The organism is Streptomyces sp. NPDC002853, from assembly GCF_053591915.1.
Genome location: NZ_JBSFUS010000004.1, coordinates 389,121 through 443,754, shown reverse-complemented (window position 1 = coordinate 443,754; position 54,634 = coordinate 389,121). Strand labels below are relative to the sequence as shown.

Genomic DNA, 54,634 nt, shown 5'->3' with positions numbered 1-54,634 from the left:
GGGCGGTCAAGCGCTGGTTAACCTCGTTGAAACTCCTCCCAACTAGCCTGCGATCCCACGCCACCAGGGGATTTCGTAACCGGGGTGCGCAAGATCAAGCGCACTGCCTGTGTGTTACATCTATATCCGTCGCGGTGGCCGCGGCAGCCGGACCCCGCACGGTCCGGAGCGAGGACTGTGAGGTGGGACGCGTGCAACTGACCCCGCACGAGCAGGAGAGACTGCTCATCCATGTGGCCGCGGACGTGGCCGAGAAGCGAAGGGCGCGGGGGCTGCTGCTCAACCACCCCGAGGCGATCGCGCTCATCACGTCCCACATCCTCGAAGGTGCCCGTGACGGCCGCACCGTCTCCGAACTCATGTCGTCGGGGCGCAAGGTGCTCACCCGCGAGGACGTCATGAGCGGTATTCCCGAGATGATCCACGACGTCCAGGTCGAGGCCACCTTCCCGGACGGCACCAAGCTCGTCACCGTCCACGACCCGATCGTCTGACGGGGGCCGGCCGCATGAGTCCCACGCATCCCGTGATCCCCGGCGAGATCCTCTTCGCCGACGAGCCCGTCGCCTACAACGCAGGCCGCGAGGTCACCGCCCTCACCGTCCTCAACGCCGCCGACCGCCCCGTCCAGGTCGGCTCGCACTACCACTTCGCCGAGGCCAACCCCGGTCTCGACTTCGACCGCGGCGCCGCCCGCGGCAAGCGGCTCAACATCGCCGCCGGGACCGCCGTGCGCTTCGAGCCCGGAATCCCCGTCGACGTCGAACTCGTCCCCCTGGCCGGTCTGCGCGTCGTGCCCGGGCTTCGCGGCGAGACCGGAGGTCCCCTCGATGCCTGAACTGTCCCGCGCCGCGTACGCCGACCTGTTCGGCCCCACCACGGGTGACCGGATCCGGCTCGCCGACACCGACCTGCTCGTCGAGATAGAGGAGGACCGCTCCGGCGGCCCCGGACGCTCCGGGGACGAGGCCGTGTTCGGCGGCGGCAAGGTCATCCGTGAGTCGATGGGGCAGTCGCGCACGACGCGCGCCGAAGGCGCCCCCGACACCGTCATCACCGGCGCCGTGATCATCGATCACTGGGGCGTCGTCAAGGCCGACATCGGCATACGCGACGGGCGTGTCACCGGCATCGGCAAGTCCGGCAACCCGGACACGATGGACGGCGTGCACCCCGATCTCGTGATCGGCCCGGAGACGGAGGTCATCTCGGGCAACGGCAAGATCCTCACCGCCGGCGGCATCGACACCCACATCCACTTCATCTCGCCGACCATCGTCGACGAGGCGCTCGCCTCCGGGGTCACCACCCTCATCGGCGGCGGCACCGGACCCGCCGAAGGCAGCAAGGCGACCACGATCACGCCCGGCTCCTGGCATCTGGCCCGGATGTTCGCCGCGATGGACTCCAGCCCCGTCAACATCGGCTTCCTCGGCAAGGGCAACACGGTCTCCGCCGCGTCCATGCACGCCCAACTGCGGGCCGGAGCCGTCAGTTTCAAGATTCACGAGGACTGGGGCGCGACCCCCGCCACCATCGACGCCTGCCTGAACGTCTGCGAGGAGACCGGCGCCCAGCTCGCCGTCCACACCGACACCCTGAACGAAGCGGGCTTCATCGACGCCACGTTCGCCGCCGTCGCGGGCCGCACCCTGCACGCCTTCCACGTCGAGGGCGCGGGCGGCGGACACGCCCCCGACATGATCACGGCGGTGTCGCTGCCGAACATGCTGCCCAGCTCCACCAACCCGACCCGGCCGCACACCGTCAACACCGTCGAGGAGCACCTCGACATGCTGATGGTCTGTCACCACCTCAACCCGGCGGTCCCCGAGGACCTCGCGTTCGCCGAGTCGCGGATCCGGCCCACCACCATCGGGGCCGAGGACATCCTGCACGACATCGGCGCCATCTCGATCATGTCGTCGGACTCGCAGGCCATGGGGCGCATCGGCGAGGTCGTCATGCGGACCTGGCAGACCGCGCACGTGATGAAGCGGCGGCGCGGTTTCCTGCCGGGGGACACCCGCGCCGACAACCGGCGCGCGCGTCGCTATGTCGCCAAGTACACGATCAATGCGGCGGTCGCGCAGGGCGTCGACCACGAGATCGGCTCGGTGGAGAGCGGCAAACTCGCCGACCTGGTGCTGTGGGACCCGAAGTTCTTCGGCGTCAAGCCGCAGCTGGTCATCAAGGGCGGCCAGATCGCGTACGCGCAGATGGGCGACGCCAACGCCTCCATCCCCACTCCGCAGCCGGTCCTGCCGCGGCCCATGTTCGGTGCGCGCGGCAAGGCGCCGGGGCTCAACTCGCTCAACTTCGTCACGCAGTCGGCGCTCGACGACGGGCTGCCGGAACGGCTCGCTGTGGCCAAGGAGTTCACCGCGATCCGTTCCACGCGCGGACGCACGAAGGCTGACATGCGCGAGAACGACGCCCTGCCGAGGGTGGAGGTCGCGCCCGACAGCTTCGCCGTCACCATCGACGGTGAGCTCGTCGAGCCGTCACCCGCCGCCGAACTGCCGCTCGCCCAGCGGTACTTCCTGTTCTGACGGGCGCTGTCATGTCCCGAGCCGCACTACTCGTCCTTGCCGACGGCCGATTTCCCGCCGGAGGGCACGCGCACTCCGGCGGGGCCGAGGAAGCCGTCAAGGCGGGGCGCATCACCGGGGCCGCCGACCTGGAGGAGTTCTGCCGGGGGCGGCTGCACACGACCGGGCTCGTGTCGGCCGCACTGGCGGCGGCGGCCGCGCTCGGGCTCGATCCGCTGGAGCTCGACGAGGCCGCCGACGCACGCACCCCCTCGGCCGCACTCCGGGTCGCCGGGCGGCGGCTCGGTCGGCAGATGATGCGGGCCGCGCGGTCCGCGTGGCCCGACCCTTCCCTGGACCAGCTGGCCGCCGCCCGGCCCAGGGGCGCGCACCAGCCCGTCGTCCTCGGCCTTGCCGCGCGGGCGGCGGGACTCGGGGCGGAGGATTCCGCGTACTGCTCCGCGTACGAGTGCGTCAGCGGGCCCGCGACGGCGACCGTGCGGTTGCTGAGCCTGGACCCGTTCGACGCGACGGGGGTCCTCGCCCGCCTCGCGCCCGAGCTCGACCTCGTGGCCCGGGAGGCGGCGGAAGCAGCGCGGGCGGCGCTGCTCGACGGGGTCGACGCGTTGCCCGCGGCGTCCGCGCCGCTGCTCGAGATCGGGGCAGAGGCGCATGCGGCCTGGCCCGCGCGGTTGTTCGCGTCGTAGAGGCGCTTGGCCCTTCAGGCCCCCCCCGAAGCCCTGCCCCGCAGGGCGCAACGAACTGCTGAACCATAGGAGTCGCACCATGCATCTCGACCACTCCCACGACGAATCCACCGCCGTGAGCGCGGACGCGCACCGCCCCGACGGTCGCCGCCGCGCCCTGCGGATCGGGCTCGGCGGGCCCGTCGGCTCCGGCAAGACCGCCACTGTCGCCGCCCTCTGCAAGGAACTGCGGACCGAGCTGTCCCTGGCCGTGGTGACGAACGACATCTACACCCGCGAGGACGCCGAGTTCCTGCTGCGCGAGGCCGTGCTCCCGCCCGAGCGGATCACCGCCGTGGAGACAGGCGCGTGCCCGCACACCGCGATCCGCGACGACATCTCCGCCAACCTGGAGGCCGTGGAGGACCTGGAGAACGATCTTTTCAACGAGGGGGTCGGGCCGCTCGACCTGATCCTCGTCGAGTCCGGCGGCGACAACCTCACCGCCACCTTCTCCAAGGGCCTCGTGGACGCCCAGATCTTCGTGATCGACGTCGCGGGCGGCGACGACATCCCCCGCAAGGGCGGCCCCGGCCTCACCACCGCCGACCTCCTGGTCGTCAACAAGACCGACCTCGCCCCGTACGTCGGCTCCGACCTCGCCGGGATGGCGGCGGACGCCAAGGCCCAGCGCGCCGAACTGCCCGTCGTCTTCCAGTCGTTGCGGTCCGACGAGGGCGTGGGCCCCGTCGCCACCTGGGTGCGCGCCCAGTACGCGGCCTGGACCGCGTCCGCATGAGCGTGGACACCGTCGTGGCATCGGGGGTGCGCGGCACCGCCCGCATCACCGCGCGGGGCGACGGGCGGGGCGGTACCGTCCTGCCCGTGCTCGACGGCGAAGGACCGATCGTGCCGCGCCGCACCCGGGCGGCCGGCGCGGGCGCCCGGGTCACCCTCGTCGGAGCGATGAGCGGCCCGCTCGGGGGCGACCACCTCACCGTCGAGGCCGCCGCCCACGACGGGGCCCGGCTGCACATCAACTCGGCCGCCGCCACGCTCGCCCTGCCGGGGCAGTCGAAGGCGGCAGCGCGCTACGACGTACGCCTCACGGTCGGTGACGACGCGGAACTGACCTGGCTGCCCGAGCAACTGATCTCCGTACGCGACAGCGATCTGCGGGTCACCACGCGGGCGGAGTTGGCCGGGGGTGCCAGCCTGGTGCTGCGAGAGGAACAGGTACTAGGCCGGACCGGCGAAGAAGCGGGCCGCCTCACGAGCCGCCTCACCGTGCGCCGCGCCGGCCGCCTCCTCCTGGACCAGGAGCTCTCCTGCGGCCCCGGCGCCCCCGGTGGCTGGGACGGCCCGGCAGTCCTGGCGGGCCACCGCGCGATCGGCCAGCTCGTGGTCGTACGCCCGGAGTTCGAACAGGAGCTGCCCGCTCCCGCCCTCCTCGCCGACGGGGCCGCGCTCACCCCGCTGGCCGGCCCCGCCGTGCTCGTCACGGCCGTCGGCCCCGACGCCCTGCGGGTACGCCGTGTCCTCGACGAGGCGCTGCGCACACTCACGTGAACGGGGGCATATCCGCTCAGCGGAGTTCCCGGCACCGTCTATCGGATTGGTAAAGAAACACCGGCTGCGTCTGTCGCACTGAACCCGAAGACCGACAGGATCCTCCTACTGTTCGAAAATCGACAGGGAAATCGACAGGGGGAGGAACCAGTTGAGACGCACCACAGCATTCGGCGCAGCCGGCACGCTGATCACGGGCTCGCTCATAGCGGGCGCGATCATGGCGCCGGTCGCCAATGCCGACGCCCGTCAGGGCAGCGGCAGCGCTGAATCCCGGCAGCGGACCAGCGCGGAGGCGCGCGGTGTCGCGCTCGCCGCGCAGCGTGCCGCCAAGGCCGGCATCGACTGGCAGGCATGCCCCGCCGACTGGGGTCTGGAGAAGGCCGTCACGTGCGGCTGGGTGACCGTCCCGGTCGATTACGCCAAGCCCAACGGCAAGAAGATCAAGCTCGCCGTGGACCACATCGGCAACACCGGGACGAAGAAGGAGCGCCAGGGTGCGCTCGTCTACAACCCCGGCGGCCCCGGCGGTTCCGGGCTCCGCTTCCCCAACCGCGTGGCCACCAAGGCCAAGCTGTGGGAGAAGACGGCCAAGGCCTACGACTTCGTGGGCTTCGACCCGCGCGGTGTCGGCCGCTCGGCGCCCATCTCCTGCGTGGACCCGCAGGAGTTCGTCAAGGCCCCGAAGCTCGACCCGGTGCCTGACTCCGAGGCGGACAAGCGCGCCCAGCGCAAGCTGGCCGCCGAGTACGCGGACGGCTGCGCCGAGCGCAGCGGCGACATGCTGCCGCACATGACGACGCCGAACACCGCGCGCGACCTGGACGTCATCCGGGCCGCGCTCGGCGAGAAGAAGCTGAACTTCCTCGGCGTCTCCTACGGCACCTACCTCGGCGCGGTCTACGGGACGCTGTTCCCGTCGCACGTGCGCCGCATGGTCGTCGACTCGGTGGTGAACCCCTCGAAGGAGAAGATCTGGTACGAGGCCAACCTCGACCAGGACGTCGCCTTCGAGATCCGCCTCAAGGACTGGATGAAGTGGGTCGCCAAGTACGACGCCACCTTCCACCTCGGGGACACCGCGGACAAGGTCGCCAGGAACTGGGACAAGCTGCGTGCCGCCGCGAAGAAGGAGCCGCTGGGCGGAGTCGTCGGCCCCGCCGAGCTCATCGCCTACTTCCAGAGCGCCCCGTACTACGACTCCGCGTGGGTGGGCATCGCGACGAACTTCAGCAAGTACGTCGCCGGTGACGCCAAGCCGCTGATCGAGGCAGCAAGCCCCGACCTGTCGGACACCGCGGGCAACATCGCGTCGGAGAACGGCAACGCCGTCTACACCGCCGTCGAGTGCGCGGACGCCAAGTGGCCCACCAGCTGGAAGAAGTGGGACCGGGACAACACCCGCATCCACCGTGACCACCCGTTCATGACGTGGGCCAACGCCTGGATGAACCTGCCCTGCGCGACCTGGTCGAGCAAGCAGCACGAGCCCGTCGAGGTCAAGACCGGCAAGGGTCTGCCGCCCGTGCTCATCGCACAGGCGACGCGTGACGCGGCAACCCCGTACGGCGGCGCCGTCGAGCTGCACAAGCGGTTCAAGGGCTCGCGTCTGATCACGGAGAAGGACGCCGGCTCGCACGGCATCACGAACCTGGTCAACCCGTGCCTCAACGACCGTGTCGACACCTACCTGCTGACCGGCAAGGTGGACAGCAAGGACGTGACGTGCGCACCGCACGCCACACCCAAGCCGTAGTGTTCATCGGTTAGCCATCGGCTAGGCAAGGCACTGAAGGGGGCGCCGGAGAAATCCGGTCGCCCCCTTCTTCGTTTCCCCTACGCCGCGGCTTCCTGAGCGATCACGGCCGTACGCGGCTCGGCGATCGCCTCGTAGTCCGCGGTCCGCAGCGCCAGCGAGCGGTCGAGGCGTGCCGCGTTGAAGAACAGCTCGTCGTGGGCGAGCAGCGCCGGGTCCACGACCAGTTCGAGCTCGGGGTCGAAGGAGAACGGCAGGATCGTGCCGCTCGCACTGCCCGCGAGCCGCTCGGCCGCCTCCTGCGCCGCGAAGCCCGCGTACGTCCCGCCCAGGAGCTGCTTGACGGCGTTCAGGTCGACGCGCCGGTCGCCGGGCACCACGGCGAGCACGTACCGCTTCGTCTTCTTGCCGATCTTCACCATCACCACGATGCACTTGGCGGCCTGCTGCAGCGTGTTGCCCCGCAGTTCGCTCACCGCCTCCGTGGCGCCCTGCGCCTCGTGCTCGATGACGCGGTACGCCGCGCCCCGCTCGTCGAGCAGCCCGATCAGCTTGGTGTACAGGCCGTGTTCGCTCATGCGCTTTTTCTCCCCTGGTGCCGGCAAGGCGTCTTGTCCGCGCGATGCCGCTCGTGACAGGACGGTACGTCAGGGGTCAACTCAGCGGCATGCGGGGGAATTTCCGCCTGCTCGCGGCGGCGGCACGCTCGGCCTCCTCCGCCTTCACGACAGCGGCGTACTTGTCGACGTACTCCTGGCCGGAGAGCCCGAGGATGGCATACATGATCTCGTCGGTGACGGCCCGCAGCACCGCCTTCTCGTTGTCCATGCCCGCGTAGCGCGAGAAGTCCAGCGGGGCACCGAAACGGATGGACACCTTCTTGAAGTTCGGCATCTTCTGGCCGGGCGGCTGCGCCTCGAACGTGCCGATCATCGCGCACGGGATCACCGGCACCTGTGCCTTGAGCGCCATGGCGGCGACGCCGACCTTGCCCTTGTAGAGGCGCCCGTCGTGCGAGCGGGTGCCCTCCGGATAGATCCCGAGCAGCTCCCCCTTGCGCAGCACGCCGAGCCCCTCACGGATCGCGGCCTGGCCCGCCTCCTTGCCGGAGCGGTCCACCGGGATCTGCCCGGCGCTGTGGAAGAACGCGGCCGTGAGGCGGCCTCTGAGCCCCGGCCCCGTGAAGTACTCCGCCTTCGCGAGGAAGGTGATCCGCCGCTTGATGATCGCGGGCATCAGGAAGTGGTCCGAGAACGAGAGGTGGTTGCCCGCCACGATCGCCGCACCGGTCTCCGGTACATGCTCCAGCCCCTCGATGCGCGGCCGGAACATGAGCCGCAACAGCGGCCCCAGGACGACGTACTTGAGCAGGTAGTAGAACACCCGTTGCTCCTTGACGTAGGTGGACCGGCCTGGGTTCTGCGTCGTCGCAGGTCACGGGTCCTCGCGCAGCGGTCAGTTTAGGTGCGCCGCCGCGACGGGAGAAGGGAGCGAATCCGGGCGGCCTCGGTCCCTTCGCGCGAGGGTGCGTCCGGCCGGTGACACGCCCATCCGGATCTCGCTCCTCACACGTCCGGGTGAGTGCCCGGCGTGTCGGTCGCGCGGGCGGCGGGCGCGGGGGTGGCCTGGCCTCTCTCCGACGCAGTACGTCACCGTCACAGGAGGTCCCCATGAGGTCCCGTCCCACGTCCCGCCTGCGCCCGGCCGTGGCCACCGCCGCCGCGCTGGTCTCCCTCGCCGTCGCCGCGCCCGCCCACGCGGCAGGTGAAACGGCCCCCGAGCGGGCCAGTGGCGTCTTCCTCACCGTCACGGGGCAGGACAACGCCTGGGTGCGCGGGGTACTGCTCGACTGCGTGACCCAGCGGCCCGCGCACCATCCGCACGCGGCCGCGGCCTGCGCGGCGATCGACAAGGCGGGCGGCGACTTCGACGCGCTGCCGACGACGAAGTCGGGGATCTGCACCAAGCAGTACGCCCCGGTCACCGTGAGCGCGACGGGGCTCCACCGGGGCAAGCCGGTCAGCTGGAACAAGACATACGGCAACGCCTGCGAGATGGGGTACTCGACGGGCGCCGTCTTCCGCTTCTGACGGCGTCGGCCGACGGTCCACCCCGGGCGCCGCCCCGCACCTTTCCTCGGCTGTGCGCGGCGCCTCAGGGGGTGCTGCGCGAGAGCACCATCGCCAGCGTGAGCATCCCGATGACGACCCAGCCGAACCACAGCCAGCCGTTGCTCCCCAGCGCGACCGTGTACGCGGTCACCGCGACCAAGCCTCCGATGGTGAATACACCCATCGTCTTCGTAGAATCAGGCATCGCCCTGCCTCCTCCCGGCAGCCCGGCGCCTCGACGCCAAGACCGCGGCCTGAGACCATCCTCGCCTGCGAAGACCCTTCCCCGCTAGCGCCCGCGCGCTGCCAGTGAGGCCAGATAGGCGTTGTACGCCTCCAGCTCCTTGTCGCCGTCACGGTCGGCGGCCCGGTCCGTGCGCCGCGCCTGGCGCTGTTCGGAGCGGTACCACTGGAAGAGCAGCGCGAGGAGCACGAGGACCGACGGCACCTCGCTGAAGGCCCAGGCGATGCCTCCGGCAGCCGTCTGATCGGCGAGTGCGTCGATGCCGAGCGAGGACGGCGGGTTCTTGTAGGTGCCGACCATCGGCTCGGACGCCATCATCAGGGCGATGCCGAAGAACGCGTGGAACGGCATGCCCGCGAACAGCTCCAGCATCCGCATGATGTATCCGGGCCGGTGCGGACCCGGGTCCACGCCCATGATCGGCCAGAAGAAGACCAGGCCCACCGCGAGGAAGTGCACCATCATCCCGATGTGGCCCACCTTGGACCCCATCAGGGTGTCGAAGAGCGGGGTGAAGTACAGCGCGTACAGGCTCGCGATGAACAGCGGGATCGTGAACGCCGGGTGCGTGATGATCCGCATGTAGCGGCTCTGCAGGACCCACAGGAGCCATTCGCGCGGGCCCTTGCTGCCGCGGGCCGCGACCGGCAGCGCGCGCAGGGCGAGGGTGATCGGGGCGCCCATCAGGATCAGGATCGGCGAGAGCATGCTGATGATCATGTGCTGCACCATGTGCACGCTGAACATGACCATGCCGTAGTCGTTCAGCTTGGTGCACATCACGAGCAGGATGGTCAGCACGCCCACCACGAAGGAGACGGTGCGGCCGACGGGCCACTTGTCACCGCGCCGTACGAGCCGGACCACGCCCCAGCCGTAGAGGCCGAGCGCCACCAGGCAGCTGATCAGGAAGAAGGGGTCGGCCGAGAGCTCGAGCCCGCGCCCCAGCGTGAACGGCGGCAGATCCATGTTCATGCCGTGCCCGCTGTGATCCATCCACTGGCTCCTGATTCGTGCGGTTGTGCGCTGTGTGTCCGCACCAGACTAGAACGGCCCCCGGACGCCGACGCGTCCGGGGGCCGTTCGTTCAGTCTTGATCCGGAGCTCGCTCTAGAGGACGCACTCCGCCTCGGCGTAGCGCTCGTCCGGCACCGTCTTCAGCGTCTCGACGGCCTCGGCGAGCGGGACCATCGTGATGTCCGTGCCGCGCAGCGCGGTCATCTTGCCGAACTCGCCGCGGTGCACGGCCTCCACGGCGTGCCAGCCGAAGCGGGTGGCGAGGACACGGTCGTACGCGGTGGGGGTGCCGCCGCGCTGGACGTGCCCGAGGATCACCGGGCGCGCCTCCTTGCCCAGGCGCTGCTCCAGCTCGCCGGAGAGCCGCGTGGCGATGCCCGCGAACCGCTCGTGGCCGTACATGTCCTTGGTGCCCTCGTCGAAGTCCATCGTGCCCTCGCGGGGCTTGGCGCCCTCGGCGGCCACGACGATCGCGAACTTCTTGCCCGCGGAGAAGCGTTCGCCGACCTTCCGCGCCAGTTCCTCGATGTCGAAGGGCCGCTCCGGCACGACGATCGCGTGCGCGCCCGCGGCCATGCCCGAGTGCAGCGCGATCCAGCCGGTGTGCCGGCCCATGACCTCGACGATCAGGACCCGCTGGTGCGACTCGGCGGTCGTCTTGAGCCGGTCGAGGGCCTCGGTGGCCACGCCGACCGCGGTGTCGAAGCCGAAGGTCACGTCGGTGACCGCGATGTCGTTGTCGATCGTCTTGGGCACCCCGACGATCGGCAGACCGGCGTCCGACAGGAGCCGGGCCGCCTTCAGCGTGCCTTCGCCGCCGATCGGGATGACCGCGTCGAGGCCCAGGTCGGCGAGGTGGCCCTTGGCCCGCTCGACGCCGTCGCGCAGATGCGCGGGCTGGACACGGGACGAGCCGAGAATCGTTCCGCCACGCGCCAGGATGCCGCCCACCGCGTCCAGGTCGAGCTTGCGGTAGTCGCATTCGAGCAGACCGCGCCAGCCGTCGTGGAAGCCGATGACCTCGTCGCCGTGGTCGACGACGGCACGGTGCACGACCGAGCGGATGACGGCGTTGAGACCGGGGCAGTCGCCGCCGGACGTGAGGACACCAATGCGCATAGCAGCCCGCCAACGTCTTTCACTAAAGAGGGGCCCAATCGCAACGTGGGCCGAGATCCGGACCACGTCGTCCGGCGGGAACCCCGCCACCCTATAGGCGGGAGGGGGCGGGGCCGCACCGGGCGTCCGACTGCTGGACTCGGCCGCTCACCTGTGCGGCCGGGGCTTCAGGCGGGCTGCTGCGCCGCGTTCATGCGCTCGGCGCGCAGCGCCTCGTACCAGCGGTCGTCCGTCGGCGGCAGCGCGTTCACGTCGAGGGCCAGCTTCAGGAGCAGGTCCGCGATCAGCGGGTTGCGGGCCAGGACGGGACCGTGCATGTACGTACCGAAGACGGTGCCGTTGTACGCGCCCTCGGTGCCGTCGCCCGTGCCGTTGCCCCGGCCGAGCGTGACGCGTGCGAGCGGGCGTGCGGACGGGCCGATGTGCGTGATGCCCTGGTGGTTCTCGAACCCGGTCAGCGGGGGCAGGCCCAGCTGCGGGTCGATGTCGCCGAGGACGTCGCCGACGCAGCGGTCGCCCTCGCCGCGGGTGGAGATCACGTCGAGCAGGCCGAGGCCCGGCTCGCGCTGGCCGAGGTCGTTGATGAACTCCTGGCCCAGGATCTGGTAGCCCGCGCACACCGAGAAGACGATGGCGCCGTTGCCGACGGCCCGCTGCAGGCCGCCGTCGCGGCGCAGCCGCTCGGCCGCCAGGCGCTGCGGGCGGTCCTCGCCGCCGCCGATCAGGTAGATGTCGCCGGAGGTGGGTACCGGCTGGTCGCTGCGCACGTCGTAGCGCTCGACCTGGAGGCCGCGCTGGTGGGCGCGGCGCTCCACGACCAGGGCGTTGCCCTGGTCTCCGTACGTGCTGAGCAGGTCGGGGTAGACCCACACCAGCCGCAGGCTGTTGTCGCTCATGCTCATTCGTCCCTACGAGGGTCTAGAGGGTCCGGTGGGGTCAGTTGCCGACGCGGCGGCGCAGGTCCTGGAACGCGGTGTAGTTCGCGATCGTCTCGATGCGTCCGGGCGGCGCCAGCTGCACGGCCTCGTCGAGGGACTCGCAGACCCGGAAGTCGAGGCCCGCGACCTCAAGACGCACGGCGAGGTCCAGCTTGCGGTCGCCGAGCACGAAGATCGGGTGACCGGCCAGGCGGGTGTAGTCGACGTCCCACAGCCAGGAGGTGTCGGTGCCGTCGGCGCCGCGGGCGTTCACGGACAGGATCACCGGGGTGGGCGGCGGGTCGATCAGCGAGAACGTCTCGAGCCAGCCCGCGGGGTTCTTCGCGAGGAGCAGGCGCAGGTCACGGCCCTGGAACTGCACGACGTCGTAGCGTCCGGCGACGGCCTGCACCTGGTACATCCGCTCCAGGGCGACCTGCGGCGGCACGCCGAAGACGGCGGCGACGGCGGCCGACGTGGTGGCGTTCGCCTTGTTCGCCCGGCCCGGCAGCTGAAGGTGGATCGGCCAGGCCGAGCCGTGCGGGTCAAGGACGTGGTCGCCGGAGAGCACCCAGCTCGGCGCGGGGCGGCGGAAGCCGCACTCGCCGCAGAACCAGTCGTCACCGGGACGCTGCATCACACCACCGCAGGAGGGGCACGACCAGGCGTCGTCCTTCCACTCCTGGCCGGCGGCCACCCACACGACGTTCGGCGACGAGGACGCCGCCCAGACGACCAGCGGGTCGTCCGCGTTGGCGATCACGACCGCCTTGGAGCCTGCCAGGCCCTCGCGCCAGTTCTCGGCCATCATGCGGGTCTCCGCGGCACGGTCCAGCTGGTCGCGCGAGAGGTTCAGGAGCGCGATCGCCTTCGGTTCCACGTCACGGGCGACACCGGCGAGATACTTCTCGTCGACCTCGATCACGCCGAATCTGGCGTCCGAACCGCCCGCGAGGGCCGAGGTGATGCCCGCGGGCATGTTCGCGCCAAGCGCGTTCGACACCACGGGCCCGCTGGCGCGCAGCGCCTCGGCGAGCAGCCGGGTCGTGGTCGTCTTGCCGTTCGTGGCGGAGACGAGGACCACGTCCAGGTGCGTGGCCAGACGCCCGAGCAGGTCGGGGTCGAGCTTGAGCGATACGCGGCCGCCGATCACCGATCCGCTGCCGCGGCCCGCCGCGCGCGATACCGCCGCGGCCGCCTTGCCCGCCGTCACGGCCAGCTTGGCCCGCGGCGACAGCGGGTCCGTGTTGCCTGCCATCAGTTCTGGATCCTCCTTGCTTACGGCGCCGCGCCTGCCCCCGGCAACGCGATGAACCTCAGCCTATCGAGATCCACTGTCAAGCCCGAACCGCGGCACCACCCCGACCCCGGGGTTCACCAAGGACCGTACCCTTGCGGCCATGCGACACGGCTCGATCCCGGGCGCCTCGGGGCGCGTACGACCTCTGACACTGCTCGGTGACCCCGTGCTGCACAAGCCCTGCGAGGAGGTCACCGACTTCGGCCCCGAACTGGCCCGGCTCATCGAGGACATGTACGCCACGATGTACGCCGCCCAGGGTGTGGGCCTGGCCGCCAACCAGATCGGCGTGAATCAGCGGGTCTTCGTGTACGACTGCCCGGACGACGACGATGTGCGTCATCTCGGGTACGTGGTCAACCCCCGGCTCGTGGAGGCGGACGGGATCGTCGTGCGCGGACCGGAGGGCTGTCTTTCGCTGCCGGGCATCGAGGCGGGCACGCCGCGCTTCGACCACGCGGTGGTGGAGGGCGTCACGATGCTCGGTGAGCCGGTGCGGGTGCACGGGACCGGCTGGTTCGCGCGCTGTCTGCAGCACGAGTGTGACCACGTGGAGGGCGGCGTCTACACCGACCACGTGACGGGCTGGCGGCGGCGCAGGGTTCTGCGGGCCGCCGCCAAGGCGCCCTGGAGCAGCTGACCTACAGCCGCCGGCCGGTGCTCAGAAGCCGGGGCCGCCGACACGGTCGCCCGCCGCCGCGAGCCGCCCCCACAGCAGGTCGGCCAGGCTGCTGACCAACTCCGCACGCGGGCACGGGCGTTCGCCGAGCCACCAGTCGCCGGCCGCGTGCATCATGCCGACGATGCCGTGTCCCCACACGCGCGCGAGCTGCGCGCTGCCCGGTCCGAGGTCGACCCGCTCCTCGATGACCTGCGCGAGCTCCTCGCCCATGCGGCGCAGTACGGGCGCGGAGTGCAGGCCCACGTCGAAGCCCTGGTCGCCGGGTGCGGCGGCGTCCGAGGGGTGCATGAGGAAGCGGTAGACCTGCGGGCGGGCCTCGATCGCCGCGAGGTAGGTGTCCAGGGTCTGTTCGACCCGCTCGCGCCGTTCGGCCGGGGCGTCCAGGGCGGCGCGCAGTGCTTCGAGGAGTGCGTCGGTGTGCCGCTTGGCGAGCGCGGCGTACAGTCCGCCCTTGTCTCCGAAGTGCCGGTACAGGATCGGCTTGGTGATGCCGGCCTCCGCGGCGATGGCGTTCATCGAGGCGCCGGGGCCGTCGCGAAGCACCACCCGGTCGGCGGCCTCCAGTAGCTCGCGCCGCCGGCGCTCGGCAGACCGTTGCTGATCGGTCCGCGGTGTGGTGGTCTCCATAGCGTTTCTCTCCCCGCCCGTGCGATTGCGCCCCGCACGCGCAACGTAACACCCCGCGCGCGACGGCGATCGAACGGGCGGCCGGGAGTTGACACCGGCTACCCGCCAGTAACAGACTCCAGTTACCGCAAGTAACGCACGTCTTCACCGCAGGTCCTGGAGGGGTCATGGCCGAGTTCACCATGGAGCTCAACGACGAACAGAAGGAGGTCCGGGACTGGCTCCACGGTTTCGCCGCTGACGTGATCCGTCCCGCGGCCGCCGAGTGGGACGAGCGCGAAGAGACCCCGTGGCCCGTCATCCAGGAGGCGTCGAAGCTGGGGATCTACTCCCTCGACTTCTACGCCCAGCAGTTCTTCGACCCCACGGGCCTCGGCATCGTGATGGCGACCGAGGAGATCTTCTGGGGTGACGCGGGCATCGGCCTGTCCATCATGGGCACCGGTCTGGCCGCCGTCGGCGTCCTCGCCAACGGCACCGAGGAGCAGATCGGCACCTGGATACCGCAGATGTACGGCGACGTGAACGACGTCAAGGTCGCCGCCTTCTGCTCCTCCGAGCCCGACGCCGGGTCCGACGTGGCGGCGATGCGCACCCGCGCCGTCTACGACGAGGCCAAGGACGAGTGGGTCCTCAACGGCACCAAGACCTGGGCGACCAACGGCGGCATCGCCAACGTCCACGTCGTCGTCGCGGTCGTCGACCCGGAGCTCGGCTCCAAGGGGCACGCCTCCTTCATCGTCCCGCCGAACACCCCCGGCCTCTCCCAGGGCCAGAAGTTCAAGAAGCACGGCATCCGCGCCTCGCACACCGCCGAGGTCGTCCTGGAGGACGTGCGCGTCCCCGGTCACTGCCTGCTCGGCGGCAAGGACAAGCTCGACGAGCGCCTCGCCCGTGCGCGGGAGCGCGCCAAGACCGGCGGCGAGCGCGTGAAGAACGCGGCGATGGCCACCTTTGAGGCGTCGCGCCCGGCGGTCGGCGCCATGGCCGTCGGCACGGCGCGCGCCGCGTACGAAGAGGCCCTGGAGTACGCCAAGACGCGTACGCAGTTCGGTCGCCCGATCATCGACAACCAGGGCGTCGCCTTCCAGCTCGCCGACATGCGTACGCAGATCGACGCAGCCCGTCTGCTCGTCTGGCGTGCCTCGTGGATGGCGAGCACGGGCAAGAAGTTCGAGTCGGCCGAGGGCTCCATGTCCAAGCTGTACGCGAGCGAGGTCGCCAAGAAGGTCACCGCGCAGGCGCTGCAGATCCTCGGCGGCAACGGCTTCACGCGGGAGTACCCGGTGGAGCGCATGCACCGGGACGCCGCGATCTACACGATCTTCGAGGGCACGAGCGAGATCCAGCGCCTTGTGATCGCGCGCACGCTGTCGGGGATGCCGATCCGCTAGCGCGGACGCCGCACGCGACTCTCCGCCCCTGCCGCCTCGCGGCAGGGGCGGCTTGCTGTGCGCGGTCCCCGGCGGCGGGGTGGGGAGAGGAGACGGGGATCGGCAGGCAAACTTGCAAGGTTGCCTGCCATTCTCCTACGGTGGCGCACATGAGCGCATCCTCCGACGGCTCGGATCCCGAGCAGATCGCCGGCGATCTGTCGAACGTCGTCCGGCGCCTCGTGCGGCGCCTGCGCGGCGTGACACCGGGCACCGGCCTCAGCCCCACGCAGCGTTCCGTGCTCGCCCGCCTCGACCACGCGGGCCCCACCACCACCGCGGCCCTGGCCCGCGAAGAGCTCGTCCGGCCCCAGTCCATGCGCCTGACCGTGGCCGCCCTCGAGGAGATGGGGTTCGTCGAGCGGGCCCCCGATCCCGACGACGGGCGGCAGTCCGTCGTCTCCGTGACCGATCAAGGCCATCGCACCCTCACCGAGATGCGGGCCGCCAAGCACGACTGGCTCTCGACGGTCGTCGCCGACGGACTCGACCCGGCGGAGCGCCGCCAACTCGCCGATGCCATCGTGCTGTTGGAGCGGTTGGTGCAGCAGTGAGAGCACTGTCCGCCGCACGGCCGCGGTCGGCGGGCGACGAGGTCACGGGATTCGGGGCGAAGCTCACCGCGCCCCTCCTCCTCGGCTCACTGCTCAACCCGCTCAACACCACGATGATCTCCACCGGCCTGGTGGCGATCGGACACGACTTCGGCGTCGGCGCCGCAGACACCGCCTGGCTCGTCTCCGTCCTCTACCTCGCGAGCGCGGTCGCCCAGCCGGTGCTCGGCAAACTGGCCGACATCATCGGGCCGCGCAGGGTCTTCCTCGGCGGACTCGTGGTCGTGGTCGCCTCCGGCCTGGTGGGCGCTCTGGCCCCCGGGTTCCGCTGGCTGCTCGTCTCGCGTCTGCTGCTCGGCATCGGTACATCGGCGGCGTACCCCGCCGCGATGGCCGTCCTGCGCGACGAGTCACGCAGGCTCGGCACGCCCACACCGCGCACCGTCCTCGGCCGCCTCTCCTTTGCCGCACTGGGCAGCGCGGCCGTCGGGCCGACGCTCGGCGGGCTCCTCGTCGCGACCGCCGGATGGCGCGGCGTCTTCGCCGTCAACGTCCCCGTCGCGCTCATCGCGTTCGGCTGCGCGCTGCGCTGGATCCCCGCGGACGGACCGCGCACCGCGCGCCACGAGGGCGGCGGCCCGAGCGCACTCGACCCGCTCGGCATACTGCTCTTCACCGGCGCGCTGACCTGCCTCTTCGTCTTCCTGCTCGACCTCGGGCACCCGCAGTGGTGGCTGCTTGCGCCCATGGCCGTGCTCTCCACCGCCCTGACCTGGTGGCAGCTGCGTCACCCCCGCCCGTTCATCGACCTGCGGATGCTGGGCACCAACCACGCGCTCGCCCGCACCTACCTGCGCCACGGGCTCAGCTATCTCGTCGTCTACTGCGTCATGTACGGCTTCACCCAGTGGCTGGAGGAGTCCCGCGGCTACTCCTCGCTGCACGCGGGGCTCGTCATGCTGCCGATGTCCCTTGCAGCGCTGGCCTGTTCGCTCCTCGGCGCCCGCACGAAGGGCATCCGCGCGCCGCTCGGCGTGGCCGCCGTGCTCCTGGCCGTGGGCAGTGCGCTGCTCCTGGTGACGACGGGCTCCACCCCGCTCGCCGTGCTGCTCCTGGCGGGCGCCTGCTTCGGCATCCCGCAGGGGTTCATGGGCACCGGCAACCAGGCTGCCGTGCAGCAGTTCGCGCCCGCTGACGCGATCGGAGCGGCCGCCGGGCTCCAGCGCACCGCCCAGTACATCGGCGCCATCACGGCCTCCGGGCTCATCGGCCTGGCCTACGGGCAGCGGGCCGACGACGCCGGCCTTCACCTCATGGCCACGGTCGGCGCCGTCCTGGCGCTCGCCCTGGTCGCCCTGACCCTCACGGACCGGGCCCTGCGCGCCCGCCCGTGACCAGCCAAGACCCATCCACGTATGACCCCCGTATGAAAGAGATCCGCGCCATGACTGCCACCACCCTCGACCCCACCACAGCCCTCGTCCTCGTCGACCTCCAGAAGGGCATCACCGCCCTGCCCACCGCGCACCCCTCCGCGGAGATCGTCGAACGGTCGGCGCGGCTCGCCGATGCCTTCCGCGAGCGCGGCCTGCCCGTGGTCCTCGTCCGGGTCACCGGCGGCGCCCCCGGGCGCACCGAAGGCCCCGCTCGCGGCGGCGACGTGCCCGCCGACTGGGCCGACCTGGTCCCCGCACTGGGCCGCACGGACAGCGACATCGTCGTCACCAAGCAGCAGTGGGGCGCCTTCTACGGCACCGACCTCGCCCTCCAGCTGCGCCGCAGGGGCGTCACCCAGGTCGTCGTCGCCGGCATCGCGACGAGCATCGGCGTCGAGTCGACGGCCCGCGCGGCACACGAGCACGGCTACCACGTCACGGTCGCCGTGGACGCGGTGACCGACATGGACGCGGAGGCACACCGCAACAGCATCGAGAAGATCTTCCCGAGGCTCGGCGAGACGGACACGGCGGAGGCGATCGCGAAGCTGCTGCGGGCCTCCTAGGGCGCGTAGACGTACGGCGTCGTCACGCTCAGCGGCGCGAAGCCAAGGCGCCGCAGGATCGGGCGGCTGTCGTCGGAGGCGTCCACCTGGAGGTAGCGGTAGCCGCGGGCGGCGGCGACGCGGGTGCGGTACGCGACCAGGGCGCGGTAGATGCCCTTGCCCCGCCACTGCGGTGCGGTGCCGCCGCCCCACAGGCCCGCGAAGTCGGTGCCGGGGCAGAACTCCATCCGGGCCGAGCTCACCGGTACGTCGCCGGCCATCGCGACCACCGCGACGATGGTGTCGGGGGCGTCGGTCAGCTGGGTGAGGACGCGCTTGGCGAGGCGTTCACCGAGTTCCGCACTGTCCTCGCCGAAGGCCACGTTGTGGGCGTCCGTCATGAGCCGTACGCCGGCCGAGTCGGTCACCGGGAGCAGGCTCACCCCCTCGGGCAGTTCGGGCTCGGTGGGCAGATCGGCGACCTCGGCCACCATCACGGTCTCCGGCGGCTCCGGGACGAAGCCGGCCGCCCGCAGCCGGTCGGCGAGGTCGGCCGGGCGGTCGTGGGAGTGCAGCTTCCACTCGAACTCGCGCCGGAGAGAGGTGAAGTGGCGGACCTGCTCGGCGATGACGGCATCCGCCGTGGTCTCGTCGACGTCCGCCCAGTGGACGCCGTTCCAGTCGTGCGCCGCGCCGACCTGCCGGACGACGCTCCCGTCCCGCTCGACGCGTGCACCGGGGCTGTCCGCCTGCGCACCCCGCCGGATCTGCCGGTCGTACGCCGTCAGTACCGCTTGATGATCCATGCGGGCACTTCAGCAGTAGCGGTGGGACGCGGCAACCGAATTAGCGCGCGCGGTCAGGCCTGCCAGTGGCAGCGGAGGGCGGCGGTGGCGAAACCGGGCCCGAAGGCGACGACGATGCCGCGGGCGCCGTCGGCGGGGGGCGCGGCGTGGGTGCGTTCGAGGATCCGCAGGATGCTGACACCGCCGAGATTGCCCTCGTCGGCGAGAGTGTCGGTCGAGTGGCGGATGTCGTGCGCAGCCAGGCTCAGGGCGGCGGCGGTGTCGGAGATGATGCGGGGGCTGCCGGGGTGGATGACGGCGAAGTCCGGTTTCTGCGGGCCGTGCCAGTCCATGACGGCGGGCAGCACGTCGTCGGCGGCGGTGAGGGCCTTCTTCGTGGAGTCGAAGTGGAACCCGTCGGTGGCGATGCGCCCCTGATAGCGGTCGAGACTGTCCGGCAGGACGTACTCAAGGCTGTCGTCGATGGCCATGCCCGAGGCCGATGGTTCGCCGGTGACAACGGTCGCGGCTGCCGCGTCCCCGAACAGCGCCTTGTAGATCATCGATTCGATCGTGGTGTCCGCGTGGTTGTAGACCGTGGATATGACCTCGGCGGCGACCACGAGGACTTTGCTGCCGGGGCGGGCGGACACCAGGTCGGCGGCGCGGAGCAGGGCCTGTGCGCCGCCGGCGCAGGCCAGGGTCGTCAGCGCGATGCGGCGCACGGTGGGACGGAGCCCCAGGCGGGCCACCAGGTGTACGTCGAGGTTCGGCACCGCCCAGCCGGTGACGTGAGCGGTGACGACCGCGTCGATGTCGTCGGCCGTGAGCCCGGCGGTGTCGAGGGCGGCGTGGGCGGCGCGCTCGGCCATGTCGACGGCATCGCGGAACGCGGTCTCGGCCCGCGCGGTGATGCCGGCCCCGCCCGCGACGGCGGGGGAGTCGACGGGACGCGTGAAATAGCGGGTGTGAACACCGCAGTTGCCCACCACGCGGAGGATCGCACCAAGCCGGGGGTGGTCGGGATGGTGCACCCGGATGTCGTCCGCGATCTCAGCGGTCGTGACCTTGTGGTCGCCGAAGACGGTCTGGGGTCTTGAGACGTAGGCGGGCACGAGGTGGCTCCCACTGGCTTGTCGGATGTGGGGGGTGCGGCACAACGTACTTCACCGCGCTGAACTGGTCCCCCTCCGACAACCGGAGTCCTGGAAACGTGTCGTCCGGTCAGCGAGCCCGCAGCATGGGAGCGCGCGTGTGACTTCGCTTCTCGCCGGGGTGGAACACCATGATGATCAGCCGGGCGCCTGGCGCCGTCATGGGCTGCGCCGCGCACATCGTCAGCCAGCCGGGGCCTTGTTGGGCGTGGTACAGGGGGCGCTCGTCGCCGTCCGGGTGCGAGAAGAAGTCGCCGGCTCCGTAGAGGGGAGCGGCTTCGGGGTCCGCGAGGACTTCCTTCTCTATCTGGCGCAGGACTTCGTCGTCCGGCCGTGCCGCGAGCGCGGCCCGCAGCTGGGGCAGGACCATGGGGGCCCACGCGGTGTGCCAGTTCGTCAGGGACCGGCGTCCCTCGGGATCGAGGAGCATCCAACGCATCGTGTTGCCGGGCACGTTCCCGTTCGGGAACAGCTCGGCGAAGGGTTCGTTGTAGGCGAGCATGTCCCACGACGCGTCGGTGACGTACGCCATGTGCCGGATGCTCTCGACGGCCTCCTGCCAGACCCCCGGGATCTCCTTGCCCGACGACTGATGGAGCGGGCCCGGAGGTTCCTGCAACAGCGCGAACCGGCAGAGCGACACCCATTCCTGCTCGTTGAGCCCGAACAGCAGGGCGACATCCCGGAGCAGCGAGGCCGGGGGATTGGGGTAACTGCCCGACTCCAGGCGGTGGTATGTGCCGATGGCGCGGTGCAGCAGCTGGTCGACCTGGTGCTGGGAGAGGCCGCGGGCGCGTCGCCCCTGGCCCGTGGGGCGGCTGAAGCCGTGCGATTCGGGGGCTATGAGGGCGCGTCGTTCGCGGAGCAGAGCGCGGAGCGCCGTCTTGTTCATGGTGGGTAATCCCTCTTGGTGCACGCCGAGTTGAGCATCAGCAGTCTAAATATTCTCACCAGCTTTGGTAGTAAAGATTGCCCGAAGAAAAACGATCAGTCGATGCGGCACCATGGATGGAGCGGGACCACCGACCTGCTAGTTCCGGCGTCGGTGGGCACGCGGACACAAGTGTGGGGTGCCTTGGCCGAGGAGCTTGAAATTGGCTGAAATTCCTCGGCGTCGGGTACCCCCTAGGCCCATTGGGCCGCTGCGGGAAGAGTATGGATCGGTTGTTCGTATTCCGATGTGTGTGGTCGGAAACGTCGCACTCGGGACGTACGGCGCATGACTTCCCGGACCGGTTCCCGGGTCCACTGGCTGCGGCCGGTGCCGTCACTCGCCATTACGTAGCGGCCACGGTACCGGCCGCCCGCGGTCGTCCCCGGGCGGTGCACCCGGGAGAGGTCACCCGGCGGGAAGCTGCTCCTCGGCCTGGGTCAGGATCTCCGTCACGCGCAGACCGAACCGCACGTCACAGGCGTGTGGCCGGCCGGATCGGGCCGCGTCGACGAGCGCGTCGACCGCGGAGCGGAACGCGTCGAGTGCCCCGCCCCCCGTCGGCATCAGCGCCGTCCCTGTCTCGCCGCGCAACTCCACCGTCACTCCCGCGGCCTTCGGCGGCGTGCTCAGGCTCAGCGTCGCCGTGCTCGACGCCCCGCCGCTGTGCCGCAGGACCAGATGGACCAGGTCCGCCTGTCCCGCCGCGGCCGTCACGTCGGTGACATCGCCGAGCACCGGCATCAGGACGGACAGGGCGTGCGGGCCGACGTCCCACAGGCCACCGCGTCGCGCCCGCCACGGCGAGGAGAACGGGCTGGTCCCGTCCGCCGCGTAGAAGGAGCCGTACCAGTCGGCGCGGCCGGTGAACCAGCCCTCCGTCGCCGCCTGCTCCGTCACCCAGGCCGCTGTCGGCCCGGCGAAGCGCAGCGTGAAGAAGACGACGGACGCCACCCGGGCCGCCTCGGCGGCCGCCGCGAGATCGCGCGCCGCGGCCACCGTCGTCGCCACCGGCTTGTCCAGGAGCAGATGGCAGCCCGCCGCCGCGGCCCGCGTGGCCAGCGGTGCCTGCACGTCCGGCGGTACGGCGAACGCCACGGCGTCGCTCGCGGCGAACAGGTCGTCCACCTCCGTGTACGCCGTGGTCGCGTGCGCCGCCGCCAGCGCGGCCGCCGCGTCGGGCCGCCGCCCCCACACGCCGGAGAGCTCCACGTCCGGGTGCGCGGCGAGCGCGGGAGCGTGCGTGGACGAGGCCCAGGGGCCCGTGCCGACCAGTCCAATTCGCCATCTCTTCATGGTCGGCATTATGGCTGACTCCATACCGTCGGTTGCGGCGACGCCCAGTGGCCGCACGGCAGTTGGCTGCTCTTCGCTCTTGTGCGCAAGTCACCGATGGCTTGATCTCGATTCCGAACTCAGCGGTGGTGAAAGCCCATTCACCCGCTATGGTGAATTTCCATTCACTTCCTTTCGTCTACCTTCACCTCTCCGGAGTTTCGTGCCCACGCTGGAGTGATCATGAAGTTCGCCCCGATATCTTCCGCAGATAGCACAGGCATATGCGCCCGCCGCGACGCCGAGGCGACGAAGGCCGCCATCATCCGCGCCGCCCGGTACCTCCTGGCCCGGCACGCGCACGCCGACATCACGCTCAGGGCGGTGGCCGAGCGGGCCGGTGTGAGCGCGCCCCTGGTCCTGAAGTACTTCGGCAACAAGGACGCGCTCTTCGCCCGCATCATGTCCTTCGAGGCCGACGCCGAGGCGCTGCTTGACGCGCCGCTGGCCGTCCTGGGCCGCCACATGGTCCACCACCTGCTGACCGGCCAGGCCGAGCACGGCGCCGACCCCATCCTGCGGATCGTCTTCGCCCCGCTCCACCGGGAGCAGGGGGACACCCTGCGCGACAACTTCCGTACGCAGGTGGTGGATCGGCTCACCGAACGCCTCGAAGGACAGGACGCGGGTGTCCGCGCCGAGCTTGCTGTGGGCACGCTGCTCGGCCTCGGCGTGATGTACGGAATAGCCCGCGGGCCACACGTGCGCGCCACACCCGTCGCCGAAATCACCGAGCGGTACGCGCCCACCGTGCAGGCTTTCCTCACGCCCCCGAGGGGCACTGTGAACCCCGCCGACCCGCGAAACGGAGAGCACGCATGAACGACGCGAGTGAACGCCCCGCCCTGGCGAGCGAGCTGGGCATGGAGCCGCACCCCGAAGGCGGCTGGTTCGTCGAGACCTGGGCGTCGGACCACTCCTTCACGCCCGCCGGTTACCCCGGCGCCCGTACGGCGGCCACCGCCATCTACTTCCTGCTGTGCCCGGGAGAGGAGTCCCGCTGGCACGTGGTGCGCTCGGACGAGATCTGGCTGTGGCACCGCGGCGGCCCGCTCGACCTGCGCCTGGGAGGTGACGGCGCACTCCCGAAGGAGGGTGCGGCGCCCATGCGCCTGGGGCCGGGCGTCGAACGCGGCGAGCGCCCGCAGGTCCTGGTGCCCGGAGGCGTGTGGCAGGCGGCGCGCCCCGCCGGTGACGAACCGGTCCTGGTGAGCTGCGTCGTCGCGCCCGGTTTCGACTACGCGGACTTCCGGCTCGCGGACTGACGAGGCGTCGCGGTCACGGGCGCGTCCTGTGACGAGCACACCACCGATGGCGCGGAGCTCTTCCCGCGGTGCACGACGCCGACCGCCGCGAGCCCGACCGCGAGGCCCAACGCCGTCTGTACGCCGAAGTGTTCGCCGAACATCAGGGCTCCCCACAGGGCCGTGACCGGTGCCATCAGGAACATGAGCGTGTTGACCTGGGTGACCCCGGAGCGCCGCAGGATCAGCCAGTAGAGCCCGTATCCGCCGAGGGTGGAGAGCGTCACCAGCCAGCTGATCGCCACCCAGAACGACCCCTCCGCCGGCGGTGTCGCGGCGCCCGCGCCCACGGCCAGCGCCGTGAAGATGACGGCGCTGGTCACGCAGTGGACCGTCATCGAGACCGCCGGGGCGACCGGGCGGGGGGAGCGGCGGTCCAGGAAGGTCGCTGCGACCAGCGAGAACATCCCGAGGAAGGGCACCGCATAGGCCCACAAGGGAGCGTCGGTGCCACCCGTGGCGTCCGCCGCGGTCACGATGACGACCCCGGTCACGCCGAGGGCGAGGCCCACCCACTGGGTGCGCGAGACGTACTGGCCGAGCAGCGGCCCGGCCAGGGCGCCCGCCACCAGTGGCTGGGTGCCGTCGATCAGGGCGGTGGTGCCGCTGGAGACGCCGAGCTGGATCGCGTAGTACACGGTGAGCAGATAGCCGCTCTGGGACAGCGCGCCGACCGCGGCTTGCCGTATCGCGTCTCGTGCGGTGAAGCCGCGCCAGGACGCCCGCGCCACGGTGAGGGCGACGACCGCGAGCACGAGGGCAAGCGGCAGGAAGCGCCACATCAGGATCGTCACGGCTGACGCGCTCCCGGCGCCGAGCTTCGCCCCGATGAAGCCCGAGCTCCAGGTCAGTACGAACGCGATCGAGAGCAGGACGTTCATGTCGTTCCTCCGAGTGAGGTAAACCGATCTGTCTACTCCTGCTCGAGTATACAGATCGGTTTACTATGGAGACATGACCGAGCTGCTGAGTGAGATCGTGAAGGGCGCCGGCGGTGCCGAGGACGCACCGCGCAGGATCGTCATGACGCCGGCCGCGCGGCGCGCCCTGGATGCCGCGAGCGCGCTGTTCTACGACCGCGGGATCCATGCCGTCGGGGTGGACCTCATCGCCGCCGAGGCCGGTGTCACCAAGAAGACGCTCTACGACCGCTTCGGCTCCAAGGAGCAGATCGTCGTCGAGTATCTGGCGGCCCGTGACGAGCGCTGGCAGGCATTCCTCGCGCCGTACGTCGAGTCCGCGGCCACCCCGCGGGCCAGGATTCTGGCCGTCTTCGACGCTTCGCGCGACTGGGCCGACGTGTTCAGCGGCAAGGGCTGCAGCATGGTCAACGCGCACGCCGAGATCAGCGATCCCGCGCACCTCGCGTACCGGGTCATCGCCGGCCAGAAGGCGTGGATGCTCGCCCTCTTCACCGGTCTGGCCCGCGACATCACGCCCCGGCGGGCGGCGGAACTCGGCCGGACGCTGATGCTGCTGCACGAGGGCGCCTTGGTCGCGCACGGCCTGCGCATCTTCCCGGACGCGATCGACCACGCCCGTGACGAGGCGGCGAAGCTGCTCGTCGGCGCCGTCCCTGACGCATCCACCGCGGAAGAGAAGACCAGCTGAAAGGCCCTTGGGGCCCGCTCACTGCCCCGAGCAGTTGCGGACCGTCGGCTGCGGTGGAACCCGGTCCTCGGCATCGGGCTCCACCGTGGTCGCAAGGGTGTCCAGGAAGCGCTGGAGAGCGGGTGCGCCCCCCGGGCCCAGGCTGCGGCGGATGGGCGGCACGGTCGCCGGAGCGTCGGAACCGCGCCGGGTCCCGGTGGTGGGGCAGGGCGATTCCGTGGCGTCGACGGTCACGGCCCGGCGTATGAACTCATCGACCGGGAGGCCGAGCTGGTCCGCGTTCCGCAGGACCGCCTCGTACTCGTCGGGCGTGAACAAGACCTGCACAGGCTTGGCACCGTCCATGAACGCATGATGCCGCTCGGGGGGTGCGCCGCGCGGTGCGGTTGGCATATTCGCCCTCGAAGGCGTGAAACGGCCCCGAGTGGACATGAACGGTCGGAAATAGATGTAGGCCCCGACCGGACGGGGGAATCGCGATCGGGACCTACGCACTGTTCAACGGTGAACCAACGGTCGGTGTTCCCAGGTAGGGGGCCTGTCACTGTGAGCTGCGTTACGTGCCGGGGAGGGAACGCGCGACGCGGAAACCCACGTCGTCGATGCGGAACGTCGGGTGGCTGCGGCGCCGCACCGAGGCCCGGCAGCTCCAGTGCTCGTCGAACCACCCACCGCCACGGAGTACCCGATAGGCGCCGTACACCTCGGGGTCGTAGAGGTCCCAGCACCACTCCCACACGTTGCCGAGCATGTCGTGCAGGCCCCACGCGTTGGGCTGCTTGCCACCCACGTCGTGACTCCGCCCCGAGCCGTTGCCGCCGTACCAGGCGATCTCGTCGAGCGGCCCGTACCGCGCACCGGCCGTGCCCGCCCGGCACGCGTGTTCCCACTCGGCCTCGGTGGGCAGCCGGTAACCGCCGGCGGCCGTGTCCCACTGCGGATCTTCGCCGTCGGCGCCGAGCCGGTAGGCGGGGGTCAGCCCCTCCCGGAGGGACAGCGCGTTGCAGAAGCGGACCGCGTCCAGCCAGGAGACGCCCTCCACGGGCAGCCGGTCGCCGCGTGCGGTGCTCGGCCGCTCGCCGGTCACCTGTGCGTACTGCTCCTGGGTGACGGGAAACGGTGCGAGCTCGTGGGCCGCGACCTCCACCGCCCAGCTGCGTTGTGTCCGCCGGTCCGACAGCGTCACCTGCCCCGCCTGGACGCTGATCATCTCGTGCTCCGTACTCAGGTCGACAGCAGACGGGCCGCACGCATCTGCAGGTAGCGCGTCTCAGGGATGCTCAGCGTACGCGTGGCCGCCAACTGGTAGGCGGCGCGGGCCGCTTCCGTCTCGCCCGCCCGCTCCAGGAGATGGGCGCGCACGGCATCGAGCCGGTGATGACCCGCCAACCGGTCCTCGATCGCCGCCACTTCGGCGAGCCCTGCGCGCGGCCCGTGCACCATGGCGAAGGCCACGGCCCGGCTGAGTTCGGCCATGGGTTCGGGAGCGCGGCGTACGAGGACGTCGTAGAGGGCGAGGATCTGCGGCCAGTCGGTGTCGTCGGCGCGCGTGGCCTCGTCGTGCAGCGCGGCGATCGCCGCCTGCAACTGGTAGGCGCCCGCGGGGCCTTGGGACAGGGCCTTCTCGACCAGGCCGCAGCCCTCGTCGATCGCGCGCCGGTCCCAGCGTGAGCGGTCCTGTTCGTCGAGCGGGATGAGCTCTCCGTGCGGGCCGGTACGGGCCGCGCTGCGGGCCTCGGTGAGCAGCATCAGCGCGAGCAGCCCGGTGACCGCGCCCTCGTCGGGCAGCAGCGTGCACACGGACCGGGTGAGCCGGATCGCCTCCCGCGCCAGATCCGAGCGGTGCAGGGCGCTGCCGGAAGTCGCCGTGTACCCCTCGTTGAAGATCAGGTAGAGCACCTGGAGCACCACCGCGAGCCGCTGATCACGGTCCGCCGGGCCGGGCTGCCGGAACGGCACGCCCTTGACCTTCGCCTTCGCCCTGCTGATGCGCTGCGCCATCGTCGCCTCGGGCACGAGATGCGCGCGGGCGATCTCGGCGGTGGTCAGTCCGCCGACCGCGCGCAGCGTGAGGGCGACCTGCGCGGCCGGGCTCAGCGCCGGGTGACAGCACAGGAACAGCAGGGTCAGGGTGTCGTCATCGGACGGCGCGCGGCTCTCGCCCGGCGGGGGCGCGGTGAAGGCGTCCCGGGGCGACAGCTGGGCGGCCTCCTCCTCGCGCCTGCGCCGGGCCTCGTCACTGCGCAGCTGGTCCATGAGCCGCCGCGACGCGACCCTGATCAGCCAGCCGCGGGGATTCTCGGGAACGCCCTGCTCGGGCCACTGCCGCGCCGCGGCGAGCAGCGCCTCCTGCACGGCGTCCTCGGCCTCGCCGAAGTGGCCGTACCGGCGCACGAGCGCGCCGAGGACCTGCGGCGCGTGCAGGCGCAGCAGGTCCTCGACAGCGGTTGTGCCGTTCAGGACGCGTCGTCCGGGCCGCCCATGATGGGGCGGATCACCACGGGGTAGTTCGGTGCGCCCTCGGGGATCGGGCACTGCTGGATGCGGGCGGCGATCTCGGTGACGCGGTCCAGGCTCTCGCACTCCAGGACCCAGTAACCGGCGAGGACTTCCTTCGTCTCGCCGTAGGGACCGTCCGTGATGACCGGGCGGCCCTCCTTGTCCACGTCGACCAGGCGGGTCCGCGCGGGCTCGGCCAGGCCCTGGCCGTCCACGATCTCGCCGGACTCGGCCAGGTCGTTGTTGAGCGCGCCCATGAAGGCGAACATCGCCTGCAGGTCCTTCTCGCTCCAGGCCGGGCTCGACGCGTTGCCCTTGCCGCTCTGCGCCTCGTAGTCCGCCTGCGTGCCCTGCACCATCACCAGGTACTTCATGACGTCTCTCCTCGACTGTGCGGTGGTCACCCCTTGCGGGCAACTCTCACAGGGGACGTCGGGGCCGGCCACTCGTTCTCGACATTAGGCGGGAAGAACTTTTCGTGAGGTGTCGAAAAGGCCCGCCCGGCCTCCGTCCACCAGCACATTTCGGTGGTCGCCGAACCGACGCGCGGCTACGGTCCGGGCATGACGAACGCACAGCGAGCCGAGCAGTTCCGCGCCCTGCACCGCACCGGCGAACCCCTGTTGCTGCCCAACGCCTGGGACCACGCCTCCGCCGCGGCGCTCGCCCACGGCGGTTTCCCGGCGATCGGCACCACGAGCCTGGGAGTGGCGGCCGCCGTCGGCAAGGCGGACGCCACCGGCGGCACACGGGAGGAGACCCTGAGCCTTGCCCGCGGCCTGGCAAGGCTGCCCGCCCTGGTCACCGTGGACATCGAGGGCGGCTTCAGCGACCGGCCGGGGGAGGTCGGGGCGCTCGCGGCGGAACTCGCGGGTGCGGGTGTCGTGGGCGTGAACATCGAGGACGGGCGCCCGGACGGGACACTGACCGACACGGTGCTGCAGTGCGAGCTGATCCGCGCGGTCAAGGAGGCGGCCCCCGACCTGTTCGTCAACGCGCGCACGGACACCTACTGGCTGCGCGCCGGGGGAGCGGGCGAGACCGAGCGCCGGGCCGCCGACTACCAACTGGCGGGAGCCGATGGGCTGTTCGTCCCCGGACTGCAGGACGAGAAGGTCATCACGGGGCTGGTCGAAGGGGCGCCCGGCCTGCCGCTGAACATCCTCTTCGCGCCCGGTCGCCTGACCTACGCGCGCCTCGCGGAGCTCGGCGTGCGCCGGGTGAGCAGCGGCTCGCTGCTCTTCCGCGCCGCGCTGCACGGAGCCGTGGAGGCGGCGCGCGCGATCGCCCGGGGCGGCGCCGTGCCACAGGACCTGCCCTCGTACGCGGACGCCCAGGCGCTCTCGGCGGCGTACGGCGATCAGGTGTAGGGCGGCTCGTCGGGGCGGCCCGGCCTCTCGCCCGCGCTGTCCCGGGGGCCGCCGCCGTCGCGCTTCTCGTCCCCGTGGCCCGGCCACCACGCCTTGTGACCGATCAGCGCCGTCAGCGCGGGCGTGAAGATCATCGCCATGACGAAGGCGGCGATGAGGATGCCGAAGGAGAGGGAGAAGCCCATCTGGGAGAGCGTCGAGTTGCCCGCGAGCATCAGCGTCGCGAACGTGCCCGCCAGGATCACGCCCGCCGAGCCGATCGTCGGGCCCGAGTGGCGCACCGCCGTGCCCGCCGCGTCGTGCGGGGTGCGGCCCTCGCGGGCCTCCTCGCGCAGTCGCGACACCATGAGGATGTTGTAGTCCGTGCCGAGGGCGACCACGAACAAGTACATGATGACGGGCAGCATGAACATCAACCCGGGCTGGCTGCCGATCTGTTGGAAGAGCAGCGAGGTCGCGCCCAGGGTCGCGCCGAAACCGAGCGCGACCGACAGCATCAGGTACCACGGCGCCACCAGGCTCCGCAGGAGCAGGCCGAGGATGACCATGATGGCGAGGGCGGCCACCGGGAAGACCACCGAGTAGTCCCGGTCCACGGCCTTGTTGATGTCGACGTACACCGCGGTCGTCCCGCCGACGAGTGCTTCGGTGCCGGCCGGGGCGTCCTCGTGGGCGACCGGGCGCAGGCGGTCCTTGACGGTCTCCAGGGCGTTGTCGGATGCGGGCGGATCGGAGAGCACCACGGAGAACGACGCCGTGCCGCCGTCCTTGCTCAGCCGGGGCGGGGAGACCTCGCCCACGCCGTCGACCTTGTCCAGCTGCCCTCTGAAGGCGGCCGTCCGCGCCGCGGGGAGCGAGCCGTCGTCCGTGGAGGTGAGGTAGACGAAGGTAGGGTCGGTGGTGCCCGCGGGGAAGCCCTTCTGGAGGTCCTTCAGGGCGACCATCGACTCCTTGTCCTTGGGCAGCGAAGAGCCCGCGAGGTCGAAGTTGGCCCGGTAGCCGAGGGCGCCGAGCGTGAGAGCGCCCATGAACAGCGCCGACACCAGCGCCCAGATCGCGGGCTTGCGGGCGATGGAGGCGCCGAGCCGCGCGAACCCGGTGCCCTGCGGCTCCCGCTGCCACGACTTCGAGGGCCAGAACACCTTCGTGCCGAGCAGGGAGACGACGGCGGGGACCAGGGTGAGCCCGGCGAGCAGCGTCACGAAGACCGCGATGGCCAGGGCGGGGCCCATGGAGCGCAGCATGCCCAGCGAGGAGAGCGTGAGGGCGGCAAAGGCGACGATGACGGCGCCCGCCGCCGAGGTGATCGCCTCGCCGACCCGCTCGACGGCGTGCACCATGGCGCCCTTGGGGTCCTCGCCCGCCCGCAGCGCCTCTCGGTAGCGGAAGAGCAGGAAGAGGATGTAGTCCGTGCCGACGCCGAACAGGACGACGGTCAGGAGTTCCTGGATCGAGGAGTCGGCCTTCATGTCGAAGGCCTTGTTCGCCGAGGCGATGAGGCCGGTCGCCATCGGCGAGATGAGGCCGATCAGGACCACGGGGAGCAGCGCGATGATCGGGCTCCGGAAGATCACCAGGAGCAGCACGATGATGATCACGATCGTGCCCACGCCGACCAGCAGCCCGGCCCGTTCCGATGCGTCGCTCTCGTCGAGGGCCTGCGCGGCGGAGCCGGTGATCCCGGCCGAGAGGTCCGTGCCCTTCAGCTCGGGCTTGAGGTCGGAGCGCAGTTTCTCGACCGCGTCCTGCTGCGCGGTGTCCTCGGGGTCGGTGAGCTTCGGCATCGCGACGACCGCCGTCTGCACCAGTTTGTTGGGGGAGACCGCGCCGGGCACCACGGCCTGCACCTCGGGGATCTTCTTGGCCTGCAGATCCCCGGAGACGCGGGTGATGTCGGCGGAGTCGGCAGCCGTCAGCTTCCCGCCGTCGGAGCGCTGGAAGACGATGATCGCGCCGACGTTCTGCTGTTTGGGGAACTCCGCTTCCTGCACGTCCGCCGCGCGGATGGACTCGTAGTGGTCCGGCAGGAAGCTCGCCTCGTCGCTGCTGGAGGTGAGCTTGGGCGCCAGGGAGATCACGGCGCCGGCCGCCACGACCCACGCCAGGATGATCCACCACGGACGACGGACCACGAATCGGCCCAGGCCAGAGAACATCGGCTGCTGCCTCTCCCTCGCCCCCGAGGCGTAACGGCGCGTTCTGACCAAGGATCTTCCGGACCGGGCGGCCCCGCCACTTGAGCCGTTCGGCGCAAGGGCGGGGCGCGCCCCGGGGGACGCGGGGCCGCTAGAAGTTGATCATGTGTCCGGCCAGGCCGTGCACCGCTTCCTTGACCGCCTCGCCGAGCGTGGGGTGCGCGTGCACGTTGCGGGAGACCTCGTGCACGGTCAGATCCCACTGCTGGGCCAGGGTCAGCTCGGGAAGGAGCTCGGTGACGTCAGGACCGATCAGGTGGGCGCCGATGATCTCGCCGTACCGCGCGTCGCTGATGATCTTGACGAAGCCGACGGTGTCGCCGAGGCCGTGCGCCTTGCCGTTCGCCATGAACGGGAACTTGGCGACCTTGACGTCGAAGCCCTTCTCCTTGGCCTGCGCCTCGGTCCAGCCGAAGCTGGCGATCTGCGGCTGGGAGTAGGTGGCGCGCGGGATCATCGGGTAGTCGAGTTCCATCGTCTCGGCGCCCGCGAGGGTCTCGGCGGCCACGACACCCATGGCCTCGGCGGTGTGCGCGAGCATCAGCTTGGCGGTGACATCACCGATGGCGTAGATGTGCGGCACGTTCGTCCGCCCGCGCCCGTCGATGTCGATGGCCCCGCGCTCGGTCAGCGCCACGCCCGTCGCCTCCAGGCCGAAGCCCTCGACGTTCGGCGCGAAGCCGATGGCCTGCAGGACCTTGTCGGCCTCCAGGACCTCCTGCTTGCCGTCCTTGCCCGTCACGGTGACCTTGACCTTGGCGCCGGACTCGTCGATCGACTCGACGCGGGTGGAGGTCTTCACGTCGATGCCGAGCTTGCGGTACTGCTTGGCCAGCTCCGTGGAGACGTCCGCGTCCTCCAGGGGCGCGACGCGGTCCAGGAACTCGACGATCGTGACCTTCACGCCGTAGTTGTGCAGGACATAGGCGAACTCGATGCCGATGGCGCCCGCGCCCGCGATCACGATGGACTCCGGCACGGAGTCGGCGAGGATCTGCTCCTCGTACGTCACGACGCGCTCGGAGCGCTTTGTGCCGGGCAGCAGCTTCGGTGTCGCGCCCGTGGCGATGATGCAGTTCTCGAACGTGATCGTGTCCGTGGAGCCGTCCGACTTGGCGACCTGGAGCGTGTTCGCGTCGAGGAAGGTGCCCCGGCCGTCGAACTCGGTGATCTTGTTCTTCTTCATCAGGAAGTGGACGCCCTTGACGCGGCCGTCCGCGACCGTGCGGCTGCGGTTGAAGGCCTCGCCGTAGTCGAAGGACACGTTCCCGTCGACCTTGATGCCGTACGTCTTCTGCTCGTGCGTGAACAGATGGGCCAGCTCGGCGTTGCGCAGCAGCGCCTTGGTCGGGATACAGCCGACGTTGAGGCAGACACCTCCCCAGTACTTCTCCTCGACGACCGCTACCCGCTTGCCCAGCTGGGCGGCGCGGATGGCGGCCACATAGCCGCCGGGTCCTGCTCCGAGCACGACGACGTCGAAGCGGTCTTCCATGGGGAGGTCCTCTCTGGTGGTACGTATCGGGTGGTACGTATCCGGTGGTGGGTGACTCGCGCACGTCCGATCATGCGCCATCCGGCCGCCCCGCGGGCGGTCGGGTGTCCGATGTCATGCCGCCCGTCCTGCCCCGTTTTCCCAACCCCCTCTGGAGGTACGCCTGTTGGCGTTCTGCCCCAGGTTCACCCGGTCGTGAGTCACGGGATAGTGTCGCCGTGACGGAGCAGGAACACATGTCCTTCGGGAGAGGTGGCGAACGCGCTGTGGCGGCAGACGACCAGGCCGAGTTGATGTCCATCCCCTTCGACGTGCCGACATCGGCGCGCGCCTACGGCTGGATGCTCGGCGGCAAGGACAACTACGCGGTCGACCGCGAGTTCCTGCTGCGGACGCTGCCCGCCTTCCCCGAGTGCGTCGACATCGCCCGCCAGAACCGCGAGTTCCTCTTCCGCGCCGTGCGCCACCTCACCAAGGCGGGCATCCGCCAGTTCATCGACATGGGCTGCGGCCTGCCGACCGACGACAACGTCCACCAGGTCGCCCGGCGCTTCGCACCCGACACCCGCGTCGTCTACGTGGACGTCGACCCGATCGTCCTCGCGCATGGCAGGGCGCTGCTCGCCGACGACTCCACCACCGCCGTCGTCCACGGCGACATGCGTGAGCAGGACGCGATCCTCGGCCACCCCGACGTCGTCCGGCTCATCGACTTCGACGAGCCGGTCGCGGTGCTCTTCCTTTCGGTGGTGCACCACCTCACCGACGCCGACGACCCACGCCGCGTGCTGCGCACGATCATCGACAAGGCGGCGCCCGGCAGTTACCTCGGCCTCTCGCAGGTCGTCGCCGACGACCCCGCCCGCGGCGCCGCGATGAGCGCGCACATCTCCGGCGGCGGCGTCCCCTGGCAGACCCGCACCCCGGCCGAGGTCGACACCCTCCTGGACGGCCTCGACCCGGTCGAGCCCGGCCTGGTGAACCTGGTCGACTGGCGCCCCGACGCCGACCAGCCCCCGCTGGCACCGGTCCACGAGGACCTGGCCCCCTATCTGGGCGCCACCGAGCAGAACAAGGGGATCTACGAGTACGGGGGTTTGCTCCGCAAGGCATAGCCATACACAATGGTGTGCATGATCCAGCACCTGACCGCCGCCGTGAGGACCTTCCAGGTCCCGTGGCGCTGTGGGTGCGAGCGATCGGGTCGCTAGCTGCCCGGGGACTCGTCTCCAGCCGTCCGGACTCTCCACTCCGTGACGCCACCCGTTCGCTCACAACTGAAGGATCACCATGGCCGTGGTTTCCCCTGCCGTCTCACCTGCCTCTCCCGCCTCCACCGGCTCTGCCGCGCTCCGTGACGCCCGCGTACCCGCCGACGGCATGTACGAAGGCCGTCGCACCCTGCGCCGCGTCCCCGAGGGCTGGGAAGAGCGCCCGTACGAACTGATCGACGTGGTCCCCCAGGGCCGTCTCATCGGCGCCGAGATCCGCGGCGTCGACCTCGCTCAGCCGCTCACGCCCGCGCTGCGCGAGGAGCTCAACCGCGCCCTCATCGAGTGGAAGGTGCTCTTCTTCCGCGGCGCCGGGATCACCTCCGAGCAGCAGCGCGCCTTCGCCCTGAACTGGGGCGAGTTGGAGACCAACCCGCTGCTCGCGCGCGGCTCGGCCGATGACGTCGTGCGGTTCGACAAGGGCGGCAGCGCGACGCCCACGTACGAGAACGTCTGGCACGCCGACGTCACCTTCCGCGAACGCCCCGCGCTCGGCGCGGTCCTGCAACTGCGCGAGGTGCCTCCGGTGGGCGGCGACACGATGTGGGCGGACATGGCCGCCGCGTACGACAACCTCCCCGACGAGGTGAAGGTTCGCATCGAGGACGCCCGGGCGGTGCACGACTTCATCCCCGGCTTCGTCCGTTTCTACGGCCCCGAGAAGCTGATCCCGCTCCAGGAGCAGTTCCCGCCGGTCACCCACCCGGTGGTGCGCAGGCACCCGGAGACCGGCCGGAAGATGCTCTTCGTGAACACCTCCTTCACCACGCACATCGTGGGCATGGAGCGAGCCGAGAGCGACCGGCTGCTGAGCTACCTCGTGCGGCAGGCGCAGGTCCCGGAGTACCAGGTGCGGTTCCACTGGCAGGCCGGTGACGTCGCCTTCTGGGACAACCGCGCCACCCAGCACTACGCGGTCGACGACTACGCCCCGCACCGCCGCGTGGCCGAACGCGTCGCGATAGCGGGCGACCGCCCGTTCTGAGCCTCTCCCTCGGAAGGAACCTGGTCAGGTGCGGACGGTGGCCTCGCTCAACGGTCCAGGGTCCGCAGCCACTTGACCTCGCCGTCCTGCCACTCGTCCGTGGGGGTGAGGCCCGCGGCGGTGGCGACGGCGGCCGATGCCCGGTGGTCCGGGTGGACATGGGCGACGATGCTGCGCACGGCCGGGTGCCCGGCCAGCCAGTCGGCGAGGGCGCGGGCCGCTTCCACGGCGATGCCCCGCCCCTGCCAGGGAGTTCCCACCACCCAGGCGATCTCCGCGAGCAGCTCACCACCGGCGCCGGCGGGCACCACCGTCGCCTGCACGGTCCCGACCAGGCACTCCTCGTCGCGCAGCCGAAGGACCCAGTTGCACCAGGAGACCGCCGGGTCGGGGGACCCGGCGGTCATCCGCCGGTAGCGGGCGCGCAGGGACCGCGGATCGTCGGGGGAGCCGCCGATGAAGGTGTGCAGGGCCGGATCGGACAGCGCCACGGCCATCTCGTCGGCGTGCTCGACCCCAAGAGGTACGAGGACGAGGCGGGCGGTGCTGATTTCCTGGGCGCGGACCGTGGGCATGCGTCAGCCTAACCGGGGGGCCGGCCCCTCCTGCCGGCGGCCGAGCAGGAACGCACGCTCGGCCGCGTTCTCGGTACGGGCGAGGGCGGCGTCGTACGCGGCGTTCGCCTCGGCGGTGCGGCCCAGGCGCCGGAGCAGGTCGGCGCGGACGGCGTGGAAGACGTGATAGCCGTCGAGGCCCAGCTCGTCGACGAGGGCCAACGCCGCGGCGGGGCCCTTGACTTCGGCGACGGCCACCGCGCGGTTGAGGGCCGAGACCGGGCTCGGGGTGACGGCCAGGAGCTGGTCGTACAGCTGGAGGATCTGGCCCCAGTCCGTGGCGTCCGCGGTCGTCGCGTCGCTGTGCACGGCGTTGATCGCGGCCTGGATCTGGTACGGCCCGGGCCGGCCGCGGCGCAGGCAGCGGCGGACGAGTTCCTGGCCCTCGGCGATCAGGGCGCGGTCCCATCGGCCGCGGTCCTGGTCGGCGAGGAGGACGAGCCCGCCGTCGGCGGTGGTCCTGGCCGGCCGCCGCGACTCGGAGAGCAGCATCAGCGCGAGCAGGCCCAGGGCCTCCGGCTCGTCGGGCATCAGCTCGGTCAGGAGCCGTCCCAGGCGCACGGCTTCCGCGCAGAGGTCGTCGCGGACGAGCGCGTCTCCCGCGCCGGCCGTGTGCCCCTCGTTGTAGACGAGGTAGACGACGGCCAGGACCGCGTGGAGCCGTTCCGGCAGGTCCGCGTCGCTGGGCACCCGGTACGGGATGTGCGCGTCGCGGATCTTGCCCTTGGCCCGCACGATCCGCTGGGCCATGGTCGGCTCCGGCACCAGGAAGGCGCGGGCGATCTCCGTGGTGGTGAGTCCGCCCAGGAGACGCAGCGTGAGGGCCACCCGCGCCGCCGGGGCGAGCGCGGGATGGCAGCAGGTGAAGATCAGGCGCAGGCGGTCGTCGCGCACGGGTCCCTCCTGGGCCGGTGCCTCGTGGGCGTGCAGCAGGGCGGCCTGCGCATGCCGGTCCTCGCGGGACGCCTCGCGGCGCAGGCGGTCGATCGCGCGGTTGCGGGCGGTGGTGATGATCCAGCCGGCCGGGCTCGGCGGCAGACCGGTGTCAGGCCACCGCCGCGCCGCCGTGGCGAACGCCTCCTGGACCGCCTCCTCGGCGATGTCGATGTCGCCGAAGACGCGGACCAGTACGGCCACCGCGCGCCCGTACTCCGCACGGAAGACCTGTTCGATCATCTCCGACGTGACCTCGGGGGGATCTGAGGTCACTAGCAGGATCCGGGCTGCAGCGGCCTGACCTCGACGGGCAGGGTGATGGCGCGGGCCACCTTGGCGCCCCAGGCGAGCGCCTCGTCCAGGTCGGCCGCCTGGATCACGGTGAAGCCGCCCAGATGCTCCTTGCCCTCGACGTACGGGCCGTCGGTCGTGAGCACCTCGCTGTCCTTGAGGCGCAGCACGGTCGCCGTGCTCGGCGGGAAGAGGCCCCCGGCGAACACCCAGGCGCCCGCCTCCTTGAGCTCGGTGTTCACCGCCTCGACGTCGCGCATGATCGGTTCGAGGATCTCCGGCTCCGGGACGCCGCCGTCGGGCTGGTAAACGCTGATCAAGTACTGGTTCATGGCTGCCTCTCCTTGGGACCGGCGGATCGCTCTGACCGGCCGTTGTCGGCTTCTCACTGTCCATACGAACGGCGATCGGCCGGATCGACATGCCGAGGGAAAATTCTTCCGGCGACATCTCGCGGTGGATTCTCAGCGATCGGCGATGACCGCGGCGAGGTTCCGCAGCGCCGCCGTCACCCGCGCCGGATCGTCGAAGAACGGGTCGTCGGGGACGGGCAGCGATCCCGCGAGCGCGATCCCGCGGGCCCGCGCCCACATCGCGTCGTCCACGCCGGCCGCATCGCGGAACGCGCCGCGGGCCTCGTCCGGCAGGAACAGCCACGCGGGCAGCAGGTCGACCGCCGGGTCGCCCACGGCCAGTGTCCCGAAGTCGATGACGGCACTCAGACGCCCTTCGACGGCCAGGAGATTGCCGGTCGCGAGGTCACCGTGGACCCAGACCGGCGGCTCGTCCCACGCGGGAGCCGCGAGCGCCGCGTCCCATACGGCGGTCACCGCGTCGGTGTCGACGAGGCCCGTCACCTTCAGCTTCGCGATCTTGGCGCGTACGAGGGAGTCGGCGCACAAGGAGTCGCACTCGGTGCCCACCCGTTCCCCGCGGAACGCGTTGCTGAGCCGGGGGCCCGGGCCGCCCGTGGGGTCGATGCGTCGCAGGGCGGTGACGAACCCGGCCAGGTCCGCCGCCGCCCGGAGCGGATCGGCCAGGGATTCGGTGGTCGCGGTGTCGCCCTCCAGCCACCGGTAGACGGACCAGGGGAAGGGGTAGCCCTCGCCGGGCTCGCCCATGCCGAGCGGCTCGGAGACGGCGAGGGGCAGCTGCGGGGCGAGCCACGGCAGCCATCGCTGTTCCGCCTCCACCTGTCCGACCCAGCGGCGGTAGCGCGGCAGTCGCACGGACATGCCGGCGCCGAGCCGGTAGGTCGCGTTGTCCATGCCGGACCGCGGGACCGGGGTGATCGGCAGGTCTGCCCATCGGGGGAACTGCGCTGCCAGCAGTCGGCGGACCAGGTCCGTGTCGATGTGCGGGTCGCGGTCGGCTCCGTCGACGGCGTCGAGGTCCCGCGTGGTGTCACGGTCCTCGGATCCGCTTGCTGTCATCTGAGCAACTCCCTGACATACCAAGCGCCTTGGACGTCGCTCGGGGCGTCGTCCAAGGCGCGGTCGTGACGGACGAGGCCTCATCCCACCGTCAGGGCCGAGGCCGCGTCCACCCAATTACCGCCGCTTTCACGGCAGGTAGAGGGTCGGGGAGGCTCAGAACGTGAAGGCCGCGCCTTCGGCGAGGCCCGCCCGCATCTCGCAGCTGTTGCCGAAGGTCTGGCTCCACGTGACGCGCCGGCCCTGCCACACGCCGTCGACGGTGACGACGACGGGCTGCCATTCCTTCGTGCAGAACGCGGCGGGAGACGCGCTGACCAGCTGGGCGAACTCGCCGTTCACGGCACGCAGTTCGGCACAGGCGGCAGATGCCGAGGGGTGGGTACCCGAGGCCTTGGGCGCGCAGTTCAGCGTCACGGCGCGCTGCATCGTAGCGGTGTCCGCCTCCTCGCCCTGGCCGACGGCGAGGACCAGTGACGAGGGCGCGTGCAGGCCGGCGTCGGCCGCCTTGGGCTGGGCCTGTGCCGTGCCAGAGGTTCCGGACATCACGCAGGCGGCCACGACAGCGGTGGCGCCCACCGTCTTGAGGAAGAAACGCACGTCAACTCTCCTTTGATGCGGGTGTTGTCCTGGTTGCTGACGGGAGTCTTGCCGGTGCGGAGAGTGAGCACCAAATGTATGGTCGATTTCCGGATGCATGTGTCCGCTGAGCGGTCACTGGACGGCTGTTCGGGCAGCTCAGGGCGGGCGGCAAGGCTGCGAGAGGAGGCCTCGCGGGCGTCCAGCATATGGACCGGAAGCGATGGTGCAAGCAAGAACAACTGCCTGACCTGCGACGACAGTTGTTTTGATTTTCTACCGGAATCGAGGGTCGACCGGAAAGCATCGGTGCTACGGGTGCGGGGCGCCGTTCGGGTGGGCCGCGCCCCGCCCGGACGTCAGCCCAGCCTGACCGTGATCCGCTGCGTGGCCCCCTTCGTGCCGCTCAGATCCCCGAAGGTCAGCTTCAGGGACGCGCCCGTCGCCGCCGAGGTGACCGTGGCGGGCCTGGCCGTCACCGCGGCCACGGCGCGACTCCAGGTCAGCGTCAACGAGGTCTGCGCGCGCATCGGGTCGCTGACGCAGATGACCGCGGTGCCGTCGCTCTTCTCGCTGATCTGCACGGAGCAGGGGGCGCTCGCGGTGAGCTTGCCGACCGTTCCGCCGAACCAGAAGCTGACCCCGGTGAAGCCCAGTGAGGGCACGGAGACGCCCTGCTGGTTGTCGGAGTTGGCAAGGATCTGGAGCCATCCGGTGGCCGCCGACCGGGCCGCCGTCTGTGCCGCGCTCGCGCCCGGCATCAGGACGTAGGCGTACGTGCCGTTCGTCGGGGCGCTGCCGTGGTCGACGTACATGGTGAGGTACTTGCGGGCGATCGCGGTCGTCGAGCCGCCCTTGTTGATGTCGCTCCACTTGCCGGTGCGCTCCTCGCGCAGCGCCTTGACCGTCGCGCCACCGGGGAAGACATAGCCGCCGTGCCCGCCGATGTGCGCCCACTTGGCGCCGGTGAGCGTCGCCGACCAGGGGGACGTGGTCGGCTTGGCGGCGCCGTCCACCTGGAAGGGGGTGGTTCCCGTCGGGCCGAGGTTGCGGTTCTCGACGGTCGTCTCGACCGCCGCGCCGTCCGTGCAGGCGATGCCCGCGCCCAGGCAGACGATCGCGTCGTCCAGGCAGAACCACGACTTCTTCGCACGCAGGGTGCTCTGCAGGCCCTTCAAGTACTGCCCGATCGCGGCGCGTTGCCCGTCACTCGCTCCGCCCACCCACCTCACGTCCGGCAGGGACGCGCCCCAGTCGCCGCCCGCCGCATCCGCGAGCGCCTTGCGGGAGGCCGTGATGCCGGGCAGTCGGTAGGGGTCGACGGTGGGCCAGAAGGCGTCGCTGTACTGCCCGTTGGCGTAACTGTCGCCCCACCAATAGAGCATGCCGGAGCCGGTGTGCCAGCCGCGCAGGTTCTCGCCGTTGCCCGTCTCGTAGTACGTGATGCGGGGATCGGCCATGCTGATCGACGCGGCCCAGCCGGGGCGCCGGTGCGTGGCGCGGGCCATGCTGGGGAAGAGGCGGTGGCCGGTGGGCTCGGCGAGGGCGGTCACCGACGCATCGTCCTCAATGTCCTGCAACCGGGCCAGGCTCGTCAGACCGAGCGAGGCGTCGCTCAGCGGCGGGCTGTAGTAGTCGCGCCGCATCCAGCCCTTGACCAGGCCGCGCCAGCGCGCGTTCTCGGCGGCGCTCGCGCCCTGACCCAGGAGCGCCACGGCCGCCATGATGGGGTGGCCGCGCCGGTGGTCGTCCGCCTGGATCTTCTTGGTGTCGGACGCGGCCAGGCCGCGGCTGATGGCGCGGCCCGCCACCCCGTCCATGACGAGGCCGTTGTAGATGAACGGCGCCCACGCCTTCTCCACGGCGTCGAAGACGATCTGCTTCTTGGCGTCCGTGACCTCCCAACTGGAGCCCCGCAGCAGCGAGAAGAGCATGCCGAGGCCGCCCAGCATCACCGACCCGTACGAGCCCGTGTAGGGCACGGTGGTGTGCTGGATGAACGAGCCGTCGGTGTAGAGGCCGTCGCCGGTCGTCACGTACGGGAAGACGGGGGAGAGTGCGTCCCTGGCCAGCGCGATCTTCGCGGCACTGGCGCCGACGACCCCGCGCAGGGCGAGCACACGGCACAGGTCGACGCGATTGGCTCCGGTGCTCGTCCCGGTGTAACTGCCCACCGCGGAGTCGGGCACGAAGTGGTCCACGGCCCTGCAGTAGGCGGCCACCTGGGTCGCGGACAACTGGTCGTACATCAGCACGCAGACGTCGAGGAGGGCCTGCGGGGCGCCAATCTGCCAGCTGTACCAGTTGCCGAAGCGCGCCTGGTTCTCGTTGTAGACCTCGGCGCAGAGATGATCGAGGCCTTTGAGGATGCCGGTCCTGAGGCCGGCGTCGCCGGTCAGGCCCGTGCCCTCCTGCCGGTAGGCCTGGGCCATGGTGCTGAGCCTGCTGTAACCGGTTACCACGTTGGCGGAGTATCCGTACGACTCTTGGTCTGTGTCCGGATCGGGGTCGGCGTACGAGATGTCCGGCCACAGGGAGCCCGTGGCGGGGGCCATGGTGTCGCGCAGTTCCCGCGCCGTGGTGCCGAGTTCGGCGAGGCGGCTCTTGAAGGGCTCGGCCGCCGGGGAGAAGCCCTCGCCGAGGAGAAGGGTGCGCCACCTGGTGCGCAGCGCCTCGTAGGCGTCCGCTTGCTCCGCCGCTGCCGCCTCGTCGGCGGGCAGACCCGAGGCCGTCAGGGCGAGCGCGGAGCCACCGGTGGTGAGCAGGAAGGCGCGGCGGGACCAAGGAGAGTGCATGGGGTCTCCGATGGTGAGGGGGGAGTGCGGCGGAAGAAGGCGCGAGGGCTGCGAGGGCCGAGAGGAGAGCAAGCGCTTTCTAGCATGGGTCCGGGCCACTGCTCAATGGGTCGCGCATCGCGCTGTAGCGTCAGGGGCATGAGCGATCACGCGGTGGTGGATGTGGGCGACGTACGCCTGGCCTATCGGACCTGGGGCGACTCGTACGGAGCGCCCGTCGTGCTGCTGCACGGGCTCGGCGGTTCCTCGGCGAGCTGGGAGAAGGTCGGGCAGACGCTCGGCCAGGAGTGGCGGGTGTACGCGCTCGATCTGCGCGGGCACGGGGAGAGCGACTGGCCGGACGAGTACACGGTCGAGCTGATGCGGGACGACGTGCTCGGCTTCCTCGACGAGCTCAGCCTGGACCGGGTGGGCCTTGTGGGTCACTCCATGGGCGGGGTCGTGGCCTATCTGCTCGCCCAGGAGCACCCGGACCGCGTCGAGCGCCTCGTCCTGGAGGAGGCGCCGCCCCCCTACCCGCGCGACTGGGTCGAGGCCCCGCAACCCGACGGGGCCATCGACTTCGACTGGCCCGTGTCCCCCGCGGTCCGCGCCCAGATCTTCGACCCCGACCGGGAGTGGGCCGAACGCCTCGGCGAGATCGTCGCGCCGACGCTGATCGTGGCGGGCGGCCCGGACAGCAGCATGCCGCAGGAGCGCATCCCCGACATGGCCGCGGCGATCCCCGACTCCCGGGTGATCTCGATCCCGGTCGGCCACGATGTGCACGAGCAGAGCCCGCAGCAGTTCGCGGAGCAGGTCAGCGAGTTCTTCACCAGCTGAACGGGTGGGCGGATCGGGCGACGCGGGCGGCTCGGTCGGTGCCGCAGTGGTGCGGGGCCTGGCGCGAACATGCCCCGCACCACCGCGGACAAGGCGCTACGCCGGCCGGGGCCGTGACTGGTGGAGGCGGGCGTAGTAGCGGCCCTCCGCCTCCAGGCCCGTGGGGTCGTCACCGGCCTCGAGCACCTGGGCCACCGCGCTGCTCTGCTCGGCGATATCGGTGAACATCCGCTGCGGGTAAGTCCGTTCGGGATCGGTGTCGGTGGCCAGGCCGTGCGCGTCCAGCGTCGCGAGGATCTCCCCGAAGGACACCGTGCGCAGGGCGAACGCGCTCACCCACACCGGGATGCGGGCCGCGTCCAGGAGCGCGCCGAAGGTGCGGTGCGTGATGTAGCCGATGCCTCCGGTGACCGTGATCAGGCCGACGCGCCCCATGGCGTCGCGCAACCCGTCGCTGGGCGGGTGGCGCTCGAGGTTCTCGGCATACGCCTCGTCGAGCAGCCCCACCTCCAGGGCGTACCGCGTGGCGTTGCCGGCGGTGTCGAGACCGATGACCGGGACGGCGTCGGAGCGCCGACGTGCGGCGTAGAACTCCTTGTCGGCCTCGACGAGCTCGCCCCGGGCCAGGGCCGCGGTCTCGGCGCTGGTGTAGTGCGCGTACAGGTCGGCGAGCGTGAGGTCGTGGCAGAGCAGCGCCGCGTTGATCCCGTAGGAGCAGCAGAGGTCCAGGACCGTGACGGGGAGCTGGGTGCCGCGCACCGCCGACCGCTGGGCGAGCGTGCGCCGGAAGACGCCCTGCGCGTGCTGCGGTATCTCGTACCCCAGGGGGCCCAGGGTGCGGAAGTACGCGCGGGGGTCGGGCTGGTCGTAGATGTCGTCGAACCGGGTCTTGCCTGCCGCGGTGGTGGCCCGGGCGCCGGTCATGAGGCATGCCTCCTGCTCGTGCTTGTGCCTATGCCGCCTCCGGTCGTTCCGGCTCCGGGTTCGCCGCCGTGGCCGGTGGCGCGGTCGGCAGCGCCTGCGCCTGCTGGGCCTTCTCCAGGAAGCGCAGGAGTTCCACGGGGAAGGGCAGGACGAGGGTCGAGTTCTTCTCGGCGGCGACGGCCACCACGGTCTGCAGCAGCCGCAGTTGCAGCGCGGCGGGTTCCTCCGCCATCTGGTGCGCGGCCTCGGCCAGCTTCTTGGAGGCCTGCAGCTCGGCGTCCGCGTTGATCACGCGGGCCCGCCGCTCACGGTCGGCCTCGGCCTGCCGCGCCATCGAGCGCTTCATGGTCTCCGGGAGCGACACGTCCTTGATCTCGACCCGGTCGATCTGTACGCCCCAGCCCATGGCGGGGGAGTCGATCATCAACTCAAGGCCTTGGTTGAGCTTCTCGCGGTTGGAGAGCAGATCGTCCAGATCGCTCTTGCCGATGATCGAACGCAGCGACGTCTGCGCCATCTGCGAGACGGCGAAGCGGTAGTCCTCGACCTTGATCACCGCGTCCGCCGCGTCGATCACCTTGAAGTAGATGACCGCGTCCACGCGCACGGTGACGTTGTCCCGGGTGATGCCGTCCTGCGCCGGGACCGGCATCGTCACGATCTGCAGGTTCACCTTGTTCAGGCGGTCGACACCGGGGACGATCATGGTGAATCCCGGCTGACGGACCTCCTCCCGCAGCCGGCCGAGGCGGAACACCACACCCCGCTCGTACTGCTTGACCACGCGGGCCGCCGACGCCACGTACAGAAACCCGGCAGCCGCGACCGCGGCCCCTGCCGTGAGCAGCTCTTCGACCATGACGACCCCCTTCTTCCGAGTCGCCCGTCCCACTACCAAGATATGCCCCGGTTTGTCCGGGGTCGAGGGTTTGCCCGTGGCCGCGCCCCGGCCGCCCCGCCGCTGACTAGGGTGGGGACGGTGTTCACCTCCCAGGGACCCACACTCCGCGAACTGGCCGTGCAGGCGCTCTCCTCCATCGAGGACGGCTATGACCTGCTGGCCCCGAAGTTCGACCACACCCCATTCCGCACCCCCGACCGGATGCTGCACGCCGTCGCGGACACCCTGGGGCGACTGGGGCCGTTCGATGCGGGGCTCGATGTCTGCTGCGGCACCGGTGCGGGCGTCGAGACGCTGCTGCCGCTGTGCCGGGAGCGGGTCACCGGCGTGGACTTCAGCTCGGGGATGCTGACCGAGGCGCGGGCTGCCGTGGTCCCGCGCCGGGCCGGGCCCGCCGTGCAGTGGGTGCGGGCCGACGCCCGCGCCCTGCCCTTCGTCGACGTCTTCGACCTGGCGGTCAGCTTCGGGGCGTTCGGGCACTTTCTGCCCGCCGAGCGTCCGAAGCTGTTCGCGGAGGTGTGCGGGGCGCTGCGGCCCGGCGGGGTCTTCGCCTTCCCGATCGGCGCGCCGCCGCCCCCGACCTCGCCGCTGTACTGGGCGCTGCTCGGCTTCGACGGGGTGATGCGGGTGCGGAACCTGCTGTGGCGTCCGCCGTTCGTCATGTACTACAGGACCTTCCCGCTGCGGGGCGTGCTCGACGACCTGCTCCGGGCCGGCTTCACCATGCGGCTGCATCCGCTGGAGCAGTTCGGGCGCCGCGCCGACGGCAGCCCTCACTGGTGCCTCGTCGAGGCCCGCAAGGTCTGAGCGTCACCGCACGGCGGCGGCCGGTGTCACTGGAAGGCCCTGCGATAGGCCTGCGGGCTGACTCCGGCGACGCGCTTGAAGCGGTCACGGAACGCGGTGGGCGAGCCGAAGCCGACCTGGACGGCGATGCGCTCGACGGAGTGCCCCGTCGATTCGAGCAGGTGCTGGGCCTGCCGGATGCGGGCGCGGTGCAGCCACTGCAGAGGTGTGCTGCCCGTCTGATCCCGGAAGCGGCGCAGCAGGGTACGGGTGCTCATGCCCGCCCGGCTTGCGATGTCCTCCAGGGTGAGCTCACGGCCGGCGTTCTCCTCCAGCCAGCGCAGGAGCGGCTCGAGTTCGGAGCCCTGTGGTGTGGGCGGAGCCTCCGGGACGATGAACTGGGCCTGGCCGCCCTCGCGTTCCAGGGGCATCACCGAGAGCCGGGCGGCGTCCGCCGCGACGGCCGAGCCGTAATCCCTGCGGATCAGGTGCAGACACAGGTCGAGCCCGGCGGCGGCGCCGGCGGAGGTCAGGATCTGCCCGTTGTCGACGTAGAGCACGTCCGGGTCGACGTCGATGTCGGGGTGGCGTTCGGCGAGTTCGGCCGCGGCCGCCCAGTGTGTGGTGGCGCGCAGCCCGGAGAGCAGTCCGGCCGCGGCGAGCGTGAAGGTGCCGGCGCAGATCGAGGCGATCCGCGTCCCGTCGGCAGCCGCGTCCCGCAGTGCGGCGAGCGCCGCGTCGGGGAGGGGCCGGGACACGTCGGCGCTGCCGGGCACGATGATCGTGTCCGCGTCCGCGAGCCCCTCAAGGCCCCAGGGCGCCCGGAGGGTGAACAGGCCGGCGTCGGTCTCGGGCGCGGCGGCGCAGACACGCACCCGGTAGCCGGGGCGTCCGCCGGGCAGCCGGGTGCGGCCGAAGACCTCGATGGGGGTGGACAGGTCGAACGGGATGACGGTGTCCAGTGCCAGGACGGCCACGGTGTGCATGGCGGCAACGTACGCCAGGGTCAGGATCTCGCCAAGCCGGTGCGCAGGCACGGAGGGCTCTTGCCCCTCCCATGCACTGGCCTGGCATCCGATGGCGGTATCTCTGCGAAGCCTGTCATTAATGCCACTGTTCGGTGGACGGGGCGCTGACTAATCTCGGCGAGCGGGTCCCGGTCGCGGCCGTGCGACCGCCGCTAATCCGCATCTTCGCCGTTCCGCACCTTCGCCGTTCCGCACCTCCGCACCTCTGCCGTTCTACGAATTCCGAGGGCCCGTCGTGACCAAGTTCTTCCTGACGCTGCATGTGCTGGCCGCCATCCTCACGGTCGGCCCGGTCACCGTCGCCGCCAGCATGTTCCCCGCGGTCCTGCGGCGCGCCCAGGCCGACCCGCGGGACGCGGCGGCCCTCGCCTCGCTGCGGCTGCTGCAGCGCATCTGCTCGGTGTACGCGTTCGTCGGCGTCGCCGTCCCCATCACCGGACTGGTGACCGCACAGAGCCTGGGCGTGCTCGGCAGCGCCTGGCTGATCGCCTCGATCATCATCACGATGGCGGCGGCCGTGGTGCTCATCGTCCTCGTCCTGCCGCGCCAGGAGGCCGCGCTCGAAGCGGTGGCCGCAGCAGGGCAAGGCGCTGAGGGTGCGGGCGGGCAACTCGCCGAGGGAGGAGGCGTGGTGGCCGTGGGGGAGCGCACCAGCTCTCAACTCGCGATGTACACCGGCATCTTCAACCTCCTCTGGGCCACCGTCACCGTCCTCATGATCATCAGGCCGGGCTCCACGACCGGAGCCTGATCCCGCGCACCCTCGTGCGGTGGCCCCGGAAGTACCGGAGCTTCAACCGTGAACCCGGGGGCACATGGACTTCCGTCAACCTCTGACCGGGCTGAAGGAGAGAAGACGTGCACCCAGATACGTCGGTCGAACTGGCCAAGATGTGGGCATCGCGCGGGGGAGCGACGATGTTCGTCATCGTTTTCGTCGTCTTCGCGATAGCCCTCGTGGCGCTGCTGATGCGGAGCAGGAACCGCCGGTGAGCGGGTGCCGCCACGCCGTCGGGCAGGCGAGGGCGGTCACAGGAAGTGGAAGCCCGGCCTCGGGTGCATCAGGAAATCGTGGTGCGAGATGTTCCACGCGTACGCGCCCGCCATCGCGAACACCACCCGGTCCCCGGCCCGCAGCCCCGGCACCGGAACCTGCCGGGACAGGACGTCCTTCGGGGTGCACAACTGCCCCGCGAACGTCACCCGGTCCTGCCGTGCCTCGGACCGGGGCCAGGGGTGCGGCCACGGCCCGGCCGCCGGGAGCACGGTGCACGGCTGGTCGTGGCCCTTGGCCGCCGGAGTGCGCAGATGGTGGGTGCCGCCGCGCACCACCGCGAACTCCTCGCCGTGGCTCTGCTTCACGTCCAGGACCTCGGTGGCGTACCAGCCGCAGTACGCGCTCAGCGCCCGCCCCGGCTCGATGCGCAGCGTCAGTAAGGGGTGCGCCGCGCAGAGCCGGGCAAGGCCCTCGCCGTACGCGGTCCAGTCGAAGCGCACGCCGGGGTCGGCGTAGTCGACGCTCATCCCGCCGCCGACGTTCACCTCCGTGAGGCGGATGCCGTGTCGTGCGGCGAGTGCCTGCGACCACGTCACGATCGACTCGGCGACGGCGAGCTGCCGCGGTGCGTCGAGCCCGCTGGCCAGATGGGCGTGTACGCCCAGCAGATGAAGCTCGGGGAGGCTCCCTGCGGTGAACAGAGAGACCGCGCAGTCCGCCTCGGCCGGGTCGATGCCGAAGGGAGTGGGGCGTCCGCCCATCGCGAGGGAACTGCCCTCCAGAGACGCGGCGCCGACGTCGAGATTGAACCGGAGCAGGACGCCCACGCGGGTGTGCGGCGCCACGCGGGCGGTGATCGAGGCCAGCATCCGCAGCTCGTAGACGCTCTCGACATGGAAGCGTTCCACGCCCAGCTCCAGGGCGGCGACGAGCTCGTCCGGCGTCTTGCCGGGACCGCCGAAGGCCAGCGGGCGCCCGGCCACCGCCTTGGCCACATGCGCGAGTTCGCCGCCCGACGACACCTCGTAACCGTCGACGTGCGGGCCGAGCGCGGTCAGGATCTCCGGCTCGGGGTTGGCCTTGGCGGCGTAGTGGAGCTCGACCTGCCGGGGGAGCGCGGCGCGCACGGCGGCGGCATGGGCGTCGAGTGCGGACAAGTCGTAGAGATACGCGGGGAGTTCGTCGGAGGCAAGGCCGAGGGCGTGCTCGCGTACGGCGGCGGTGGGGGCGGTCATCCGGCGGTGCTCCAAGGTGCGTCGGCAGGGACATCCAGGTCCCGTACGTGCTCGGCGAGCGGAAAGGGTGAGGTGAGCCGGACATAGGCCGCGTCCCGGTCGGCCCTGCGCTCCCAGCGGGTGAGCAGATTGGCCTTGGCGGGCAGCGGCTCCCCGGCGAGCAGGGCGCGGAGCCGTGGCGGGCAGCCGTGCGTGTCCGCGAACTCCTGCACGGTGGCGCGGACCTGCGACCAGAGCGCGGGCTCGGTCTGCGGATGGAGATCGGCGAGGGCGGCGAGCAGCTCGGCGACGTGGTTCACCAGGAGGCAGTACACGACGCGGTCCCAGCCGCGCCGCGCGTCGTACGTCATCGGCCCCGCGACCTCCGGCGGGAGCGCGGCCAAGGTCCGCGCGTGGCGCTCGGGGATCAGCTTGGTGCCCTCCAGGTCGCGGAAGAGCACCTGCGCGGGCATGCCGCCGCCGTCGACGCAGACGAGGACGTTCTGCAGATGCGGTTCGAGCACCAGGCCGTGGTCGAAGTACGCGGCGAGCACCGGCGGCAGCAGAAGCCGGAGATACGTCCGCCACCAGTCGAGCGCCCGCTGCGGACCGGCGCCCGCCAAGAGGCGGGAGATGTGGCCGGGGCCCGTCGGGTACTCGTCCGCGACGGCCGCGGCGAGCAGCGGCGTCGTACCGGGAAGGAGCCGGTCTGCCAGGCCTTCGCGGACGATGACGCCGAAGCCCTCCAGCAGGGCGAGGTCGGGACGCCCGTCGGGTCCGGTGAGCGCCAGGCTGCGGTAGGCGGGTTCACGCAGCACCGCGCTGCCCGGGAAGCGGGCGGTCAGGTCGTCCAGGGCGCATTCGAGTGCGCGGGTGAGCGCGACGGCGCCCGATAGCTCGTAACTGGCGTTCTTGCGCAGGCAGTTGGTGATGCGCACGTTGAGGCTGAACTTCAGGAAGGTGTCACCGTCGTACAGCGTGCGCACGGATGCGGTGGCCGCGAAGGGGGCGCCGCCGGGGCCCAGGTCGACGATGTCCTCGCGGGCAAGGGCGGCGCGCAGCCCCGGGTGCTCCCGCAGCAGGTCGTACTGCCAGGGGTGCACCGGCAGCAGCCGGTAGCCCTCGGGTACCGGCCCGAGGCGGTCGAGCGGTGCCGTGGCGCCCGGCCGCACCGACTCCTCGGTGATGAGGTGGTGCCGTACGGCGAGGTGGCGCAGCGGGAAGGCGGCCGCGGTCTCGGGGGCGTACGCGGACCAGTCGGCGAGATCGCCGCCGCGGGCCTTGGGGGTGGGGTGGAAGCGGTGGCCGAACAGCAGGGACCGCTCGGAGGCGAGGTAGTCCGCGAGCCACTTCGGAGCCCTCTTCGCCGAGTTGAGGGCCGCATCCGTCACGGTGGCCCTCCCTGTGCCGGGCGCCGGGCGGGCGGCGGCGATCCCGGCGCTGACCCCTTCATGGCTGGAGGCGATCTGTTCGAGGAACTCCTCGTTGCGCACGCCTGTGCGCAACGAGAGCTCGGCATGGGTGTACTCGGCGAGGCGAGGCCACTCCACCTCCACCCAGGTGCCGTTCCGCTGCTCGGTCACCGGGCCGGTGAAGCGGTGGGCGCCGAGCAGGGAGGTGCGGCGCAGCGCGACCCGCAGGAGGACCCCGCGGCGCGGCAGCCGGAGCAGCAGATCCCCGTCGACCACGGCGGTCTGGCGCTCGGGGCCGGAGACTTCGCGCAGCAGGCAGTTGAGGAGGGTGTGCGTCACCGCGTGGTCGGCGCTGGGCAGACGGGTGGGCGCGGCACCGGCGACGGGGGCGCAGGCGACGTGGGCGGCGGGCAGGGCGGGTGTGGCGGACGGGGCGGCGTACGTGCCGGTCGGCAAGGACATCAACGGCTCCAGCGGATGCGGGGCGAGCGGCGGAACTGGGCGGGAAGAGTGGCGGCGGCCAAGGCTGCCGGGGCGGTCGCGGCGCCGGTCAGGAGGGGCGCGGGCGGGCCTATGAGGCGGTGGCCCCGCAGGGGTGCGCCGAGCGCGCCGAAGACCGTCGGGGCGACGCAAAGGAGCCCGGCCCAGCGGGCGCTCGCGTCGCCCGACTCCGGGAGGATCTCGGATAGATACGGGAGTGGACCGAGGCCGGCGACCGTCCGCGCACCCGCTCCCGGAGGGCCCGGCCGTGACTGCGGGCTTGCGGCGGGCATCATGAAACCCCTGCGTGGCGCAGGTAGTTGGGGCCTGTCGTGTAGTGCTTGTTGATGTCGGCGGCTCCGGAGCGTTCCTTGGACAGCAGGGTGCCCGCGGTGACCATCGCCTTGACGGGAAGCTCCGCCGCGTCCAGGACGTAAGCCCTCAGGAGGGCGCCCGGTTCGCCGGGCCCGAGCCTTTCGACGGCCTCGGTGAGCCGCTCGCGCACGAGCCCGAGCAGCCGCCGCAGCGGGGCGTGACCGTGCCGGGCGAGCCCGAAGGCGTAGGCGCCTGCGCAGAGGTGGAGGGTGATGGTGGTGAACACGTCGAGCACGGGCAGATCGCCGACGACGAAGATGCGCGCGTCATCGAACGCCTCGGGTTCCGGCGCCTGTTGCCCCATGACCGCGCGCAGCCGGGCGAGGTTGACGCGCGGCCCGTCGTTGTCCTTGAAGAGCAGCCGCAGCCGGGTACGGCTGCTCGCACCCGCGTCCGCGGGGTGGTGGTCGAGGACCAGCGAGATGTTCTGCTGATGCGACTCCAGGGCGATCCCGTGGGCGAAGAGGGTGGTCTGCCAGTCGAAGAGGAGGGTGAGCGTGGCGTCCAGGAGGGCGAGGGGATCATCGCCGTAGAAGCGGTCGGCGAGATGGTCGAGGAGCAGGCGGTCGCCACCGGGTGCCGGGCACAGGAGTGCGGCCATCGGTACGACCACGGCGTCGTCGAGTCCGGCGGGGTAGCGGCGCAGCAGCACGGCGAGGAGTTCGTGGCCCGCGTGGGCGAAGCGGGTCTCGTCCGCGTGCAGGACGACGCCCTTGAACCGGGGTTCGCGGTCGATGACGGCCTCGATCAGCCGTTGGCCTGCCGCGCCGTCGGTGAGGGTGCCCCGCTTGATGGTGCGCCGGTTGCGCAGGCCCAGCGTGGCGGTGGCGAGCGGCAGCTTGAGGTGCCGGGTGGGGTCGGAGGCGAGGGCGACGGTGCGCATGGACAGGGTGGGTACGACGTCGGGCCCCGGCTCGCCGACGAACTGGGCCTGCCCGTCGAGCCCGGCTGCCCGCAGGGCGTCCCGCACGGTTCCGTCCGCGGTCAAGGGGTGCACGGGCAGCACGAAGTGGCTTCCCTCGAGCTCGGGCGCGCCCGCCGCACGGGGGGAGAGCCAGGCGTCGCTGCCGCCGCCGACGGTGACGGCCTCGCGGGGCAGGGCGAGCCGGCGCAGTGCGAAGGTGGGGTGGAACTCGGGTGCGTACGCCCGGAGTTGGGCGGGGGTGAGCCCGGAGCGGCCGCGCGAGGTCGGATACACGGGATGATCCGCGCGCGCGGCGAGGGTGTCGTACCCGATGCCACCCGCGAGCCCGGTCCAGGCGGCGGGATCGGGTCCGTACCGTCCGGAAAGCAGGGCCTCAACCTCACCCTTCGTCCCGGCGTGCAGCCGCGTGGCGTCGAGTGCCTGCTCGCACTCCACGGCGAACGCGTCGAACCCGCCACGGTCGACGGGGTCGGCGAGGTCACGCAGCGCGGCCAGAACGCTGCCCGCGTCGGCGAGCTCGCCCCCGTCGGACTCCCGACGGAGCACGGGGAGCCGAGCGGCGTAGGTGGCCTGATATCCATCGGCACGGACCGGCATGAGCAGGGCACCGCCGTCCATGCTCCTCCGCTCGGGCACCGGCAGCCGCAGCCACAGGCCGTCCGGGCGTCGCACTTTCTCGCTTCGGGTGCGCCACCCCAGTACGTCCTCGCGCAGGAGTGCGCTCAGTACGCGTAAGAGGAGCGCGGCCTCGGCCCCGGCCGCGGGCGTCCCGCCGGGCTGCGGGGTCACGGTGTGATCTCCCAGTGATGCGCGGCGAGGAAGTCGGCCACGGCTCGGTCGACCGCTGCCTGGTCGGCGCCGGTGGCGCGCACCACGCCGAGGAAGTCGCGGTTCGTGCCGTGCAGTTCGTGACGTTCGCCGATCTCGCGCAGGGGGCGGTACGTGAGGCGCACGCCGCCCACCGTCACTTCGGTCGCTCGCGGCGCCGCCGTCAGCGTTCCCGCGCGCCGGGCGCACGGATAGTCGAGCCGTGCCCGGCCGTCCGTTCGCGCACCCAGGTCGGACGGCAGCGGCTCACCCAGGTGCGTGCGGAGGATGTGCTCGAAGAGCGGCAGGTCCAGGAGCTGAGCGAGAAGCAGATCGCATTGGTCGCCGATGGCGCGGTAGTTGACCTCGATGAGCCGCGCCCGCCCCTCGGACACCACGAATTCCGTGTGGCAGGCCCCGAATCCAACGCCCAACACATCGAGCTGGTGCAGGACTTGAGCCACCACCGGCGCGGGATGCGCGGGGGTGAACGTCATTCGTTCCTCGATGAAGTACGGCGGTGGCGACACCTCCGTGCGGAAGCCGCCAAGGACATGCCGGACGCGCCCGTCGCCGAGCGTCTCCAGGGTGCACAACTCACCGGCGAGATACTCCTCGACGACCAGCGCGGCCCCCGGACGCCGCTCCTGTATCTCCGCGCACCGCCGCACCAACTGCTCCGGATCCTCGACCAGCACCACGTCCTCGCTCGCCACGCCTTCCCGCGGCTTGACCACGCAGGGGAACGGCACGTCGAGAGCACCGATGTCGGACGGGTCCTGTCCCGCGGACAACTCCGCGGACCAGACCGCGTCAGCACCCTCGGCGGCGAGGTGGCGTCGCATGTGCGCCTTGTCCTTGGTGCGCAGCGCCACCCGCCAGTCCTTGCCGGGCAGCCCGAAGTAGTCGGCGGCCAGCGCCGCTTGGGTCTGCAGATGGTCGCTGTTGGTGAAGATCGCGCCGGGGGAGTGGTGGGCGGAGATCCGGCTGATGACGGCGCGGAAGTCTCGCACGTCGCACTCCAGGATCTCCGGGGCGGCCGGCCCCTCGCGGAGACGGTGGGCATCCGGCTGATCCGTGAGGAGGGTGACGTCGAGGCCGAGCCCGCGCGCGGCGGGCAGAAAGCCTTCGGTGACCGAGTCGGTGGGGTTGCGGGCAAGGACGTACAGCCGCATGTGCGAGTCCACTTCCGGGTGCGAACGGAGGTGCTGTGTGTGACGGGGGGAAGAGGGAGGGGCGGGCCCGTCGAACGGCCGGCCGCCCGCCCTATGCGTGCGTCTGTTTGACCGTTGGCACGACACCCGTCACCTGGGCCACGCTCTTCCCGCGGGTGCGGTGAGGGCGGCGGACGGCCCCAGCGATCTTGGACACGGGACGAGAGTTTAGGTTAGGTATGCCTAACGATGTCAACTCGCCGTGAGGGGTGGGTCACGCGTGACGTCGAGTTCCACGGCGCGCCGCTCACGATGCGGCACATTGAAGAGAAATAAGGTAAGCCTTACCTAGTTCACGGTGGCGGGACCGCCGTCGGACGACCGATGGACCTGCCCTCCAAGGAGTACGAGTGCCGCTCACCGTGGCCCCGGACCTGGCGCCCGACGCCACCGCCCTGAGCCCCGCCGCCCTGCTCGCCGCGACCTATCGGCGCCTCACCGCGCACTGCGGGACACTCGCCGTCGCGGTGGCGCGACCCGACTCGTCCGCGGGCCAAGGCTGGGTGACCGGCGCCGAACTGACGTCCCATCACGACGCGATGGAAGCCTTCGTCGCGGCGGAGGCCGCACGCATCCGCGGCGGCCACGACCACACCCCGCGCCCGGACGTCGCCGCGTCCCGCGCCCTGCACGGCTACC

At 71.2% G+C, this 54,634-nt stretch carries 57 protein-coding genes (1 of these 57 running past the window's edge); 24 read left to right on the top strand and 33 right to left on the bottom strand.

Annotated features, from left to right (window positions below; genetic code table 11):
• Positions 1–191: 191 nt before the first annotated feature.
• From ACWD02_RS13240 to ACWD02_RS13210, 7 genes are all read left to right on the top strand, one after another.
• Positions 192–494 carry an urease subunit gamma gene (locus ACWD02_RS13240; protein ID WP_451208590.1) on the top strand — a complete coding sequence of 101 codons (303 nt, stop codon included), beginning with the start codon at positions 192–194 and terminating at the stop codon, positions 492–494.
• Between the two features lie 32 nt (positions 495–526).
• Positions 527–838, top strand: a complete 312-nt coding sequence (locus tag ACWD02_RS13235; RefSeq protein WP_451209210.1) for an urease subunit beta — start codon at positions 527–529, stop codon at positions 836–838.
• A complete protein-coding gene (locus tag ACWD02_RS13230) occupies positions 831–2,552 on the top strand; it encodes an urease subunit alpha (protein WP_451208588.1) in 1,722 nt (573 codons plus the stop codon). Before ACWD02_RS13235 ends, ACWD02_RS13230 begins: the two co-directional genes overlap by 8 nt.
• A gap of 11 nt (positions 2,553–2,563) precedes the next feature.
• Positions 2,564–3,238 (top strand): urease accessory protein UreF, encoded by a 675-nt coding sequence (locus ACWD02_RS13225; protein ID WP_451208585.1) that lies wholly within the window; start codon positions 2,564–2,566, stop codon positions 3,236–3,238.
• 79 nt (positions 3,239–3,317) lie between these two features.
• Positions 3,318–4,016, top strand: a complete 699-nt coding sequence (gene ureG, locus ACWD02_RS13220; RefSeq protein ID WP_451208582.1) for an urease accessory protein UreG — start codon at positions 3,318–3,320, stop codon at positions 4,014–4,016.
• Complete coding sequence (locus ACWD02_RS13215; protein ID WP_451208579.1) at positions 4,013–4,786, top strand: urease accessory protein UreD; 774 nt, start codon at positions 4,013–4,015, stop codon at positions 4,784–4,786. Before ureG ends, ACWD02_RS13215 begins: the two co-directional genes overlap by 4 nt.
• A 151-nt stretch (positions 4,787–4,937) precedes the next feature.
• On the top strand, positions 4,938–6,542 hold the full coding sequence (locus ACWD02_RS13210; RefSeq protein ID WP_451208576.1) for an alpha/beta hydrolase: 1,605 nt from the start codon (positions 4,938–4,940) through the stop codon (positions 6,540–6,542).
• Between the two features lie 80 nt (positions 6,543–6,622).
• Here ACWD02_RS13210 and ACWD02_RS13205 read toward each other — a convergent pair whose 3' ends face one another.
• Both ACWD02_RS13205 and ACWD02_RS13200 read right to left on the bottom strand, forming a co-directional pair.
• The gene (locus ACWD02_RS13205; RefSeq protein WP_451208573.1) at positions 6,623–7,120 is read right to left on the bottom strand and encodes a YbaK/EbsC family protein; all 498 of its coding nucleotides are present in this window, start codon (positions 7,118–7,120) and stop codon (positions 6,623–6,625) included.
• A gap of 76 nt (positions 7,121–7,196) precedes the next feature.
• Complete coding sequence (locus ACWD02_RS13200; protein ID WP_451208571.1) at positions 7,197–7,925, bottom strand: lysophospholipid acyltransferase family protein; 729 nt, start codon at positions 7,923–7,925, stop codon at positions 7,197–7,199.
• Between the two features lie 287 nt (positions 7,926–8,212).
• Between ACWD02_RS13200 and ACWD02_RS13195 the strand changes: the two genes are divergently transcribed.
• Positions 8,213–8,632 (top strand): SSI family serine proteinase inhibitor, encoded by a 420-nt coding sequence (locus ACWD02_RS13195; RefSeq protein WP_451208568.1) that lies wholly within the window; start codon positions 8,213–8,215, stop codon positions 8,630–8,632.
• A 64-nt stretch (positions 8,633–8,696) separates the two neighbouring features.
• Here ACWD02_RS13195 and ACWD02_RS13190 read toward each other — a convergent pair whose 3' ends face one another.
• The 5 genes from ACWD02_RS13190 to ACWD02_RS13170 form a co-directional block, all read right to left on the bottom strand.
• A complete protein-coding gene (locus ACWD02_RS13190; protein ID WP_190078913.1) occupies positions 8,697–8,858 on the bottom strand; it encodes a hypothetical protein in 162 nt (53 codons plus the stop codon).
• An 84-nt stretch (positions 8,859–8,942) separates the two neighbouring features.
• Complete coding sequence (locus ACWD02_RS13185) at positions 8,943–9,893, bottom strand: cytochrome c oxidase assembly protein (protein ID WP_451208565.1); 951 nt, start codon at positions 9,891–9,893, stop codon at positions 8,943–8,945.
• Between the two features lie 114 nt (positions 9,894–10,007).
• Entirely contained in the window at positions 10,008–11,033 is a 1,026-nt protein-coding gene (locus tag ACWD02_RS13180) for a 6-phosphofructokinase (RefSeq protein ID WP_363207124.1), read from the bottom strand.
• Positions 11,034–11,200: 167 nt separating this feature from the next.
• On the bottom strand, positions 11,201–11,929 hold the full coding sequence (locus ACWD02_RS13175; protein WP_160509220.1) for a type 1 glutamine amidotransferase: 729 nt from the start codon (positions 11,927–11,929) through the stop codon (positions 11,201–11,203).
• A gap of 40 nt (positions 11,930–11,969) precedes the next feature.
• Positions 11,970–13,208, bottom strand: coding sequence for a MurT ligase domain-containing protein (locus ACWD02_RS13170; protein ID WP_361831312.1), 1,239 nt, complete (start codon positions 13,206–13,208; stop codon positions 11,970–11,972).
• Between the two features lie 142 nt (positions 13,209–13,350).
• Between ACWD02_RS13170 and def the strand changes: the two genes are divergently transcribed.
• The gene (gene def, locus ACWD02_RS13165) at positions 13,351–13,890 is read left to right on the top strand and encodes a peptide deformylase (protein WP_451208561.1); all 540 of its coding nucleotides are present in this window, start codon (positions 13,351–13,353) and stop codon (positions 13,888–13,890) included.
• Positions 13,891–13,911: 21 nt separating this feature from the next.
• Here def and ACWD02_RS13160 read toward each other — a convergent pair whose 3' ends face one another.
• Positions 13,912–14,559 carry a TetR family transcriptional regulator gene (locus ACWD02_RS13160; protein ID WP_451208558.1) on the bottom strand — a complete coding sequence of 216 codons (648 nt, stop codon included), beginning with the start codon at positions 14,557–14,559 and terminating at the stop codon, positions 13,912–13,914.
• A 167-nt stretch (positions 14,560–14,726) separates the two neighbouring features.
• On the opposite strand from ACWD02_RS13160, the gene ACWD02_RS13155 reads away from it, so the two are divergent.
• The 4 genes from ACWD02_RS13155 to ACWD02_RS13140 all read left to right on the top strand — a co-directional run bounded on the left by ACWD02_RS13155 (position 14,727) and on the right by ACWD02_RS13140 (position 18,548).
• Positions 14,727–15,953 carry an acyl-CoA dehydrogenase family protein gene (locus tag ACWD02_RS13155; protein WP_451208555.1) on the top strand — a complete coding sequence of 409 codons (1,227 nt, stop codon included), beginning with the start codon at positions 14,727–14,729 and terminating at the stop codon, positions 15,951–15,953.
• A gap of 149 nt (positions 15,954–16,102) precedes the next feature.
• Positions 16,103–16,546 carry a MarR family winged helix-turn-helix transcriptional regulator gene (locus tag ACWD02_RS13150; RefSeq protein WP_451208552.1) on the top strand — a complete coding sequence of 148 codons (444 nt, stop codon included), beginning with the start codon at positions 16,103–16,105 and terminating at the stop codon, positions 16,544–16,546.
• Positions 16,543–17,940 carry an MFS transporter gene (locus ACWD02_RS13145; RefSeq protein ID WP_451208549.1) on the top strand — a complete coding sequence of 466 codons (1,398 nt, stop codon included), beginning with the start codon at positions 16,543–16,545 and terminating at the stop codon, positions 17,938–17,940. The genes ACWD02_RS13150 and ACWD02_RS13145 overlap by 4 nt, the downstream gene beginning before the upstream one ends.
• A 50-nt stretch (positions 17,941–17,990) precedes the next feature.
• Positions 17,991–18,548, top strand: a complete 558-nt coding sequence (locus ACWD02_RS13140) for an isochorismatase family protein (RefSeq protein ID WP_451208546.1) — start codon at positions 17,991–17,993, stop codon at positions 18,546–18,548.
• Here ACWD02_RS13140 and ACWD02_RS13135 read toward each other — a convergent pair.
• The 4 genes from ACWD02_RS13135 to ACWD02_RS13120 form a co-directional block, all read right to left on the bottom strand.
• Entirely contained in the window at positions 18,545–19,333 is a 789-nt protein-coding gene (locus tag ACWD02_RS13135) for a GNAT family N-acetyltransferase (RefSeq protein WP_451208543.1), read from the bottom strand. The genes ACWD02_RS13140 and ACWD02_RS13135 overlap by 4 nt on opposite strands.
• Positions 19,334–19,386: 53 nt before the next feature.
• A complete protein-coding gene (locus tag ACWD02_RS13130; protein ID WP_451208540.1) occupies positions 19,387–20,427 on the bottom strand; it encodes a PhlD in 1,041 nt (346 codons plus the stop codon).
• Positions 20,428–20,536: 109 nt separating this feature from the next.
• Positions 20,537–21,358, bottom strand: a complete 822-nt coding sequence (locus tag ACWD02_RS13125; RefSeq protein ID WP_451208537.1) for an MmyB family transcriptional regulator — start codon at positions 21,356–21,358, stop codon at positions 20,537–20,539.
• A 447-nt stretch (positions 21,359–21,805) separates the two neighbouring features.
• Positions 21,806–22,693, bottom strand: a complete 888-nt coding sequence (locus tag ACWD02_RS13120; RefSeq protein ID WP_451208535.1) for a Gfo/Idh/MocA family protein — start codon at positions 22,691–22,693, stop codon at positions 21,806–21,808.
• Between the two features lie 222 nt (positions 22,694–22,915).
• Here ACWD02_RS13120 and ACWD02_RS13115 point away from each other — a divergent pair, with 222 nt between their 5' ends.
• Positions 22,916–23,554 carry a TetR/AcrR family transcriptional regulator gene (locus tag ACWD02_RS13115; protein ID WP_451208532.1) on the top strand — a complete coding sequence of 213 codons (639 nt, stop codon included), beginning with the start codon at positions 22,916–22,918 and terminating at the stop codon, positions 23,552–23,554.
• Positions 23,551–23,997, top strand: coding sequence for a cupin domain-containing protein (locus ACWD02_RS13110; RefSeq protein WP_451208529.1), 447 nt, complete (start codon positions 23,551–23,553; stop codon positions 23,995–23,997). The genes ACWD02_RS13115 and ACWD02_RS13110 overlap by 4 nt, the downstream gene beginning before the upstream one ends.
• On the opposite strand, the gene ACWD02_RS13105 is transcribed toward ACWD02_RS13110, so the two are convergent.
• Positions 23,970–24,917, bottom strand: a complete 948-nt coding sequence (locus ACWD02_RS13105; protein WP_451208526.1) for a DMT family transporter — start codon at positions 24,915–24,917, stop codon at positions 23,970–23,972. The two genes, ACWD02_RS13110 and ACWD02_RS13105, sit on opposite strands and share 28 nt — an antisense overlap.
• Positions 24,918–25,059: 142 nt before the next feature.
• Here ACWD02_RS13105 and ACWD02_RS13100 point away from each other — a divergent pair, with 142 nt between their 5' ends.
• Entirely contained in the window at positions 25,060–25,647 is a 588-nt protein-coding gene (locus ACWD02_RS13100) for a TetR/AcrR family transcriptional regulator (protein WP_451209207.1), read from the top strand.
• Between the two features lie 18 nt (positions 25,648–25,665).
• On the opposite strand, the gene ACWD02_RS13095 is transcribed toward ACWD02_RS13100, so the two are convergent.
• The 4 genes from ACWD02_RS13095 to ACWD02_RS13080 form a co-directional block, all read right to left on the bottom strand.
• A complete protein-coding gene (locus ACWD02_RS13095) occupies positions 25,666–25,992 on the bottom strand; it encodes a hypothetical protein (protein WP_451208523.1) in 327 nt (108 codons plus the stop codon).
• A 211-nt stretch (positions 25,993–26,203) separates the two neighbouring features.
• Positions 26,204–26,857 (bottom strand): formylglycine-generating enzyme family protein, encoded by a 654-nt coding sequence (locus tag ACWD02_RS13090; RefSeq protein WP_451208521.1) that lies wholly within the window; start codon positions 26,855–26,857, stop codon positions 26,204–26,206.
• Positions 26,858–26,871: 14 nt separating this feature from the next.
• Entirely contained in the window at positions 26,872–28,107 is a 1,236-nt protein-coding gene (locus ACWD02_RS13085; protein ID WP_451209205.1) for an RNA polymerase sigma factor, read from the bottom strand.
• Positions 28,104–28,520 (bottom strand): YciI family protein, encoded by a 417-nt coding sequence (locus tag ACWD02_RS13080; RefSeq protein WP_451208518.1) that lies wholly within the window; start codon positions 28,518–28,520, stop codon positions 28,104–28,106. Before ACWD02_RS13080 ends, ACWD02_RS13085 begins: the two co-directional genes overlap by 4 nt.
• A 189-nt stretch (positions 28,521–28,709) precedes the next feature.
• On the opposite strand from ACWD02_RS13080, the gene ACWD02_RS13075 reads away from it, so the two are divergent.
• On the top strand, positions 28,710–29,516 hold the full coding sequence (locus ACWD02_RS13075) for an isocitrate lyase/PEP mutase family protein (protein ID WP_451208516.1): 807 nt from the start codon (positions 28,710–28,712) through the stop codon (positions 29,514–29,516).
• On the opposite strand, the gene ACWD02_RS13070 is transcribed toward ACWD02_RS13075, so the two are convergent.
• Positions 29,507–31,672 carry an MMPL family transporter gene (locus ACWD02_RS13070; RefSeq protein WP_451208513.1) on the bottom strand — a complete coding sequence of 722 codons (2,166 nt, stop codon included), beginning with the start codon at positions 31,670–31,672 and terminating at the stop codon, positions 29,507–29,509. The two genes, ACWD02_RS13075 and ACWD02_RS13070, sit on opposite strands and share 10 nt — an antisense overlap.
• A 130-nt stretch (positions 31,673–31,802) precedes the next feature.
• Entirely contained in the window at positions 31,803–33,206 is a 1,404-nt protein-coding gene (gene lpdA / locus ACWD02_RS13065; RefSeq protein ID WP_451208510.1) for a dihydrolipoyl dehydrogenase, read from the bottom strand.
• Between the two features lie 218 nt (positions 33,207–33,424).
• Between lpdA and ACWD02_RS13060 the strand changes: the two genes are divergently transcribed.
• A complete protein-coding gene (locus ACWD02_RS13060) occupies positions 33,425–34,321 on the top strand; it encodes an SAM-dependent methyltransferase (protein WP_451208507.1) in 897 nt (298 codons plus the stop codon).
• 265 nt (positions 34,322–34,586) lie between these two features.
• Positions 34,587–35,462 (top strand): TauD/TfdA dioxygenase family protein, encoded by an 876-nt coding sequence (locus ACWD02_RS13055; protein WP_451209203.1) that lies wholly within the window; start codon positions 34,587–34,589, stop codon positions 35,460–35,462.
• A 47-nt stretch (positions 35,463–35,509) separates the two neighbouring features.
• Here ACWD02_RS13055 and ACWD02_RS13050 read toward each other — a convergent pair whose 3' ends face one another.
• The 6 genes from ACWD02_RS13050 to ACWD02_RS13025 form a co-directional block, all read right to left on the bottom strand.
• Positions 35,510–36,037: a GNAT family N-acetyltransferase gene (locus ACWD02_RS13050; protein ID WP_451208504.1), complete on the bottom strand. Its 528-nt coding sequence runs from the start codon at positions 36,035–36,037 to the stop codon at positions 35,510–35,512.
• Positions 36,038–36,040: 3 nt separating this feature from the next.
• Complete coding sequence (locus ACWD02_RS13045) at positions 36,041–37,252, bottom strand: RNA polymerase sigma factor (protein WP_451209200.1); 1,212 nt, start codon at positions 37,250–37,252, stop codon at positions 36,041–36,043.
• Between the two features lie 32 nt (positions 37,253–37,284).
• Positions 37,285–37,635, bottom strand: a complete 351-nt coding sequence (locus tag ACWD02_RS13040; RefSeq protein ID WP_451208501.1) for a YciI family protein — start codon at positions 37,633–37,635, stop codon at positions 37,285–37,287.
• Between the two features lie 132 nt (positions 37,636–37,767).
• The gene (locus ACWD02_RS13035; RefSeq protein WP_451208498.1) at positions 37,768–38,736 is read right to left on the bottom strand and encodes an aminoglycoside phosphotransferase family protein; all 969 of its coding nucleotides are present in this window, start codon (positions 38,734–38,736) and stop codon (positions 37,768–37,770) included.
• A 156-nt stretch (positions 38,737–38,892) separates the two neighbouring features.
• Positions 38,893–39,336 carry a subtilase-type protease inhibitor gene (locus tag ACWD02_RS13030; RefSeq protein WP_451208495.1) on the bottom strand — a complete coding sequence of 148 codons (444 nt, stop codon included), beginning with the start codon at positions 39,334–39,336 and terminating at the stop codon, positions 38,893–38,895.
• A 338-nt stretch (positions 39,337–39,674) separates the two neighbouring features.
• Positions 39,675–42,110, bottom strand: coding sequence for a polysaccharide lyase 8 family protein (locus ACWD02_RS13025; protein ID WP_451208492.1), 2,436 nt, complete (start codon positions 42,108–42,110; stop codon positions 39,675–39,677).
• A gap of 138 nt (positions 42,111–42,248) precedes the next feature.
• Between ACWD02_RS13025 and ACWD02_RS13020 the strand changes: the two genes are divergently transcribed.
• Positions 42,249–42,932 (top strand): alpha/beta fold hydrolase, encoded by a 684-nt coding sequence (locus tag ACWD02_RS13020; protein WP_451208490.1) that lies wholly within the window; start codon positions 42,249–42,251, stop codon positions 42,930–42,932.
• A 96-nt stretch (positions 42,933–43,028) separates the two neighbouring features.
• Here the strand turns inward: ACWD02_RS13020 and ACWD02_RS13015 are convergent, their stop codons facing one another.
• Positions 43,029–43,856: a hypothetical protein gene (locus ACWD02_RS13015; protein ID WP_451208487.1), complete on the bottom strand. Its 828-nt coding sequence runs from the start codon at positions 43,854–43,856 to the stop codon at positions 43,029–43,031.
• 28 nt (positions 43,857–43,884) lie between these two features.
• On the bottom strand, positions 43,885–44,715 hold the full coding sequence (locus tag ACWD02_RS13010; protein ID WP_451208485.1) for a slipin family protein: 831 nt from the start codon (positions 44,713–44,715) through the stop codon (positions 43,885–43,887).
• A 120-nt stretch (positions 44,716–44,835) separates the two neighbouring features.
• Between ACWD02_RS13010 and ACWD02_RS13005 the strand changes: the two genes are divergently transcribed.
• Positions 44,836–45,564 carry a class I SAM-dependent methyltransferase gene (locus tag ACWD02_RS13005; RefSeq protein WP_451208482.1) on the top strand — a complete coding sequence of 243 codons (729 nt, stop codon included), beginning with the start codon at positions 44,836–44,838 and terminating at the stop codon, positions 45,562–45,564.
• Positions 45,565–45,590: 26 nt separating this feature from the next.
• Here ACWD02_RS13005 and ACWD02_RS13000 read toward each other — a convergent pair whose 3' ends face one another.
• Positions 45,591–46,529 carry a GlxA family transcriptional regulator gene (locus ACWD02_RS13000; RefSeq protein ID WP_451209197.1) on the bottom strand — a complete coding sequence of 313 codons (939 nt, stop codon included), beginning with the start codon at positions 46,527–46,529 and terminating at the stop codon, positions 45,591–45,593.
• Positions 46,530–46,806: 277 nt separating this feature from the next.
• Here ACWD02_RS13000 and ACWD02_RS12995 point away from each other — a divergent pair, with 277 nt between their 5' ends.
• Together ACWD02_RS12995 and ACWD02_RS12990 are read left to right on the top strand one after the other, a co-directional pair.
• Positions 46,807–47,322, top strand: a complete 516-nt coding sequence (locus tag ACWD02_RS12995) for a hypothetical protein (RefSeq protein WP_451208479.1) — start codon at positions 46,807–46,809, stop codon at positions 47,320–47,322.
• A 107-nt stretch (positions 47,323–47,429) separates the two neighbouring features.
• A complete protein-coding gene (locus ACWD02_RS12990) occupies positions 47,430–47,564 on the top strand; it encodes a hypothetical protein (protein WP_451208476.1) in 135 nt (44 codons plus the stop codon).
• A gap of 36 nt (positions 47,565–47,600) precedes the next feature.
• On the opposite strand, the gene ACWD02_RS12985 is transcribed toward ACWD02_RS12990, so the two are convergent.
• From ACWD02_RS12985 to ACWD02_RS12965, 5 genes are read right to left on the bottom strand one after another with little or no spacing between them, the layout of a single operon-like run.
• Positions 47,601–48,803, bottom strand: coding sequence for a type III PLP-dependent enzyme (locus ACWD02_RS12985; RefSeq protein WP_451208473.1), 1,203 nt, complete (start codon positions 48,801–48,803; stop codon positions 47,601–47,603).
• Positions 48,800–50,656: an IucA/IucC family protein gene (locus ACWD02_RS12980; protein WP_451208470.1), complete on the bottom strand. Its 1,857-nt coding sequence runs from the start codon at positions 50,654–50,656 to the stop codon at positions 48,800–48,802. The genes ACWD02_RS12985 and ACWD02_RS12980 overlap by 4 nt, the downstream gene beginning before the upstream one ends.
• The gene (locus tag ACWD02_RS12975; protein WP_451208467.1) at positions 50,656–50,970 is read right to left on the bottom strand and encodes a hypothetical protein; all 315 of its coding nucleotides are present in this window, start codon (positions 50,968–50,970) and stop codon (positions 50,656–50,658) included. The genes ACWD02_RS12980 and ACWD02_RS12975 overlap by 1 nt, the downstream gene beginning before the upstream one ends.
• On the bottom strand, positions 50,967–52,763 hold the full coding sequence (locus ACWD02_RS12970; RefSeq protein ID WP_451208465.1) for an IucA/IucC family protein: 1,797 nt from the start codon (positions 52,761–52,763) through the stop codon (positions 50,967–50,969). Before ACWD02_RS12970 ends, ACWD02_RS12975 begins: the two co-directional genes overlap by 4 nt.
• A complete protein-coding gene (locus ACWD02_RS12965) occupies positions 52,760–53,956 on the bottom strand; it encodes an ATP-grasp domain-containing protein (RefSeq protein ID WP_451208462.1) in 1,197 nt (398 codons plus the stop codon). Before ACWD02_RS12965 ends, ACWD02_RS12970 begins: the two co-directional genes overlap by 4 nt.
• 389 nt (positions 53,957–54,345) lie before the next feature.
• On the opposite strand from ACWD02_RS12965, the gene ACWD02_RS12960 reads away from it, so the two are divergent.
• Positions 54,346–54,634: the beginning of a (2Fe-2S)-binding protein gene (locus ACWD02_RS12960; protein ID WP_451208459.1), read on the top strand. It continues 581 nt past the right edge of the window; only the first 289 of its 870 coding nucleotides appear in the window; it begins with the start codon at positions 54,346–54,348; its stop codon lies beyond the right edge, outside the window.

Bases quoted from the DNA above. Each gene is read 5' to 3' on its own strand.
- ACWD02_RS12975 (WP_451208467.1), bottom strand. From the start codon at position 50,970: ATGATGCCCGCCGCAAGCCCGCAGTCACGGCCGGGCCCTCCGGGAGCG.
- ACWD02_RS12965 (WP_451208462.1), bottom strand. From the start codon at position 53,956: ATGCGGCTGTACGTCCTTGCCCGCAACCCCACCGACTCGGTCACCGAA.
- ACWD02_RS13125 (WP_451208537.1), bottom strand. From the start codon at position 21,358: ATGAACAAGACGGCGCTCCGCGCTCTGCTCCGCGAACGACGCGCCCTC.
- ACWD02_RS13195 (WP_451208568.1), top strand. From the start codon at position 8,213: ATGAGGTCCCGTCCCACGTCCCGCCTGCGCCCGGCCGTGGCCACCGCC.
- ACWD02_RS13020 (WP_451208490.1), top strand. From the start codon at position 42,249: ATGAGCGATCACGCGGTGGTGGATGTGGGCGACGTACGCCTGGCCTAT.
- ACWD02_RS13095 (WP_451208523.1), bottom strand. From the start codon at position 25,992: ATGGACGGTGCCAAGCCTGTGCAGGTCTTGTTCACGCCCGACGAGTAC.
- ACWD02_RS13180 (WP_363207124.1), bottom strand. From the start codon at position 11,033: ATGCGCATTGGTGTCCTCACGTCCGGCGGCGACTGCCCCGGTCTCAAC.
- ACWD02_RS13055 (WP_451209203.1), top strand. From the start codon at position 34,587: ATGTACGAAGGCCGTCGCACCCTGCGCCGCGTCCCCGAGGGCTGGGAA.
- ACWD02_RS13160 (WP_451208558.1), bottom strand. From the start codon at position 14,559: ATGGAGACCACCACACCGCGGACCGATCAGCAACGGTCTGCCGAGCGC.
- ACWD02_RS13015 (WP_451208487.1), bottom strand. From the start codon at position 43,856: ATGACCGGCGCCCGGGCCACCACCGCGGCAGGCAAGACCCGGTTCGAC.
- ACWD02_RS13080 (WP_451208518.1), bottom strand. From the start codon at position 28,520: ATGAAGTACCTGGTGATGGTGCAGGGCACGCAGGCGGACTACGAGGCG.
- ACWD02_RS13185 (WP_451208565.1), bottom strand. From the start codon at position 9,893: ATGGATCACAGCGGGCACGGCATGAACATGGATCTGCCGCCGTTCACG.
- ACWD02_RS13155 (WP_451208555.1), top strand. From the start codon at position 14,727: ATGGCCGAGTTCACCATGGAGCTCAACGACGAACAGAAGGAGGTCCGG.
- ACWD02_RS13100 (WP_451209207.1), top strand. From the start codon at position 25,060: ATGACGCCGGCCGCGCGGCGCGCCCTGGATGCCGCGAGCGCGCTGTTC.
- ACWD02_RS13170 (WP_361831312.1), bottom strand. From the start codon at position 13,208: ATGGCAGGCAACACGGACCCGCTGTCGCCGCGGGCCAAGCTGGCCGTG.
- ureG (WP_451208582.1), top strand. From the start codon at position 3,318: ATGCATCTCGACCACTCCCACGACGAATCCACCGCCGTGAGCGCGGAC.
- ACWD02_RS13205 (WP_451208573.1), bottom strand. From the start codon at position 7,120: ATGAGCGAACACGGCCTGTACACCAAGCTGATCGGGCTGCTCGACGAG.
- def (WP_451208561.1), top strand. From the start codon at position 13,351: ATGCGACACGGCTCGATCCCGGGCGCCTCGGGGCGCGTACGACCTCTG.
- lpdA (WP_451208510.1), bottom strand. From the start codon at position 33,206: ATGGAAGACCGCTTCGACGTCGTCGTGCTCGGAGCAGGACCCGGCGGC.
- ACWD02_RS13050 (WP_451208504.1), bottom strand. From the start codon at position 36,037: ATGCCCACGGTCCGCGCCCAGGAAATCAGCACCGCCCGCCTCGTCCTC.
- ACWD02_RS13215 (WP_451208579.1), top strand. From the start codon at position 4,013: ATGAGCGTGGACACCGTCGTGGCATCGGGGGTGCGCGGCACCGCCCGC.
- ACWD02_RS13135 (WP_451208543.1), bottom strand. From the start codon at position 19,333: ATGGATCATCAAGCGGTACTGACGGCGTACGACCGGCAGATCCGGCGG.
- ACWD02_RS13070 (WP_451208513.1), bottom strand. From the start codon at position 31,672: ATGTTCTCTGGCCTGGGCCGATTCGTGGTCCGTCGTCCGTGGTGGATC.
- ACWD02_RS13140 (WP_451208546.1), top strand. From the start codon at position 17,991: ATGACTGCCACCACCCTCGACCCCACCACAGCCCTCGTCCTCGTCGAC.
- ACWD02_RS13040 (WP_451208501.1), bottom strand. From the start codon at position 37,635: ATGAACCAGTACTTGATCAGCGTTTACCAGCCCGACGGCGGCGTCCCG.
- ACWD02_RS13035 (WP_451208498.1), bottom strand. From the start codon at position 38,736: ATGACAGCAAGCGGATCCGAGGACCGTGACACCACGCGGGACCTCGAC.
- ACWD02_RS13175 (WP_160509220.1), bottom strand. From the start codon at position 11,929: ATGAGCGACAACAGCCTGCGGCTGGTGTGGGTCTACCCCGACCTGCTC.
- ACWD02_RS13190 (WP_190078913.1), bottom strand. From the start codon at position 8,858: ATGCCTGATTCTACGAAGACGATGGGTGTATTCACCATCGGAGGCTTG.
- ACWD02_RS13225 (WP_451208585.1), top strand. From the start codon at position 2,564: ATGTCCCGAGCCGCACTACTCGTCCTTGCCGACGGCCGATTTCCCGCC.
- ACWD02_RS13000 (WP_451209197.1), bottom strand. From the start codon at position 46,529: ATGCACACCGTGGCCGTCCTGGCACTGGACACCGTCATCCCGTTCGAC.
- ACWD02_RS13045 (WP_451209200.1), bottom strand. From the start codon at position 37,252: ATGATCGAACAGGTCTTCCGTGCGGAGTACGGGCGCGCGGTGGCCGTA.
- ACWD02_RS13110 (WP_451208529.1), top strand. From the start codon at position 23,551: ATGAACGACGCGAGTGAACGCCCCGCCCTGGCGAGCGAGCTGGGCATG.
- ACWD02_RS13150 (WP_451208552.1), top strand. From the start codon at position 16,103: ATGAGCGCATCCTCCGACGGCTCGGATCCCGAGCAGATCGCCGGCGAT.
- ACWD02_RS13105 (WP_451208526.1), bottom strand. From the start codon at position 24,917: ATGAACGTCCTGCTCTCGATCGCGTTCGTACTGACCTGGAGCTCGGGC.
- ACWD02_RS13010 (WP_451208485.1), bottom strand. From the start codon at position 44,715: ATGGTCGAAGAGCTGCTCACGGCAGGGGCCGCGGTCGCGGCTGCCGGG.
- ACWD02_RS13230 (WP_451208588.1), top strand. From the start codon at position 831: ATGCCTGAACTGTCCCGCGCCGCGTACGCCGACCTGTTCGGCCCCACC.
- ACWD02_RS13115 (WP_451208532.1), top strand. From the start codon at position 22,916: ATGAAGTTCGCCCCGATATCTTCCGCAGATAGCACAGGCATATGCGCC.
- ACWD02_RS13075 (WP_451208516.1), top strand. From the start codon at position 28,710: ATGACGAACGCACAGCGAGCCGAGCAGTTCCGCGCCCTGCACCGCACC.
- ACWD02_RS13120 (WP_451208535.1), bottom strand. From the start codon at position 22,693: ATGAAGAGATGGCGAATTGGACTGGTCGGCACGGGCCCCTGGGCCTCG.
- ACWD02_RS13090 (WP_451208521.1), bottom strand. From the start codon at position 26,857: ATGATCAGCGTCCAGGCGGGGCAGGTGACGCTGTCGGACCGGCGGACA.
- ACWD02_RS12980 (WP_451208470.1), bottom strand. From the start codon at position 50,656: ATGTCCTTGCCGACCGGCACGTACGCCGCCCCGTCCGCCACACCCGCC.
- ACWD02_RS13025 (WP_451208492.1), bottom strand. From the start codon at position 42,110: ATGCACTCTCCTTGGTCCCGCCGCGCCTTCCTGCTCACCACCGGTGGC.
- ACWD02_RS12985 (WP_451208473.1), bottom strand. From the start codon at position 48,803: ATGACCGCCCCCACCGCCGCCGTACGCGAGCACGCCCTCGGCCTTGCC.